Here is a 56,907-nt window from a genome sequence, read left to right on the forward strand (position 1 = left end):
GGGGTTCTGCGGGCTGCTCGAACTCGTGATGCAGCACGTCGCGCGGGCGCAGCAGATGCGGCACGGGCTGCCGGCGCATCCGGCGAACCGCTGGGCCGCACCGATCTTCGGCGCGGGCGTCGGCGTCGCGCTGATGGCGAAGGGGCTGTTCGTGCCGCTCGTGTTCGCGGCCACGCTCGTGTGCACGCTGGTGCTCTACCCGGCCTGCCGCACCCGCTCGTTCGCACGCGCACTCGGCGTCGCCGCGCTCGTGTTCGCGCCGTTCGCGCTGATCTGGCCGACCGCGCTGTTCCTGCGCTCGGAAACGCTGTTCATGACGTGGTTCTGGGACAACAACGTCGGTCGCTTCTTCGGTTTCTCCGTTCCCGAGCTCGGGGCAGAAAATGACAAGCCGCTCTTCATTCTCCGCGCGTTCCTGACCGTCGGCTTCCCGGTCGCGCCGCTCGCGATCGTCGCGCTCGCCCGCGGCGCATGGCGCGACTGGCGCGCGCCGCGCATCGCGCTGCCCGTGCTGTTCGCCGGCATCGGGCTCGTGGTGCTGCAGGTGTCCGCGACATCGCGCCAGCTCTACATCCTGCCGTTCTTCGCACCGCTCGCGCTGGTCGCCGCGCAGGCGATCGACCGCCTGCCGCACCGGCTGCATCTCGCGTGGGATTACCTGAGCCGTATCCTGTTCGGCACGGTCGTCGTGCTCGCGTGGGCAATCTGGGCGGTGATGGCCGATCCGGCCGCGTCGCGCGCCGATCTCGCGCTGCTCGGCCGCTGGCTGCCGCTCGACTGGACGATGCCGATCCAGCCCGCGCTCGTGACCGGCGCGCTCGCGCTGACGGTCGGCTGGCTGACGCTGCTGCCGAAGCTGCGCACAGCGGGCCTGTGGCGCGGCGCGCTGTCGTGGGGCGCCGGCGCACTCGTCGCGTGGGGGCTCATCTATACGCTGCTGCTGCCGTGGCTCGACGTCGCGAAGAGCTACCGCTCGGTGTTCGACGACCTGAACGCGCATCTCGCGCTCGAATGGAGCGACGGCGACTGCATGGCGAGCCTGCACGGGCTCGGCGAATCGGAAGCGCCGATGCTGTACTACTTCTCCGGCATCCAGCACACGCCGATCGACGACGCGAAGACGACGCGCTGCACGTGGATGATCGTGCAGGGCGTGCGGGCCGTCGATCCGGCGCCCGGCAGCGAATGGAAGCTGTTCTGGACCGGCGCCCGCCCGGGCGATAACACGGAACTGCTGCGCGTCTACGTGCGTACGCCCGAACAGCACCTGCAGTGACACAGGGCGGCGCGATGCGCCGTCCTGCCCGCCTTCACTCTCCTCTTCGGCACAGGCCGCGCGCTTTGCGCGATGCCGGCCGGCACGAACCCGCCAGCATCCGCGGGCTCGCCCCCTTCCCTCGTCACACCCCGGTCCGATCGTCAGAACGACGAGCCGGGCTCCCGCAGAAACACCGTTTCCTCGTCGGTCGACGCGCGACCGAGTATCGCGTTCCGGTGCGGAAAACGGCCGAAGCGCTCGACGACCGCCGCATGCAGCAACGCGAAGCGGTGATAACGCTCGCATCCGGCCTCGTCGCGGATGCCCGCGCACAGGCGCACGGCCTCGCGCTGGCTCTCGACCGACTCGTCGTGCTCGAACGGCAGATACGCGAACGCGCGGTGATGCCCGCTCGGCAACTGCGCGTCCCAGCCGGCCGCGACGACGCGGCGGGCCAGCGCGAGCGCCTTCGGATCGGCGGCAAACGCGCGCGGCGTGCCGCGATGGATGTTGCGCGAGAACTGGTCGAGCACGACGATCAACGCCAGCGCGCCCGACGGCGAAGCGGCCCAGTGATCGCACGCGCCGTCGCACGCGGCGTCGAGCAGCGCGCCGTAACGCGTGCGCAGCACATCGTCGAACGCCGCGCCGCCGTTGAACCAGACCTTGCGGTTCTGCCCGAATTCGGCCGAGCCCGGCTCGCCGAACCAGAAATCGAGAATCTCCCGTGCCTGCGGATAGAGCACCGCCGCGCCCGCTTTCCCGGTATCGACCGTCATGCAAACTCCAGTACGAGGCGCCGTGTGCGCGCACTCTTCTTTTCCAGTTTCGCGACCCGCAGCCCGCCGATTTCGGCCGTGTTGCGCACATGCGTGCCGCCGCACGGCTGCAGGTCGACGTTTTCGATGCGCAGCAGCCGCACGCGGCCGAGACCCATCGGCGGCTTCACGCTCATCGTGCGCACGAGTTCGGGCCGCTCGGCCATCTCGTCGTCGGTGATCCATTCGGTCGTGACCGGATGCCCGCCTCCGACGAGGCCCGCGAGGCGCTGCTCGACGTCGGCGCGGTCGATTGCGTCGGAGGTCGCGAAATCGAGCCGCACGTAGTCGGCCGTCACGCTGCAGCCGTCGACCGCGTACGGCAGCACCGCGCACATCAGGTGCGCGGCCGTGTGCAGGCGCATGTGCCGGTAGCGACGCAGCCAGTCGATCGTGGCGACCACGCGCGTGCCGGGGGCCAGCGTCGCGACGCTCGCCTCCTGGCCCGGTGCGGGCACGTGCACGGCGTCGTCGGGCGTCGCGCCGTCGAACTTCGCCTTGCGCGTATCGGCAATCGCGATCGTGCTGCCGTCGGACAGCGTCAGCGTGCCGGTGTCGCCGGCCTGGCCGCCGCCGAGCGGATAGAACACCGTGCGGTCGAAGCGGATGCCGTCGTCGCCGACGGCCTGGACGATCGCCTCGCATTGCGTGAGGTACGCGTCTTCGCGAAACAGCGCTTGTGTCGTCATCGGGGGAGCCTCGTATCGATGGGGAAACGGCCAGTGTCGCGCCGGGCTGCACGTGCGCCCAGACGCAGATCGTCCCGCGCGCGGGCAGCGGCGTACCGGTCGATCAACCGGGCCGGTTGCGCATCCAGTCGGCCGTGTCGTAGAACGAATGCATGAGCCGCTCGCGCAGCGGCTCCGGCAACCCGACATCCTCCATCGCCCACGCCATGCAGCGCAGCCACTGGTCGCGCTCGACCGACGCAATCGGGAACGGCAAGTGCCGCGCGCGCAGCCGCGGATGGCCGAACCGGCTGATGTAGTGGTCGGGGCCGCCAAGCCAGCCGCACAGGAACCAGAACAGCTTGTCGCGCGAGCCGTCGAGCGACGGCGGATGCAGCGCGCGAATCTGCGCGAACTCGGGCTCGAGGTCCATCAGGTCGTAGAAGCGGTCCACCATGTCGCGCACGCGGGCTTCGCCGCCCACGAGCTCGAACGCCGTCGGCTGCGACGGCGCATCGTCATTCACATCGGTCATACGGATAGTCGGAAAACGGGATCTTCGGGGCCGCCGGCGACGCTCAGGCGTCGCGCAGCGACTGCAGCGCGGGGCGCCGCAACACATTATGCAGGCTCAGCCAGCCGGCCGCACCGGCGCAGACGACGCCGGCCGCGATGCCGGCCGGCACGAGCCACGGATCGACGGCGAGCTGGAAATCGAACACGCGCGACGCGAGCACCCAGCCGACCGCGATCGCACCCGCCGACGCCAGCACACCGGCCAGCGCGCCGACCACGACGAATTCCGCGCGCTGCACCGCATTGACCTGCGCGCGCGACGCGCCGAGCGCACGCAGCAGCGCGGCCTCGCGCACGCGCTCGTCGCGCGAGCCGGCGAGCGCGGTGTACAGCACGAGCACGCCGGCCGCGAGCGTGAACGCAAACAGGAACTGCACCGCCCCGACCACCTGCAGCATCATCCGCTGCAACTGCGCGAGGATCGGCGCGACGTCGATCGCCGTCAGGTTCGGGTAGCGCGCGATCAGCGGATCGAGCAGCGCGGCGTCCGATGCCGGCAGATGGAAGCTCGTCAGGTAGACGGCCGGAAAATCCTTCAGCACCGGCGGCGGCATCAGCACGAAGAAGTTGACGCGGAACGAGCCCCAGTCGAGCTTGCGCACGCTGGTGATCGGCGCGTCGACCGTCAACCCCGTCACGTCGAAGCGCAGCGTGTCGCCCGGTTTCACGTTCAGTGTCTTCGCGAGGCCGGCTTCGATCGAGATCTGCGGCGTGGCCGCGGTGCCGAACCAGTCGCCTTCGACGACCCGGTTGTCGGACGGCAGTTCGGTCGTATACGACAGGTTGAATTCGCGATCGACGAGCCGGCGCGCCTCTTCGGACGGGTACGCGTCCGGATTCACCGGCTTGCCGTTGATCGCGACGAGGCGGCCGCGCACCATCGGCGCGGGTACCGCGTCGCGCACGCCGTGCGCGGCCAGATAGGCGGCGACATCGGCGCGCTGGTCGGGCTGGATGTCGATCAGGAACTGGTTCGGCGCATCGGGCGGCGTCGACTGCCGCCAGCCTGCCACGAGGTCGTTGCGCGTGATCGCGATCAGCAGCAGGCACATCAGGCCGAGCGCGAGCGCGGTGATCTGCAGCGCGCTGGCCGTGCCGCGCCGGTGCAGCGACGCCAGCGCGTAACGCCAGCCGACGCCGGCGGCCACGCCCGCATTGCGGACCGCGCGCGCGGCGGCGAACAGCACGAGCCGGGCGATCAGCGCGAACCCGACCAGCGCGCCGGCAAAGCCGCCCGCGACGATCAGGCCGAGCTTCAGGTTGCCGGCGGCCACGATCAGCAGCCCCGCGAACAGCACGACGCCGATCGCATACGCGGCCCACGCGGTGCGCGACGCGTCGCCCCACTCGCGCCGCAGCACGCGCACCGGCGGCACGCGCGTGAGCGGCACGAGCGGCGGCAGCGCGAAACCGAGCAGCAGCACGAGCGCGGCGCCCATGCCGATCAGCGCCGGCCACACCGTGGGCGGCGGCAGCACGACGTCGATCAGGCTCCCGAGCGCGGCCAGCAGCGCCCAGTGGCCGCCGTAGCCGAGCACCGCGCCCACGGCGCCCGACACGATGCCGACACCGGCGAATTCGAGCGCGAACAGCGCGCCGAGCGTGCGGCGACTCACGCCGAGGCAGCGCATCGTCGCGCAGCCGTCGAGATGGCGCCGCATGTAGCGCTGCGCGGCCATCGCGATCGCGACCGCCGCGAGCAGCGCGGTCAGCAATGCGACGAGCGTCAGGAAATGGCGCGCACGATCCAGCGTCTGCCGCACCTGCGGCTGCCCTTCCTGCAACGACTCGAGCCCGACGCCGCGCAGCTTCCCGCCGTCGACGCGCGCGTGTGCAAACGCTTCGAAGCGCGCGACGGCCGGTGCGTCGCCGGCGATCAGCAGCCGGTACGTGACGCGGCTGCCGTAGCCCGTGAGTCCCGTCGCGGCGAGCTCGTCCGCGCGCATCATCAGCCGCGGCGAAAAATTGACGAACGAAAAGCCGCGATCGAGTTCGCGGGTGATCGCCGCGGCGACGGTGAACGTGCGCAGCCCGACGCGCACCGTATCGCCCGCCTTGAGGTGCAGCGCGTCGAGCAGCGCCGGGTCGGCCCATACGGTGCCGGGCGCGGGAATCGCGGCTGCCTTCTGCGCGACGGTCGCGCCGGCCGGCAGGATCTCGACCGCGCCGCGCAGCGGATAACCGGGCGACACGGCCTTCACGGCCGCCAGGCGCGACGGCGCGGCGTCGGCGGCCTGCCCGCCCGCGGCGGACGCGATCATGCTCGGGAAGATCGCGGTCGTCGCGGTACGCAGGCCGAGCGCGCGAGCCTGCCGGTCGAACGACGGATCGACGGGGCGATCGGCGCGCACGACGAAATCGGCGCCGAGCATCTGGCGCGCGTCGCGCTCGAGCCCCTGACGCAGCCGATCGGCGAGAAAGCCGACGCTCGTCAGCGCCGCGACCGCGAGCACCAGCGCGAGGACGAGCAGCGTCAATTCGCCCGCACGCCAGTCGCGCGCGGTCATCCGGGCAGCCTGGTGGATCAGGTCGCGCAGGCCGAAGCGGCCGGCATGCGCGCGCCCGTCATGGCCGGGTGGCCCGGCCGGCGGCTGCGCCGCGTGTTGCGGCCCCTTCAATCGCGTTTCCCTCCGATCGAGTTGAGCCGCGACACCATGTGGTTCGCCATCCCGCGAAAACCGCCCGACACGCCACGCCACAGGCGCGGCAGCGCCCATGCCGACGCCGCGATGAACGCGGCGAGCAGCACGAGGAACGCGAGCGGAACGAAGAATGCGAGGACGAGCCCGCCGACCACGAGGCCGTCCTCGGTCGACGACGCGACCCAGTTCGAGATCGGTTCGGGAGACAGGTTGATCAGCGCCCGCGTGCCGGCCTTCGCCACGTGCGCGGCGCCGGCGAGCGAGCCGCCGGCGAGCCCCGCGACCGCCAGCATGGTCGGATCGGCATGGCCGAGCGCGCCGGCCGCGAGCACGGCACCGGCCGGGATACGAATGAAGGTATGCACGGCATCCCACAGCGAGTCGAACGCGGGAATCTTGTCGGCAAGGAATTCGGTCACGGCGAGCACGGCCGCGGCGCCGATGACCCACGGCGACATCAGCACGGCCAGCGTGTCGGGCAGATGGAGCCAGCCGAACCGCGCCAGCACGCCGGCGATCAGCACCGTCAGGTACAGGCGCAGGCCGCTCGCCCACGCGAGTCCCGCGCCGAGCGAAATGGCTTCGATCATGGCCCTCTCCTTGCACTTTCCGTGCGTTTTGCCGATTGATCGGATCGGGTCGGACAGACCGGCCGCGCGGCGCGTGGCGACCGGCACCGCGTGCCGCGAGCAGCACGACGGTATTCAGGCCCGAATGCGTTCCATTATAGACAGGCCGGACGGCCGACCGGCGCAATTCCGCGGCGGCGCGGCGCCCGGGCGCATGCGCGCCCGGGAGTCCGTCGTCAGGCGGCCGACGACAGCTTCAGGCCGACCAGCCCCGCGACGATCAGCGCCGCGCTCGCGACGCGCGCGACGGTCAGCGCCTCGCCCATCATCACGATGCCGAACACGAACGCGCCGACCGCGCCGATGCCCGTCCACACCGCGTATGCGGTGCCGAGCGGCAACTGGCGCATCGCGACCGCGAGCAGCCCGAAGCTGGCCAGCGCCGTCACGATCGTGAACACCGACGGACCGAGCTTCGTGAAGCCGTCCGACGATTTCAGGCCGGCCGCCCAGGCCACTTCCAGCAAACCGGCGATCAACAACCATACCCACGCCATCTCGACGTACTCCGTATCGGATGGGGCCGTCCCCGTTGAAGCGAATGACCCGGGGTCGTCCCCGGGCGGCGCCGAGTATAACAAGAGGCTTACGGCCCTGCCGGCGGCCGGGCACGCCGGCGGCCGATGCGGGGCGGGATCGACAGGACGCGGTCAGTTCGCCACGCGCTTCGGCGCGCCGCCGCCGACGCAGCGGTCGTCGCGGTACAGCGCCCATTCCTCGCAGACGCGGCCGTCCTTGAACACGCACATCCCGACCTGCCCGCTCGACAGGTTGCGGATCACGTGGCGACCGCCGAGCTTCTCGCAATTCACCGACGCGGGATTGGCGAGCGCCTGTTGCGATGCCGAAGGCTGCTGCCCGGACGGCAGCGGCTGGGCGAACGCGCCGGGCGCAGCCAGCGCCAGCGCACAGATGACGACCAGACGGACGGACATTGCACGCTCCTCGTTTTCGTTCGCGGAACGGTCAGGATAGCGGGGATTGCGCAGCCGGTGTGCAAGGCCGGCGCCGGTCGCGAGACTGTCGCGCCGGCGCAACCCTGCCGGTGCGCGGCGGCGCGGCCGCATGCGCCGCCGCGCACCGCCCGTCACACGGCGCCGACGAGCCGGTAGCCGACGCCCGTCTCGGTGACGATGTGCTCGGGCTGCGCGGGATCGGCCTCGAGCTTCTGGCGCAGGTGCGCCATGTAGATGCGCAGGTAGTGATGGCTCTCGACGTGCGACGGCCCCCACACGTCGCGCAGCAACTGGCGGTGCGTGAGCACGCGCCCCGCGTGACGCACGAGCGTCGCGAGCAGCCGGTATTCGAGCGGCGTCAGGTGCACGATCTCGCCGTCGCGCCACACCTGGCGCAGCGCGAGATCGACGGTCACGGTGCCGAAGCTCACCTTCGGCGACTCGTTCGCGCCGCCCTGGTTGCGCCGGCGCAGTTGCGCGCGAATCCGCGCGCGCAGTTCGGACACGCCGAACGGCTTGGTCAGGTAGTCGTCGGCGCCCGCATCGAGCGCCGCGACTTTCTCCTCTTCCTGCGTGCGGGCGGACAGCACGATCACCGGCACCTCGGACCAGCCGCGCAGCTCGCGGATCACGTCGAGGCCGTCGGTGTCCGGCAGGCCGAGGTCGACGATCACGAGGTCGGGCTTGCGCGTCGCCGCGTCGATCAGCCCCTGCTTGCCCGTCTCGGCTTCGAACACCGCGATGTCCTCCTCTTCGAGCGCGGCGCGCACGAAGCGGCGGATCTGCTTTTCGTCCTCGATCAGGACGACGGTCAGGCTGGGTTCACTCATGGTCTGGCAATGACTCGGATGGGGGCGATGCGCCCGGCAGGTCGGATTCGTCGTCGGGCACGGCCGGCGCGGCCGGCGGCGTGTCGACCGGCAGCGTGAACCAGAAGCGCGCGCCCGTCACGTGGCCGTCGGGCGCGGTGCGGTTGATCGCGCCGATTTTACCGCCGTGCGCCTCGACGATCGCGCGGCAGATCGCGAGGCCGAGCCCGATGCCCGGCGTCGCCGATTCCTTCTCGCCGCGCGTGAACTTGTCGAAGATCCGCGCCTCCATGCCGGCAGGCAGGCCCGGGCCGTGATCGTCGACGTGCACGCGCACGAAAGGCAGCCCGTCGTCGGTCACGCGCTCCGCGCCGATGTCGAGCGATGTATCGGGCGGCGTGTACTTCGCCGCGTTCTCGAACAGGTTGGTGAACAGCCGCTCCATCAGCACCGCGTCCATCTGCAGCAGCGGCAGGTCGGCCGGTAGCGCCACGCGCGCGGGATGGTGCGCGAGCACGCGCTTGCATGCGGCGAGCGCGGCGCCGACGGTTTCCTCGAGCAGCGACCACTGGCGCTTGAGCTGCAGGCTGCCGGCCTGCAGCCGCGCCATGTCGAGCAGGTTCGTGACGATGCCCGTCATGCGCAGCGCCTCGTCGTGAATCGCGTCGACGAGTTCGCCCTCGCGCTGCGCGAGGCGCCCGCCCGCCGCGGCGTCGCCGGCCTGTGCGGCCGCGCGCCCGTTCGCGAGCATCGACGAGAAGCCGACGATCGTCGTGAGCGGCGTGCGCAGGTCGTGCGAAATCGCCGACAGCAGCGAGTTGCGCAGCCGCTCGGATTCCATGTTGACGAGTGCGTCGCGCGCGATCTCGACGTAGTGCACGCGTTCGAGCGCAAGCGCGATCTGCGCGGCGAATGCGTCGAGCATCCGCTGCTGCTCGGGCACCTCGAGTTCGCGCGGCTCGCGCGACGCGACCGCGAGCACGCCGCGCGTACGCATCGGCGCCTTCAGCGGCAGGTACAGCGCGGCCGTCGCCGGCAAGGTATCGGTGCCGCGCCCGGCCGGCTTCTGCTGGTCGTACACCCACTGGCCGACGTCGCTGTCGAGCTCCGCGCCCGTCAGCGTGACGGCCGCATCGGGCTCCTCGATCTTCTGCCGCACCTGGTCCGCGCTGTCGGGCAGCAGGAACGCGACGCGCGCGCGGAACACCTCGCCCACGTGGCGGCTGCCGATCTCGACGATCTGCTCGGTCGTCAACGCCGCGCCGAGCTCGCGCGCCATCGCGTAGATCGCGCCGGTGCGGCGCTCGCGGCGCTGCGCGACGCTCGCCTGGCGCGTCAGCGTCGACGTCAGGTGGCTGATCACGAGCGACGTCAGCAGCATCCCGAAGAAGGTCAGCAGGTATTGCGTGTCGCTGACCGAGAACGACATGCGCGGCGGCACGAAGAAGAAATCGAACGCGGCCACCGACAGGAACGACTGCAGCACACCCGGGCCGCGCCCGAGCCGCACGGCCGAAAACACCACGCCGAGCAGGTACAGCATCACGAGGTTCGTGAGGTCGAGCCGCCCGGACACGACGCTCGCGACGACGGTGATCGCCGCGCAGATCGCGGCCGCATACGCGTAGTGGCGCGGCGGCGAACGATGCGTGCCGAACTGCGCGAACGCATCGCGCCAATCGCGCGCGCGCGCGTCGAGGGGTGCCGCGCGCGCCTCGTCGCTCGCGGACGCGCGAATCAGCATCAGGTCGACGTCGCCCGCGCGTTCCGCCAGCTGCTCGCCAAATGGCCGCACGAAGCGGCGCGCGAGCCCGACCTTCGGCGAGCCGCCCGCGACGAGCTTCGACACGTTGCGCACCTTCGCATAGCCGATCAGCGCGGCGACCGCGTCGGCGCCGGCGAGCGTGGCCGTCTCCGCGCCGAGCTCGGCCGCGAGCTTCAGCGCGTCGAGCGGGCGCTGCCGCCGCGCGGCGGGCAGCCGCTGCAGGCGCGGCGTCTCGACATACACGGCGATCCAGTCGGCCTTCAGGCTCGTGGCGAGCCGCGCCGCCGCGCGCACGAGCGTCGGCGCTTCGGCGCCCGGGCCGACGCACACGAGCAGCCGTTCGCGCGCCTGCCAGATGCGCTGGATCGAACGGTCGGCGCGGTACTCGCGCATCTGCGCGTCGACACGATCGGCCGTGCGCCGCAGCGCCAGCTCGCGCAGCGCGATCAGGTTGCCCTTGCGGAAGAAGTTGCGCACCGCGCGCTCGGCCTGCTGCGCGAAATAGACCTTGCCGTCGCGCATCCGCTCGAGCAGTTCTTCAGCCGGCAGGTCGACGAGCGTGACCTCGTCGGCCGCGTCGAACACGCGGTCGGGCACGGTCTCCCACACGCGGATGCCGGTGATCGCGCCGACCACGTCGTTCAGGCTTTCGAGGTGCTGGACGTTGACGGTCGTATACACGTCGATGCCCGCGTCGAGCAGCTCGTAGACGTCCTGCCAACGCTTCAGGTGCCGTGCGCCCTGCACGTTCGAATGCGCGAGCTCGTCGACGAGGATCAGTTGCGGCGCACGCGCGAGCGCGCCGTCGAGATCGAATTCGGCGAGCGTGCGGCCGCGATAGTCGATGCGGGCGGGCGGCAGCACGTCGAGGCCGTCGAGCAGCGCGGCGGTCTCGCTGCGGCCGTGGGTCTCGACGATGCCGACGACGACGTCGACGCCTTCCTGCCGGCGCTGGCGCGCGGCCTGCAGCATCGCGTAGGTCTTGCCGACGCCGGCGGACGCGCCGAAGAAGATCTTGAGCTGGCCGCGCCGCTGCTTTTCTTCGTCTCGCTGCAGCTTGTCGAGGAGTTGGTCGGGATCGGGGCGGTTCATGCGTCAGGAGGGCGACGCGCCGGATGGCGCGCGAGATACAGCCATTGTGGTTCCAAATCGCCGCAAAAGGCAAAGACGGCGCGAGCGCCGTCGGAAAAAGCGCATCCGGCGCGGATCGGGCCGCGCCGGATGCCGGTCGGCACGTGCGACCGGTCAGTGCGCGGCCTGCGCCGCGTCGAGCGCGAGGTTCAGCTTCAGCACGTTCACGCGCGGCTCGCCGAGCACGCCGAACTGGCGGCCCGCCGTGTTCGCGGCGACCAGTTGCGCGACCGCGTCCGGCGCCAGATTGCGCGCCTTCGCGACGCGCTCGACCTGGTACGCGGCGGCGGCCGGCGTGATCTCCGGATCGAGGCCGCTCGCCGACGCGGTCACGAGGTCGACCGGCACCGGCTTCGACAGGTCGGTGCCGGCATCGCGCAGCGCGGCGATGCGCGCCTTCACCTGGTCGGCCAGCGACGGGTTCAGCGGGCCGAGGTTCGAGCCGCCGGAGCCGGCCGCGTTGTACGGCATCGGCGCGGTGGCCGACAGGCGGCCCCAGAAATACTTCGGCGCATCGAACGATTGGCCGATCAGCGCGGAGCCGACGACCTTGCCGTCCTGTTCGATCAGGCTGCCGTTGGCCTGCGACGGAAACACGGCCTGACCGAACACGGTCATCACGGCCGGGTAAGCGAGCCCCGTGACGGCGATCAGGACGACGAACAGCACGACGAGCGGGCGAATCAACGATTTCATGATGGTTCCTTCAAGGACGGCCGGCTCAGGCCCAGCCGAGCGCGGCGAGCGTCATGTCGATCAGCTTGATGAACGGGAACGGCAGCAGCACGCCGCCGAGGCCGTACACCAGCAGGTTGCGGCGCAGCAGCGACGCGGCGCCGAGCGGCCGATAGGTCACGCCCTTCAGCGCGAGCGGAATCAGCGCGACGATGATCAATGCGTTGAAGATCACCGCCGACAGGATCGCGGAGGCCGGCGACGTCAGATGCATGATGTCGAGCACGCGCAGTTGCGGGTAGGTCGTCACGAACGCGGCCGGGATGATCGCGAAGTACTTCGCGATGTCGTTCGCGATCGAGAACGTCGTCAGCGACCCGCGCGTCATCAGCATCTGCTTGCCGATCTCGACGATCTCGATCAGCTTCGTCGGATTCGAGTCGAGGTCGACCATGTTGCCGGCTTCCTTCGCCGCCTGCGTGCCGGTGTTCATCGCCACCGCCACGTCGGCCTGCGCGAGCGCCGGCGCGTCGTTGGTGCCGTCGCCCGTCATCGCGACGAGCCGGCCGGCCGCCTGATGTTCGCGGATCGTCGCGAGCTTGGTTTCCGGCGTCGCTTCCGCGAGGAAATCGTCGACGCCCGCTTCCGCCGCGATCGCCGCGGCCGTCAGCCGGTTGTCGCCCGTCACCATCACGGTCTTGATGCCCATCTTGCGCAACTCCGCGAAGCGCTCCTTGATGCCGCCCTTCACGATGTCCTTCAGCTCGATCACGCCGAGCACGCGCGCCCGCCCTTCCTGCAGGTCGGCCACGACGAGCGGCGTGCTGCCGCGGCGCGCGACGTCGTCCACCGCGCGACGCACTTCTTCCGGGAAGCGGCTGCCGTGGGTTTCGACGTAGCGGCGAATCGCGTCGGCCGCGCCCTTGCGGATTTCACGGCCGGGGAGATCGACGCCGCTCATCCGCGTCTGCGCGGAAAAGCCGAGGAACGTCGCATGCAACTGCGCCATGTCGCGCTGGCGAATGTTGAAGCGCTCCTTCGCGAGCACGACGATGCTGCGCCCTTCCGGCGTTTCGTCGGCGAGCGACGACAGTTGCGCGGCATCGGCCAGCGCTTCCTCGGTCACGCCCGGCGCGGGCACGAACATCGACGCCTGGCGGTTGCCGAGCGTGATCGTGCCGGTCTTGTCGAGCAGCAGCACGTCGACGTCGCCGGCCGCTTCCACCGCGCGGCCCGACGTCGCGATCACGTTCGCCTGCATCATCCGGCTCATCCCGGCCACACCGATCGCGGACAGCAGGCCGCCGATCGTCGTCGGGATCAGGCACACGAGCAGCGCGACGAGCGCGGTGATCGTCACCACGTGGCCGGCCTTCATCGCTTCGACCGAGAACATCGAGAATGGCAGCAGCGTCGCGGTCGCGAGCAGCATCACGATCGTCAGCGCGACCAGCAGGATCGTCAGCGCGACCTCGTTCGGCGTCTTCTTGCGCTTCGCGCCTTCGACCATCGCGATCATCCGGTCGAGGAACGCCTCGCCGGGGTTCGCGGTGACCTTGACGACGATCCAGTCCGACAGCACGCGCGTGCCGCCCGTCACCGACGAGAAGTCGCCGCCCGATTCGCGGATCACCGGCGCGGATTCGCCGGTGATCGCCGATTCGTCGACCGACGCGACGCCGTCGACGACCTCGCCGTCGGCCGGGATCACGTCGCCGGTCTCGACCAGCACGACGTCGCCTTTACGCAGGTCGGACGCGGTCGTGATGCGGATCGGCGACTTCGGATGCGGCTCGTTGAGCTTCTTCGCCATCACGTCCTTCTTCGCGCTGCGCAGCGACGCGGCCTGCGCCTTCGAGCGCCCTTCGGCGAGCGCTTCGGCGAAGTTCGCGAACAGCACCGTGAACCACAGCCACAGCGTGATCGCGAGGATGAAGCCCGCGGGCGCCTCGGCCTGGCCGGCGAGCGCCGCGATCCACAGAATCGTGGTCAGGATGCTGCCGACGTACACGCAGAACATCACCGGGTTGCGGAACTGCGTGCGGGGCGTGAGTTTCTTGAACGAATCCACGATCGCCGGGCGCAGCAGCGCCGGGTCGAACATGGACCGTGTTGCGGAATGTTGAGTCATTGCGATCTCTTCAAGCTCTTCAGTCTTTTCAATGTGTCGCCATGTGGGCGCGTTACGCGCCCAGCCACATCATCAGGTGCTCGACGCCCGGGCCGAGCGCGAGCGCCGGCACGTAGGTCAGCGCGCCCACCAGCAGCACGGTGCCGAGCAGCAGCACGACGAACAGCGGGCCGTGGGTCGGCAGCGTGCCGCTCGTCACCGCGATGCGCTTCTTCGCGGCGAGCGAGCCGGCGATCGCCAGCACCGGCACGATCGTGCCGAAGCGGCCGAACCACATCGCGATCGCGGTCATCCAGTTGTAGAACGGCGTGCCGACCGTCAGGCCCGCAAACGCGCTGCCGTTGTTGTTCGCGGCCGAGCTGAACGCATAGAGGATTTCCGAGAAGCCGTGCGGGCCCGGGTTCGCGATGCCGGCCTTGCCCGCATCGGCGAGTACGGCGATCGAGGTGCCGACCAGCACGAGCAGCGGCGTGAGCAGCACGACGATCGACACCATCTTCATCTCGTACGACTCGATCTTCTTGCCGACGTATTCCGGCGTGCGGCCGATCATCAGGCCGGCGACGAACACCGCGAGCAGCGCGAACACGAGCATCCCGTAGAGGCCGGAGCCGACCCCGCCGTAGACCACCTCGCCGAGCTGCATCAGCAGCATCGGCACGAGGCCGCCGACCGGCGTCAGCGAATCGTGCATCGCGTCGACCGCGCCGCACGACGCGGCCGTGGTCGCGACCGTGAAGATGCCGGTCTGCGCGATCCCGAAGCGCGTTTCCTTGCCTTCCATGTTGCCGCCCGGCTGCAGCGCGCCGGCCGACTGGTCGACGTGCAGTGCGGCGAGCGTCGGGTTGCCGGCCTGCTCGGCGCTCACCTCGACGCCGGTTGCAACCGCGAACGCGACCGTCATCGCCGCGAGCACCGCGATGCCCTGCCGGCGGTCGCCGATCATGCGGCCGAACACCAGGCACAGTGCGGCCGGGATGATCAGGATCGCGAAGATCTCGATGAAGTTCGAGAACGGCGTCGGGTTCTCGAACGGGTGCGCGGAGTTCGCGTTGAAGAAGCCGCCGCCGTTGGTGCCGAGCATCTTGATCGCTTCCTGCGACGCGACCGGGCCCATCGCGAGCGTCTGCTTCGTGAGCGGCGTCGGCACGGTCACCGGGTTGCCCTTGTCGTCCTTCACCGGGTCGCCTTGCGCGTCGAGCTTCGGCGCCGCATAGGTGCTGGTCTGCAGCACCGGCACGTCCTCGAACGCCTTCATGTTCTGGATCACGCCCTGGCTCATCAGCAGCGCGGCGATGATCGCGGCCATCGGCACGAGCACGTACAGCGTCACGCGCGTGAGGTCGACCCAGACGTTGCCGATCGTTTGCGCGGTATGGCGCGCGAAACCGCGGATCAGCGCGATCACGACGACGATGCCGGTCGCCGCCGACAGGAAGTTCTGCACGGTCAGGCCGAGCATCTGCGTCAGGTAGCTGACGGTCTGCTCGGGCGTGTAGTCCTGCCAGTTCGTGTTGGTGACGAAGCTGACGGCCGTGTTGAACGCACCGTCGGCCGTCATCGCGCCGAACTGCTGCGGGTTGCCGGGCAGGAAGCCCTGCAGGCGCAGCAGCCCGTAGAGGAACAGCACGCCGAGCGCGTTGAACGCGATCGTCGCGACCGCATACTGCTTCCAGTTCATCTCGGTGCCGGCGTCGACGCCGGCGACGCGGTACAGCACGCGTTCGAGCGGCCCGAACACGCGCACGACACGCGCGCTGCCATCCATCACCGCGGTCAGGTAGCGCGCGACCGGCACGGCCGCCGCCAGCAGCACGACGATGAACAGCAGCGTCTGCAACAGGTTGTTCGCGTTCATTCGATGTCCTCCGCGCGCAGCAGCGCAAAGACGAGATACGCGAACAGCAGGGCCGTCGAGGCGCCCGCCAGCCAAAGCATCCAGGTCATGCGCGCCCCCCGCGACCGTATTGCACGAGCTTGTCGCAACCGGCAAGCAAACCGAGGATCAGCGCGGTGAAGAGCACCAGTGCGCCGATAAAAACCCCATCCATTTTTTGTTCTCCGTCGTCGAAATCGGACGACTAGAACCTTATGGGAACGCGCGTAAAGGGCGGGTCAAAGCTATCGGGGTGGGTATAAAGAACGCGTAAACGCGCGCGGCGGGACGACCGCAAATCAAGGCGGGACGGACGGCGCCGCAGCGCCGCCCGCGATAGGCGCGTGCCGGCTTCGCGCCGGCACGCGGGGACGGGTCAGGGAACGAGGATCGTCGAACCGGTGGTCTTGCGCGCTTCCAGATCGGCATGCGCGCGGCCGACTTCGGCGAGCGGGTAGCGCTGGTTGATGCTCGTCTTCACCTTGCCCGACAGGATCACGTCGAACAGCTCGGCGGCCGCGGCGTCGAGATCGGCGCGCTTCGCGATGTACGAGAACAGCGTCGGCCGCGTGAAGAACAGCGAGCCGCGCGACGAGAATTCCTTCGAGTCGATCGGCGGCAGCGGGCCCGACGCATTGCCGAAGCTGACGAAGTAGCCGAGCGGCGCGAGGCAGTCGAGCGAGCCGACGTAGGTGTCCTTGCCGATCGAATCGTAGACGACCGGCACGCCCGCGCCGTTCGTGATTGCCTTCACGCGCTCCGTGAAGTTCTCGCGCGTGTAGACGATCGGGTGATCGCAGCCGTGCGCCTTCGCGAGTTCGGCCTTTTCGTCAGAGCCGACCGTGCCGATCACGGTCGCGCCGAGCGCCTTCGCCCACTGGCACACGAGCAGCCCGACGCCGCCGGCCGCCGCATGGATCAGGATCGTGTCGCCGGCCTTCACCGGGTACGTGCGGCGCAGCAGGTAATGCGCGGTCAAGCCCTGCAGCATCACCGACGCCGCGTCGTCGTAGCCGATGCCGTCCGGCAGCTTCACGACGCGCTCGGCCGGCATCACGCGCTCCTGCGCATACGCGCCGGGCGGCTGCCCGACATAGGCGACGCGGTCGCCGGCCCTGAACGCGGTCACGCCGTCGCCGACGGCCGTCACCTCGCCCGCCGCCTCCATCCCGAGGCCGCCGGGCAGCGGCTGCGGATACAGGCCCGTGCGGAAATACACGTCGATGTAGTTGAGCCCGACCGCGTGTTGCCGGATGCGGACTTCGCCCGCCTCCGGCGCGCCGACCTCGACATCGACCCACTTCATCACGTCCGGGCCGCCCGGCTGGTCGTATCGGATTGCTTTCGGCATCGTTTTGCTCCTTTTATCTGAAATTCCGGTTCGGCAAACGCGTCGATACCCCCCAAAGGCGATACATGCAGACGCGGGGCTCAGCGGGTGATTCTCGCGCGTCGTGCATGGTCATGCAGCGCGTCGTCGAAATCCCTTCACTGCCGTAGGGTTTTCGCGGAAGACGGCCCGCACTGGCCCCCCCCAAGCTGGCAGATGACACGACGTCGAGCCGGTCGCCGTTGTTGGTTCATCAAGCGTGCGGCGCACATGCCATGCGCAACACTTTGTCACCTTCAAGTCACGGCCCACAAGGTGGATGAAATGGCCTCGAGTACGCGACGGCAAAGCGCCGCCGCCCGGCGGGCCCGTGTGTCGTGCGCCGCAATGGAGCGCCCAAGACCATTGAACGGAAGACGGCCGTGCTATTTTGCTTTTCGCCGAATCCACGAGCCCCATGCCATGAGCGTCTTTTTCATCCGGAGTGTGTTTCTTTTCGCGTCGTTGTCGGCAAGCATCGGCATCGCACAGGGCGCCGCGATACCGCGTGTCGACGGCACCCGACTACTCGACGGCATGAGCCGCACCGACAACACGCCGTACGCCGACGCCGAGCGTCACGCCATGACCGGTTACCTGGCCGGCGTGGCCGATGCCACCGAAGGCAGGGACTGGTGCGACAACGGGCGCATCAAACCGGGAGAAATCGATTCGGAAGTGCTCGGCGATCTCCGGAAGCTGTCGAACGGTGCGTTGCGGGCAAACGCAGCAGGACTAGTCACCCGCATCCTGCGACAAAAATATCCTTGCCGTTGATCGGGGAACATCTGTTTGAAACCGCACTTTTCTTTACTGAGCAGCCACTACCCGAGCAGCAGAACCGTTTCGCGGGAAGCGCTTTACGAAGCGTTGGGCTGGCAGGACCTGATCTCCAATCCGTCGTATGCGAATACCTGCGCCATCCGGGTCAGCCTGGCACTCGTCAGGAGCGGCATGACATTGCGCGGCGGGCTCGTAATTCAGAAAGGTCCGCATCGCGGGCGGCGCATTGAAGCCGGGCAAGCCAGACTGGCCAGAATGCTGGCGGAGCCGGCGTATTTCGGTAAAGCCGAAGTATTCCAGCGGGACGACGCGGCAGTCGGCATTGCCGGCAGAAAAGGCGTGGTGGCGTTCTGGAATATTCCAGGCTACATGAACGGCCGTGGCGGCCACATCGACCTGATCGACGGTGCACGCGCCCTCTGCAGCTCGGATTGCTACTGGACGGCATCCACCGTGTGGTTCTGGCCGTTACGCTGACCGTCCGGCCCTGATCCCGCCCGTCGCAACCTACGCCCATGCCCCCCGACACCCCTTAACGCTCGGTGTCAGCTGTCGCATCCTCCACGCGGCAGAGGACGCCGGGCGGGCTCATCCGTCGCCCGCGCCTAGCAAACGTCCTGCATGTTCCTCGCCAGATCGTCGAGCAGCATCCGCGCGGTCGCGACGTTGGTCGCGACCGGCACGTCGTGCACGTCGCATGCGCGCACCAGCGCGGTGATGTCGGGGTCGTGCGGCTGCGCGGTCATCGGGTCGCGCAGGAACACGACGATGTCGACGCGGCCGTCGGCCAGTTCCGCGCCGATCTGCAGGTCGCCGCCGAGCGGCCCCGACAGCTTGCGCTCGACCTCGAGTCCGTGCGCGGCAGCGATACGGCCGCCCGTCGTGCCCGTCGCGACCAGCCGGCATTGCGCGAGCGTCTCGCGATACTGGCCCGCGAGCGCGACGATCTCGTCCTTCTTCGCGTCGTGCGCAATCAGTGCGATGCGGGGTTTGCTCATCTCCAGTTCCTTCGTCGTTCGGTTGTTGTCGTGATCGTGAATCGAAAAGCGCGGGTCAGAACGTGCCCGGATACGCGCCGCCGTCGAGCAGCCAGTTCTGCCCGGTGATGTAGCCGGCGTGCACGCTGCACAGGAACGCGCAGGCCGCGCCGAATTCGGCGCGCGTGCCGAGGCGCCCGGCCGGGATGTCCTTGGTGCGCCGCGCGCGCATCTCGTCGACCGACACGCCCTGCGCCTTCGCCGATGCGGCGAGCGTCGTCGCGATCCGGTCGGTGTCGAACAGCCCCGGCAGCAGGTTGTTGATCGTCACGCCCTGCCCCGCGACCTTGCGCGACAGCCCCGAGACGAAGCCGGTCAGCCCCGAGCGCGCGCCGTTCGACAGCGCGAGCACGTCGATCGGCGCCTTCACGGCCGAACTCGTGATGTTGACGATCCGGCCGAAACCGCGGCCGATCATCCCGTCGACGGTCGCCCGGATCAGCTCGATCGGCGTCAGCATGTTCGCCTCCAGCGCGCGGATCCAGTCGTCGTGGGAGAAATCGCGGAAGTCGCCGGGCGGCGGGCCGCCGGCATTCGTCACGAGAATGTCCGGCTGCGGGCACGCGGCGAGCGCGGCCGCGCGGCCGTCCGGCGTCGTGATGTCGCATGCGACCGCCGTGACCGACACGTTCGCGCCGGCGCGGATCTCTTCCGCGGTTTCCTCCAGCGTGTCGCGCGTGCGCGCGACGATCACGAGGTTCACGCCCTCCGCGGCCAGCGCTTCCGCGCAGCCGCGCCCGAGGCCCTTGCTGGCCGCGCACACGAGCGCGGTCTTTCCTTCAATGCCGAGATCCATCGTCGCTTCCCTGGTGGCGCGCGTGCCGGCGCGGCCCCGCGTTGCCGCCGGCGGGCGGGCGAACGGGCGTGCGCGGCACGCGGATTGTCGAGAGACGTCGATAATATCCGGATCGCGCGGCGCGCCTTGGTAAAATTGCGGCCATGAGCGACGGCCGGCCCGTGCCCGCCGCCGCCCCCGATCCCCTTTTGCCGCCAAGGCACCCCGTCATGAAACAGGACAGCCGTTTCCCGAACCTCTTCATCACCGATCACCCGCTGATCCAGCACAAGCTCACGCACATGCGCGACAAGGACACGTCGACGCGCACGTTCCGCGAACTGCTGCGCGAGATCACGCTGCTGATGGGCTATGAGATCACCCGCAACCTGCCGATCACGACCAAACGGGTCGAAACCCCGCTGGTGGCGGTCGACGCACCGGTGATCGCGGGCAAGAAGCTCGCGATCGTGCCCGTGCTGCGCGCGGGCATCGGGATGTCGGACGGCCTGCTCGACCTGGTGCCGTCCGCACGCGTCGGCCACATCGGCGTGTACCGCGCCGAGGATCACCGCCCGGTCGAATACCTGGTACGCCTGCCGGACCTGGAAGACCGGATCTTCATCCTGTGCGACCCGATGGTCGCGACCGGCTATTCGGCCGTGCATGCGGTCGACGTGCTCAAGCGCCGCAACGTGCCGGCCGCGAACATCATGTTCGTCGCGCTGGTCGCCGCGCCCGAGGGCGTGCAGGTGTTCCAGGACGCGCACCCGGACGTGAAGCTGTTCGTCGCGTCGCTCGACTCGCACCTGAACGAGCACGCGTACATCGTGCCGGGCCTCGGCGACGCCGGCGACCGCCTGTTCGGCACCAAGAACTGACCAGACCGAGCGGCCGGCGCCGCCGTGCCGCACGGCCCGGCGCGCCGCGACGGCCGCCCCGGCCGTTCGGCCATGCGCGGCGGCCCCGAACCGGCGGTCGCCGCGTGATAAAATCACGATCCACTCGACACGCGCGGCCCCGCGGCTTCATGCCCGCCGAAACGGCCGCCGATTCAACGACACATTGAAACAATCGCCCGCGCTGCGCGCCCGGGCACGGAGAAAGGTATGGCTGGTCATTCGAAATGGGCCAACATCAAGCATAAGAAGGCTGCGGCCGACGCGAAGCGCGGCAAGATCTGGACCCGCCTGATCAAGGAAATCCAGGTGGCGGCGCGCCTCGGCGGCGGCGACGTCAACTCGAACCCGCGCCTGCGTCTCGCGGTCGACAAGGCAGCCGACGCGAACATGCCGAAGGACAACGTCAAGCGCGCGATCGACCGCGGCGTCGGCGGCGCGGACGGCGCGAACTACGAAGAGATCCGTTACGAAGGCTACGGCATCAGCGGCGCGGCGATCATCGTCGACACGCTGACCGACAACCGCACCCGCACGGTCGCGGAAGTCCGCCACGCATTCTCGAAGTTCGGCGGCAACATGGGCACCGACGGCTCGGTCGCATTCATGTTCGATCACGTCGGCCAGTTCCTGTTCGCGCCCGGCACGTCGGAAGACGCGCTGATGGAAGCCGCGCTCGAAGCCGGCGCGAACGACGTGAACACGAACGACGACGGCTCGATCGAAGTGCTGTGCGACTGGCAGGCGTTCTCGGCGGTGAAGGATGCGCTCGAAGCCGCGGGCTTCAAGGCCGAACTCGCCGAAGTGACGATGAAGCCGCAGAACGAAGTCGAATTCACCGGCGACGACGCGGCGAAGATGCAGAAGCTCCTGGACGCACTCGAGAACCTCGACGACGTGCAGGACGTGTATACGAACGCCGTCATCGTCGAGGAATGAGATGCCGGCCGCCGTGCGCAGCGTTGCGACGGCGGCCCGACCGATTTCGCGGCCGGCGCGCCTGAGCGTGCCGGCCGCCCTGTTTTCTAGTCTGCGGGGAATCCCATGAAACTACTCGTCGTCGGTTCCGGCGGCCGCGAACATGCGCTGGCGTGGAAGCTCGCGCAGTCGCCGCGCGTCCAGATGGTCTACGTCGCGCCCGGCAATGGCGGCACGGCGCAGGACGAGCGTCTGAAGAACGTCGACATCACGTCGCTCGACGAACTCGCCGATTTCGCGGAACGCGAAGGCGTCGCGTTCACGCTCGTCGGTCCGGAAGCACCGCTCGCGGCCGGCATCGTCAACCTGTTCCGCGCGCGCGGCCTGAAGGTGTTCGGCCCGACCCGCGAAGCCGCGCAGCTCGAAAGCTCGAAGGATTTCGCGAAGGCGTTCATGAAGCGCCACGGCATCCCGACCGCCGACTACGAAACCTTCGCCGACGCGGCCGCCGCCCACGCATACATCGACGCGAAGGGTGCGCCGATCGTCGTGAAGGCCGACGGCCTTGCGGCCGGCAAGGGCGTCGTCGTCGCGATGACGCTGGAAGAAGCGCATGCGGCCGTCGACATGATGCTGTCGGGCAACAAGCTCGGCGACGCCGGCGCGCGCGTCGTGATCGAGGAATTCCTCGACGGCGAGGAAGCCAGCTTCATCGTGATGGTCGACGGCAAGCACGCGCTGGCGCTGGCTTCCAGCCAGGACCACAAGCGCCTGCTCGACGAAGATCGCGGCCCGAACACGGGCGGCATGGGCGCGTATTCGCCCGCGCCGATCGTCACGCCGCAGATGCATGCACGCGTGATGCGCGAGATCATCATGCCGACCGTGCGCGGGATGGAGAAGGACGGCATCCGCTTCACGGGCTTCCTGTACGCGGGCCTGATGATCGACAAGGACGGCAATCCGCGCACGCTCGAGTTCAACTGCCGGATGGGCGACCCGGAAACGCAGCCGATCATGGCGCGCCTGAAGAGCGATTTCTCGAAGGTCGTCGAGCAGGCGATCGCGGGCACGCTCGACACCGTCGAGCTCGACTGGGATCGCCGCACCGCGCTCGGCGTCGTGCTGGCCGCGCACGGTTATCCGGACACGCCGCGCAAGGGCGACCGCATCAACGGGATCCCGGCCGAGACCGCACAGGCCGTGACGTTCCATGCGGGCACGACGCTCGCCGACGGCGACAAGCTCGTGACGTCCGGCGGCCGCGTGCTGTGCGTGGTCGGCCTCGCCGATTCGGTGCGCGAAGCGCAGCAGCATGCATACGACACGATCAACCAGATCAATTTCGAAGGCATGCAGTACCGCCGCGACATCGGCTTTCGCGCGCTCAACCGCAAGAGCGCGTGACGTCGCCATCGCCGCCCCGCGCCCTCGCGGCGGCGGCCCGTCTGCCGGGGTTCGATAGAATGCCCGGCAGACGCTTTTTTTACGGCTCCCGCTCAGGGCGGGGGCAGCCAGTCCAGACATGACCGATTCGACCTACGACGTGGCGCGTGTGCGCACGTACCTCCAGGGCCTGCAGACACGTATCGCCGACGCGCTCGGCGCGCTCGACGGCACGCCGCTCGCGACCGACACGTGGCAGCGCGGGCCGGCCGAACGCCTGCGCGGCGGCGGCTGCACGCGGATTCTCGAAGGCGGCCGCGTGTTCGAACGCGCGGGAATCGGTTTTTCCGACGTCGCGGGCGACGCGCTGCCGCCGTCGGCGAGCGCGGCGCGCCCGCAGCTCGCGGGCCGTGGCTTCGAGGCGCTCGGCGTGTCGCTCGTGCTGCACCCGCGCAATCCGTACTGCCCGACCGTGCACATGAACGTGCGGATGCTGATCGCGACGAAACCGGGCGAGGCACCCGTGTTCTGGTTCGGCGGCGGCATGGATCTGACACCGGTTTACGGTTTCGAGGACGACGCGCGGCACTTCCACCAGACCTGCAAGGATGCGCTCGACCCGTTCGGCATCGAGCTCTACCCGCGCTTCAAGCAATGGTGCGACGAATACTTCTTCCTGAAGCACCGCAACGAGATGCGCGGCATCGGCGGGATCTTCTTCGACGATTTCTCGGAGCCCGGTTTCGAACGCTCGTTTGACATGATGCAAAGCGTCGGCGATGCGTTCCTGCAGGCTTACCTGCCGATCGTCGAGCGCCGCGCCGGGCTGCCGTACGGCGAGCGCGAGCGCGACTTCCAGGCATACCGCCGCGGCCGCTACGTCGAATTCAACCTCGTGTTCGACCGCGGCACGCTGTTCGGCCTGCAAAGCGGCGGCCGGACCGAGTCGATCCTGATGTCGATGCCGCCGGTCGCGAACTGGCGCTACAACTGGCAGCCCGAGCCGGGTTCGCCGGAAGCGCGCCTGACCAGCGACTTCCTCGTGCCGCGCGACTGGGTCTGAGCCCGCGCGCCCCGCTGCCCCAACGAAAGGACGCCGTTTCTGGACACCACCACCCGCCCCGCCCCGCTGCCGCGTCGTATCGGCTTGCTGGGCGGTACTTTCGACCCGATCCACGACGGCCATCTCGCGCTCGCGCGCCGGTTCGCCGGGCTGCTCGACCTGACCGAACTCGTGTTGCTGCCCGCCGGGCAGCCGTACCAGAAGCGCGACGTGTCGGCCGCCGAGCACCGGCTCGCGATGACGCGCGCGGCCGCCGCCACGCTGTCCGTGCCGGGCGTGAGCGTGACCGTCGCCACCGACGAGATCGAACACACCGGCCCGACCTACACGGTCGAGACGCTCGCGCGCTGGCGCGAGCGGATCGGCCCGGATGCGTCGCTGTCGCTGCTGATCGGCGCCGACCAGCTGGTGCGCCTCGATACGTGGCGCGACTGGCGCACGCTGTTCGACTACGCGCACATCGGCGTGTCGACGCGCCCGGGCTTCGAGCTCGGCGCGGCGCCGCCGGACGTCGCGCGGGAGATCGCCGCGCGGCAGGCCGGCGCCGACGTGCTCAAGGCCACGCCGGCGGGCCGCCTGCTGATCGATACGACCCTTTCGTTCGACATCGCCGCGACCGACATCCGCACGCACCTGCGCGAATGCATCGCGCGCCATGCGCAAATGCCCGACGCGTCGGCCGAACATGTGCCGGCCGCCGTATGGGCCTATATTCTTCAACATCGCCTCTACCATTCCTGAATCCATGGATATTCGCAAACTGCAGCGCGTGATCGTCGACGCCCTCGAAGACGTCAAGGCGCAAGACATCAAGGTGTTCAACACCAGCCACCTGACCGAACTGTTCGACCGCGTGGTCGTCGCATCGGGCACCTCCAACCGCCAGACCAAGGCCCTCGCGTCGAACGTGCGCGACAAGGTCAAGGAAGCCGGCGGCGACGTCGTCAGCTCCGAAGGCGAGGACACCGGCGAATGGGTGCTGGTCGACTGCGGCGACGCGGTCGTGCACATCCTGCAACCGGCGCTGCGCCAGTACTACAACCTCGAGGAAATCTGGGGCGACAAGCCCGTGCGGATGAAGCTCGGCGGCGGCAAGGGCAACGGCTTCGCCACGGCGAGCGAAGACGACGAGGAAGAGGAAGAAGCGCCCGCACGTCCGGCGCGCAAGACGGCCGCCCGCCGCCGTTAAGCCGTCACGCGTCTCCCGATGAAGCTTTTCATCCTCGCGGTCGGCCACAAGATGCCGGGCTGGATCGCATCCGGCTTCGACGAATACACGAAGCGGATGCCGCCCGAACTGCGCATCGAGTTGCGCGAAATCAAGCCTGAACTGCGTTCGGGCGGCCGCAGCGCCGAAAGCGTGATGGCGGCCGAGCGGCAGAAGATCGAGGCCGCGCTGCCGAAGGGCGCGCGCATCGTCGCGCTCGACGAGCGCGGCCGCGACTGGACCACGATGCAGCTCGCGCAGGCGCTGCCCGGCTGGCAGCAGGACGGCCGCGACGTCGCGTTCGTGATCGGCGGCGCCGACGGGCTCGATCCGGACCTGAAAGCGCGCGCCGACGTGCTGCTACGTATCTCGAGCATGACGCTGCCGCACGGCATGGTGCGCGTGCTGCTCGCCGAACAGCTTTACCGGGCGTGGAGCATCACGCAGAATCACCCCTACCACCGTGCATGACGTGTCGTCCTCGAGACGCGCGCCGCGCGCGCTCAACGAGATAACGACACCATGCCGTCCAGCACGTCCCCCGCGCTTTTTCCGACCCCGCTTTTCCAAACGCTTTACCTCGCTTCGCAAAGCCCGCGCCGCCAGGAGCTGCTGCAGCAGATCGGCGTACGCTTCGAGCTGCTGCTGCCGCGCCCCGACGAGGACGCCGAGGCGCTCGAGGCCGAACTGCCCGGCGAAGCCGCCGACACGTACGTGCGGCGCGTGACCGTCGCGAAGGCCGAGGCCGCGCGTGCGCGCCTCGTCGCGAGCGGCAAGCCGGCCGCACCGGTGCTGGTGGCCGATACGACCGTGACGATCGACGGCGCGATCCTCGGCAAGCCGGCCGACGCCGGCGATGCGCTCGCGATGCTCACCCGCCTCGCCGGCCGCGAACACGCAGTATTGACCGCCGTCGCCGTGATCGACGCCAGCGGCGAACTGCTGCCGCCCGCGCTGTCGCGCTCGTCAGTGCGCTTTTCTGCCGCGTCGCGCGACGCGTACGCGCGCTACGTCGAAACCGGCGAGCCGTTCGGCAAGGCCGGCGCGTACGCGATCCAGGGCCGCGCGGCCGAATTCATCGAGCGAATCGACGGATCCCATTCAGGTATCATGGGTCTGCCCCTTTTTGAGACTGCCGCGCTGCTGCGTACCGCACGCGTCGCCTTCTGAGCCGCCCATGAACGAAGAAATCCTGATCAACCTCACGCCGCAGGAAACGCGCGTCGCACTCGTCCAGCAAGGCGCGGTGCAGGAGCTTCACGTCGAGCGCACGCTGTCGCGCGGGCGGGTCGGCAACATCTATCTCGGCAAGGTCGTGCGCGTGCTGCCCGGCATGCAGTCGGCGTTCATCGACATCGGCCTCGAGCGCGCGGCGTTCCTGCACGTCGCCGACATCTGGCATCCGCGCCTCGCGGGCGAGCCGCAGTCGGGCACGCCGCACCAGCCGATCGAGAAGATCGTGTTCGAGGGGCAGACGCTGATGGTGCAGGTGATCAAGGATCCGATCGGCACGAAGGGCGCGCGGCTGTCGACGCAGGTCAGCATCGCGGGCCGCACGCTCGTCTACCTGCCGCAGGAGCCGCATATCGGCATCTCGCAGAAGATCGAGAGCGAGGCCGAGCGCGAGGCCGTGCGCGCACGCCTGACGGCCGTGATCCCGCCGGACGAGAAAGGCGGCTACATCGTGCGCACGATCGCCGAGGACGCCACCTCCGACGAGCTGGCCGGCGACGTCACGTACCTGCGCAAGACGTGGGCGACGATCGTCGCGCAAGCGCAGCGGCTGCCGGCGACGAGCCTGCTGTACCAGGATCTCGATCTCGCGCAGCGCGTGCTGCGCGATTTCGCGAACGACGACACGACGCGCATCCAGGTCGATTCGCGCGAGACGTACCAGCGCCTCGCGGAATTCGCGGGCGAGTTCACGCCGGCCGTGAGCCCGAAGCTGCATCACTACACGGGCGAACGGCCGCTGTTCGACCTGTACAACATCGAGGCGGAGATCCAGCGCGCGCTGTCGCGCCGCGTCGACCTGAAGTCGGGCGGTTACCTGATGATCGACCAGACGGAAGCGATGACGACGATCGACGTGAACACGGGCGGCTATGTCGGCGCGCGCAACTTCGACGATACGATCTTCAAGACCAACCTCGAGGCCGCGCACACGATCGCGCGGCAGCTGCGGCTGCGCAACCTCGGCGGGATCATCATCATCGACTTCATCGACATGGAGAACGCCGAGCATCGCGACGCGGTGCTGTCCGAGCTGAAGAAGGCGCTGTCGCGCGACCGCACGCGCGTGACGGTCAATACCTTCTCGCAGCTCGGGCTCGTCGAGATGACGCGCAAGCGCACGCGCGAGTCGCTCGCGCACGTGCTGTGCGAGCCGTGCCCGACCTGCCAGGGCAAGGGCCAGGTGAAGACGTCGCGCACCGTGTGCTACGACATCCTGCGCGAGATCCTGCGCGAATCGCGGCAGTTCAACCCGCGCGAGTTTCGCGTGATCGCCGCGCAGCAGGTGATCGACCTGTTCCTCGACGAGGAATCGCAGCATCTCGCGATGCTGATCGACTTCATCGGCAAGCCGGTGTCGCTGCAGGTCGAATCGAATCTGAGCCAGGAGCAGTACGATATCGTGCTGATGTGACGGTGCGTTCTTGTGCGGTTGCGCGATGCCTGCCCGGCGCGGCACGGATTTCCGCACCTGCATGCATCGCCGAACGGCTATTCCTCGCCGGTTGCTTTCCGTGCGAAGCGCTCGATTGCGTCGCTATCCCATCGGCCGAGACGCATCGTTTCTTCCAGCATGCCGAGTGTCAGGGGTACGCGCGGCGGCTTGCGATAACGCTCCGAAAACAGCGCGAGAAACGTCGTCACCATGTCTTGCCCCTCAGGACCGAAGTAGCGGTCGTAGGGGAACTCAGCGACATGCACGCCGAACGTTTCTGCCCATGTGTCGATGAACTCGACTGCGTCGACTCCGGTCACGCCCAGATCCTCTTCGAGGCGTGACGATGGTTCGATCCTCAGCTGGCCGCCGAACAACGGTCGACCCAGCTCTTCACGTGTAAATATGGCCAGCTTTTCCCACGTATCGGTCGGCACGATCAGAACACCCTGTCTTCTGGTTTGGCGACGGCGTTGTACCGGCGCACCGTGCTGAACATGATGACGGCTGCAGGCGTGAGATCCTCGCGCCCCTCGTACGCATGGCGATTGTCCGACATACGGCCCTCGTGGTTGTTCGAATGACCGCAGACCTTAGCAAAGCCGAACACGCTCGCCATCCCTGTATCATTCGGTCAGGCGTGCAATAGGCCGCTTGACCAGCGCCGCACGGCGAACGGCGCCTCGCGCAATTGTTTAAGAACAGTTTCGGGCACTGTCCCGCGATACGCCCGCTTTCGCCTCCAGCCTCGCCCATGCCGCACGTCGACAGGGTGCCCGCGCCATCCGCCGCGCTATCCTTTCTCACCTCTCATTCACTCAGCACACACCATGAGCCAAGGCCACAACCGCCGCCAGCGCAAGAAACTCCACATCGGCGAATTCCAGGAACTCTCGTTCAACGCCACCGCGCATTACCGCAACGACATGACCGACCTCGAGCGCGGCCAGTTGATCGACGCATTCATCGACTTCGTCGAAGCGAACGGGCTGCTGACCGTCGCGTCCGCGGACGAAGGCATCGGCGCGTACGTGATCTCCGGCGCGCCGCGCGGCACGACGACCGACGCCGATCGCGAGCTCGTGCGCGGATGGCTGGCCGCCCGTCCGGAACTGAAGGACGTCCAGGTCAGCGAATTCGCCGATGCGTGGTATCCGGACGCCTGATTTCCCGGGTTCACGCTGCTTCGGACAACGCCCGTGCCCGCCCGTCATGACGGCGGGCCAGGCCGGCGCTGCTGCTTCCGAATGATCATGATGGCCGCTGGCGTTGCGGCGCCGATGTCGCTATCCGCGTAGCCGAGCCAACGCACCGACGGCAGCGGCGCCGACGCCCGCATCGTCGTCGATCAGTCGCGGGAGCCCCCCCCGCGACGGCCTCCGATCCCTTCCTTTTCCCCACGGTCCGCCTGCAACAAGCCATCGATATCGGTCCTGAAAGCAAGACACGTTAAACTCTCACCTCGCGTGGTGCGCCGCCCGCACCCGCCATCCATCGCCAGCCGCGTGCCCTCGGGCCGCCCCCGACCCATGGAGTGAGTGTCAATGAGCGGCGGACTCCCGTTTCCCGCATCCTGCAAGTCGTTGCCGTCCTCGACGGTCTTCCTGATTCTCGCCGTCGCCGCGTTGCTGTCCGGCTGCGGGCTGCTGCCGGTCCAGAACCCGCCCGCGCCGATCAGCGAGGCGCTCGTCGAGCCTGTCGAGGAAACCGCCGGCGAGCCGCTGACGATGCCGCCCGTGCCCGCGCCGACGCACCCGGAGGAACCGGAAGCGCCGAAGAAGCCGCACCGCGAGGTGACGCGGCCCAAGCCCGTGCAGCGCCCCGAATCGCCGACCCCACCGCCGCCTCCGCCCCCGCCGCTCGTCGCGACGCGCTCGCTCGACCGTACCCAGATCCATGCGCTGCTCGACAGCGAAGTCGCGCGCCGCAACGGCAAGGTGGTCGGCCGCGCGGTCGACATGGTGGTCGACGCGAGCGGCAAGCCGCGCGAGATGATCGTCAACCTGCAGGGCTTCATGGGGATCGGCGACCGCAAGGTCATCTTCCCGTGGAACGTGTTCCGCTTCACGCCGGGCGGCAAACAGGAGCCGATCGTGCTCGACGTGCCGTCGGGCGACCTGCCGCCCGCCGCGCGGCCGAAGGCCGTGCCGCTGTCGGGCTCGGCCGCGGCGTCGCCGGCGACGCGGCTGCCGATGCTCGACAGCGATGTCGAGCGCCCGAACGGCACGAAGATCGGCCGCATCGTCGACGTGCTGATCGACCGCGGCGCCCAGCCGCAGGCCGTCGTGCTCGACCTCGGCGGCCTCGTCAATACCGACCGCCGTTCGATCGCCGCAAGCTGGGGCGCGCTGCGCTTCGTCACGCGCGACAAGGCGCTGCACCCGCAGCTCGACCTGAACGACGCGCAGATCAAGGCATCGCCGCCGTACGCGGCCGACAAGCCGATCGTCGCGGTCTTCCCGCCTGTTGCCCCGGCCGCGCCGGCTTCGTCTGCGAGTGCCACCCGATGACGATCAAGCATTCCGTCAGCGTTCGCAGTCTCCGCTCCCTCGACTGGCTCAACTTTTTCGTTGCAAACGTTCAAACCGGGTTCGGTCCGTTCATCGCGTCCTATCTCGCGTCGCACAAGTGGACGCAGGGCGAGATCGGCATGGTGCTGTCGATCGGCACGATCAGCGCGATGGTCAGTCAGGTACCGGGCGGCGCGGCCGTCGATGCGCTGAAGAACAAGAAAGGCGCGGCCGCGTGGGCGATCGCGGCCATCATCCTGTCCGCGGTGCTGCTCGCGTCGAGCCCGACGATCGTGCCGGTGATCGCGGCCGAGGTGTTCCACGGCTTCGCGAGCTGCATGCTGGTGCCGGCGATGGCCGCGATCTCGTTCTCGCTGGTCGGCCGCGCCGACCTCGGCGACCGGCTCGGCCGCAATGCGCGCTGGGCATCGATCGGCAGTGCGGTCGCGGCGGGCCTGATGGGGCTGACCGGCGAATACTTCTCCGCGCGCGCGGTGTTCTGGCTGACCGCCGTGCTGGCGCTGCCCGCGCTGTTCGCGCTTGCGATGATCCAGCCGACGCACCAGGTGATTCCGCAGTCGTCGAAGCCTGACGACCTCGACGAAGCCGGCGAGCGCGAAACGCTGCTCGAGCTGCTGCGCGACCGCCGGATGCTGATCTTCGCGGCCTGCGTCGTGCTGTTCCACCTGTCGAACGCCGCGATGCTGAACCTCGCTGCCGGCGAAGTCACGGCCGGGATGGGCGAGAACGTGCAGCTCGTGATCGCCGCGTGCATCATCGTGCCGCAGGCGATCGTCGCGATGCTGTCGCCGTGGGTCGGCCGCTCCGCGCAGCGCTGGGGACGCCGGCCGATCCTGCTGCTCGGGTTCTCGGCGCTGCCGGTGCGCGCGCTGTTGTTCGCGGGCGTGAGCAGCCCGTACCTGCTCGTGCCGGTGCAGATGCTCGACGGCATCAGCGCGGCCGTGTTCGGCGTGATGCTGCCGCTGATCGCAGCCGACGTCGCGGCCGGCAAGGGCCGCTACAACCTGTGTATCGGGCTGTTCGGGCTCGCCGCCGGGATCGGCGCGACGCTCAGCACGGCCGTGGCCGGCTACGTCGCCGATCACTTCGGCAACGCGGTCAGCTTCTTCGGGCTCGCGGCCGCCGGCGCGCTCGCGGTGCTGCTGGTCTGGCTCGTGATGCCCGAAACCCGCGTCGAGAACGGCGATGCGACGACCGACGAACCGGCGCCCGCCTCGCCCGAACAGGCGCATTGACGGCGGCGCGCCGCCGCTACCCGCTTCTTGACCGACGCACGATGGATACGATCAGGACACTCGACGAAGCCCGCCAGCAGATCCAGCAGTCGATCTTCGATCTGTTCAAGGGGCTGTCATTCAGCGAGCGGCTCGCGCAAGGCGGGCTGATGGCGCTGCAGGCCGTCTGCGGCGCGTGCCTCGCGTATGCGATCGGCCGCGCGATGCATACCGAGCAGGCCGTGTGGGCGGCGATCACCGCGATCGCCGTCACGCAGCACAACTACTCGGACACGATGTCGCTGTCGCGCGACCAGTTCATCGGCGCGATGGTCGGCGGCATCCTCGGCTTCGCCGGTGCGGCGCTGGGCGGCGATCGCCTCGTCGCGTATGCGATCACGGTCGCGGTCGTGATCGTCTGCTGCTGGTGCCTGAACATCGGCAGCGCGGCACGGCTCGGTGGCGTGACCGCGACGATCGTGCTGCTGTTCCCGGGCAACGGCCCGCTGTGGGACGTTCCGCTGATCCGGCTCGGCGAAGTGGCGCTCGGCACGGTGTGCGCGCTGGGCGTGTGCTGGGTGATGTCGAGAATCGAGCGGCGCTGGTTCCACCGCGCGGCGGCAAAGTGACGCGGCGCCGGGCAACGCGCCCGGCAGCCGGATGAACGATCGGAACGCTGCGTGACGGTTACGGACCGGGTTACGGACCGACCCGCAGCACGATGCCCGAGCCGATCTGCACGAGCAGGTAGTCGCCGCCGACGCCGACCCAGTGATAGCCGCGCGGCGGCGCACTCAGGCGGTAGCCGCGCCAGTCGTCGACCACATACTGGCGATCGCGGAACTCCTCCGGCAGCCGGTCGCCCCTGTGCCAGTCGCGGCGCGGCTGGTCGGCCCAGCGCGGCGGCACGTCTTCAGCGCGGCCGGGCCCTTTGCGCATGTCGTGCTTATCGTGCTTGTCGTGCCCGTACGCATGGCCATTGCCATGATCATGCCGCCGGTCGTCCTGCTGTGCGCTGGCCAACGTCGGCGCCGCCAACGCGGCGGCCATGAACAAAACGGCAAGAATCGGGTGCCTTGTTACCATCATCCACCTCCCGTCGAACCGCCGGCGCCGGGATGACGCCACGGCCGGACAAGGCTAGCACAGCTCGCAGGGCCCGCCGGTTGCGCGGCGTCACGCACGAGGCAGCGGGTATACTCTCGCTCACCTTCGATCCGAACGATTTTTCATGGCTGAACCTACGCTCGGCGTCGCCATCATCGCCCACAACGCGGCCCGCCGGCTCGCGCAGTGCCTCGACGCGCTCGCCTTCGCGGACGACGTCGTCGTCGTCGACGGCGGCAGCACCGACGACACCGTCGAGATCGCCCGCGCGCATGGCGCCCGGGTGATCGTCGCCGCCGACTGGCCGGGCTTCGGCCCGCAGAAGAATCGCGCACTCGCGGCGCTGTCGACCGACTGGGTGCTGTCGATCGATACCGACGAAGTCGTGTCGGACGAACTGGCCGCATCGATCCGTGCTGCGATCGGCGCGCCGCGGGCCGACGTCTATGCGATCGATCGCCTGTCGGCATTTTGCGGCACCTGGGTGCATCACAGCGGCTGGTATCCGGACTGGATACCGCGCCTGTTCCGGCGCAACGCCGCCCGCTTCTCGGACGACCTCGTCCACGAGCGGCTGGTGTTCGACGGCCGCGCCGAGCGGCTCGAAGGCAGGCTGCTCCATTATTCGTACGACGACATCGAAGCGGTGCTGCGCAAACTCGACGCGTATTCGAGCGCCGGTGCACGACAGCGCCGCGCGGCCGGCGAGCGGGCGACGGTCGGCAAGGCCATCCGGCGGGGGATCTGGGCGTTCGTGCGGACCTACGTCATCCGCCGCGGGTTCCTCGACGGGCGTGCGGGACTGATGATCGCGGTATTCAACGCGGAGACGGTGTACTACCGCTTCCTGAAGCTCGCGCACGACGACACGCACGCGTCTGGCCGCTAGGCGGTCACGGCGGGCAATGCGCCGACGGCGCGCGGGTTACGCGCCGCTGCGCGGCAACGCCGACACGTCGATCACCGATTCGCGCGGAGCCTCGACGGCCGGCCGGCCTTCGATGAGCGCCGTCGCGACGGCAATCACGCGCTGCGCGGAGAGTTCCGTCAGGCAGCGGCTCCAGCTTTCGAGATGACGGTCGCAGCCTTCGAGCTTGCACGGCACGCACTCACCGTCGCCTTGCATCAGATAGACGTTGCCGCGCTCTGCCGAGCCGCGCAGCGGCCAAGGCTCGTCGTGCGCGGGCCAGTTGGCGGGCCACGGCCCCCAGCGTACCGGGTTGGATGGCCCGAATAGCGCGAGCGTCGGCGTCCCGCACGCGGCAGCGACGTGGGTCGCGCCGGTGTCCGGCCCCACGAACAGCCGTGCCCGGCGAATCAGTTCGGCGGTCTCGCCGAACGTCAGGCGTCCGACGAAATTCGCGACCGGCTCGCCCGCGGCAGCCACGATCCGCTGCGCATACTCGACCTCCGCCGCGCCCGGCCCGCCGCTCAGCGCGACGTCGAAGCCGCTTGCGCGCGCCCAGCGGATCAGTTCGACCCAGCCGTCCTCGCGCCACTGTTTGTAACGGAACATCGGGGATGGGTGCAGCACGATGTGCTGTCGCGTACTCGACAGCGCCGCCGGCCCATACAGCAGCGTGTCGAAGCGCGCGATGCGCGCCGGATCGGTGCCGATGCCGGGGGCGACCACTTCCGCGCAAGGCGTCACGCCGAGCGCTTCGGCAATCGCGAGACTGCTCGTCACCGTATGGACCTCGCCGTGCCGGTTGAGCGCGATACCGTCCAGCATGAAACGCGTCAGCCGCGTGACCCGCTCCGGATCGACGAGCCCCACGCGCCGGCGCCCGCCGAACCATGTATAGAAACGGGCGCGATCCGAGCTGATCGCCGCGCATGCGAGGTCGTAGCGCCGCCACAGCCTGAAAGCGTCGGCGAACCGCTCGCGCGGCTTCGCGCGCTGGGCGACGACGATCACGCGACGGATGTCGGGGTTGTGCTCGAGCACGCCTTCGGTGCCCTTGAACACGATCATGTCGATCTGTGCGTCGGGCCAGCGCCGCTTCAGGGAGCGGACCAGCGGCGTCGCCAGCAGCACGTCGCCGATCCGGCGGGTGCAGGAAACGAGAATGCTGCGTGGCGGCGCATCGAGCGTGAGGGGAACAGTCACGGCAGGTGTCGGTGAATCAGAACACACCATTTTAGCGAAATCGCCTGTAGCAAACCATCGAACACCGGTCGTTACGCCGTAAGCAAGCCATCGATGAGCGATGCGATTCGCCGGTTCGCGGCCGCCACGTCGAGCGAGGCGACCTTCGCCGCTGCGCCTGCCGCGAGCGACGCGCGCAGGGACGCATCGGTGACGATCCGCTCGAGCGCGGCCGACATCGCGTCGATATCGCCAACCGCCACAAGCAGGCCCGCGTTGCCGTCGTCCAGCAGGTCGCGCGGCCCCGTCGGGCAATCTGCCGCCAGAACCGGCGTACCGAGCGCCATCGCCTCGCCGAGCACCATCGGTGCGCCCTCGTAGCGGCTGCTGAGCACCAGTGCGTCGGCCGCGCGAATGAACGGGAACGGATTCGCGCAATAGCCGACAAAGGTGACGGCATCGCGCACTCCCAATTCCGCAGCCAGTTGCTCGAGCGTCCGGCGGTCCGGGCCGTCACCGAGCAGCACAAGCGCCGGGACGTCCGCACTGCGTGCGCGCCACCTCGCGTAGGCGTGCAGCAATGTGCGGTGATCTTTCTGTCCTTCGTCGAGCCGGGCGACCGATACGACGAAGCGGCTCGCCGGCCGCTCGAAATCAGCCCCGGCGCGGCGACGGATCGCATTTACGTCGATCACGTTCGGCAGATCGGCGATCCGCACGCCGGCCCCGGCGAACATCTTCTCCGCCTCACGCCGCATCGCGGGCGTGAGCATGGCGATCGCCGCATAGCACGCATACTGTCGCGTGCGCCGAGCCATGTATGCATCGCTCTTGTTCCCGAAGCGCGCAACGAAGCTGTAATGGCTCACACCGAACCAGCGTGCAGAGCCGCGACCGGCTATACGCCGCAGTGAAAAGTCGAAATCGCAGACGACGTCGAAGCCGGCCGCGATCCGCAGGAAGCGACGCGCGACGAGCGAACGAACTGCTACGTGGGTCATCAGCTTGTGCGCCAGCTTCTCGCCGAAGCGTAGCCGCCGGCGGCGCTCGACCTGATGCAGCACATGCGACCAGCGAGCCTCCGCCAGCACGTGAACCGGTACGTCAGCGGGAATCGCGCCGCTGCGTCGCAGCGCATCGAGATCGTCGGTCGGGAACGCCACCGACAACGCGGGCGCGAACTGGCGACGATCCAGCGCATTCAGCCATGCGACCAGCGCGGTTTCCGTGCCGCCCCGCCCGAAGTCGTCGATATGGAACAGCAATCGCACGGGCTTGCCGTTCGCGATCGGCCTGCCTGCTTCGGCGCGGCTTGCGATGGCGTTCACGACGCGCTCCCCGGCTGCGCGCGACGCACGCCTGCGCGTCGCTCGCCATACCCGAGCATCAGCCCGGCAAATGCCCAGAATGCCAGGATCGTCGTCTGCCACATGAAATCGTCCACCAGGTTCTTCGTGACCATCCCGACAACAAGCGCGATGCCGCCCACCGCGATCCACGGCTCGACCTTGCGCAACCGCCAGAACGCGATGCCGAGCGTCGCCAGCAGCAGCGCCTCCAGCATCAGCCCAATGCGTCCGGTCTGCAGCCACGTATTCAGGAAAAGATTGTGCGCGTGCGTCAGCGCCTGTGGTTCGAGCGCCAGCAACTCGGGCGGCATCTCGCTGCGGTAGGCCATTCCCGGCACCGGTTTGCCGAAACCAATACCGAGCCATGTGTGCCGACTGCCCTGCTCGTCATAGAACTTCCACAGCTTGGGGCGTGTGTCCGACGACAGCGTGTCGCCGACTGCGGTCATGCCGGGCGGCACATACAGCCGCACGCCGGCGATCGAGATGTCGCGCGACGCGGCCAGCGGCGGCTGCGAATCGTGATAGCGCAGCCGCGCACTAATTTCGAGCGTACCGATCGCACCGGCGCCGACGACGACCGCTGCCAGGGCCGCCAGCAGCAGATGATGCCGGTACAGCGGATAAAGACCGATCAGCAACACCACCGCGGCAGCAGGCCAGAAGAAGCGATTGAGGGTGGCAAGCCCGACCATCCCGCAAAACACGAGTCCCGTCACGCCGACCCAGCGCCAGCCGCGCTTGGGTACGAAGAACGCGCAAAACAGCGCCATTGCGAACGCAACGAGCGTACTCGTATGCCCCACCCGTGCATAGAAGCGCAACGGGAATGTTTCGGGTGTCGGCGGCTGCAGCTTGCCCCAGTAGATCACGCTGATCGCAGCAAGCAACGCGCACGCGAACCACACGGTCAGCGTGACGCGTTCCGGCCGCTCGACCCGCGTGCCGAACAGCCAGAAGCCCCAAAACGACAGCAGCGGATACACGACCTCGTCGAACCACGCATGCCGGCTGACGTCCGGAAACACCGACCAGCGGGTGGCCGCAAAACTCCAAGCCGCCCAGCCGACGATCGGGAGAAACAATGGCCACCGGAACACTGCCGGCCGCCCCCGCACGCAAGCGGCACCGATCAGCGCAATCCCGACCAGCACCATGCTGCAGTTCACGAACGCCGCCATGTGCCCGAACATGACCGCGAACATCAGAACGGGGCAGCCAATCCACAGAAGACGCTCCATACGCGCCGCAATTACAGTCATCGAACTTGCACCAGAACTTGTTGCAGTGCGCCACGGACCGCGTCCACCGACAGCCCGCTCATGCATCCCGCGCAGCCGTCGTGCCACGCGACGCATGTCGTGGCGTCGCGGTCACATCTCCGAATCCACTGGACGTGACGCCGGAAAATATAGGGTTGATCGCGGCATGGCATGTCCGCGATCGTTACGGCAGCGAACGGAACGTCGCGCCAGTAGCGTCCGGCACCATGAACCAACGCGCTGCCAGGCCCGAACAGCGTGACGGTCGGTACACCGACGAGGCGCGCGAGATGCGCGACGCCCGTATCGGGGCAGACAACTGCCCTGGCGCCCGCATAGAGATGCCAAAGATCGGCGAGACCGAGTTTCCCGGCGAAGTTCGGCTGCCCGGCGCGCGGCCCGATCTGTTCGATCAGGTCGGCTTCGTTCTTGCCGCCACTCCACACCACCCGATAGCCGCCCGCCTCCATGTCGGCCGCCAGCGCTCGCCAGCGCTCGACCGGCCAGCGCTTGACCATCGTGCTGGCGCCCGGATGCAGCACCACGTATGGCCGCTCCCGAAGCGTCGCTGGCAACTCGACGCTCGGCGGCGGCACCGGCCAGTCGTCCGGCCGGTATGCACGTGGGGGAGGACCGTCGACCAGGTCTGCGATCAGGTCGCCCCACGCGGCCTGGGCATCGGGGTACGGGCGGGGCTCGTCGACCGGCCAGTTCTTCCACGCAGGAGAATCGCCGTCGTGCGCGACAATCCAGCGGCAGCCGGCCGCAAGCGCGAGCCAGCTGTGACGGTTGTCCGCTGCGACGAAGCCGAGATCATAAGGCCCCGATGCCAGCAAGCGGCGCACCGACACGGAGTCACGCGGATCGAAGGCCAACGCCTGAACGCCAAACGGTTCGCCCGCATACAGAGGTGCGATCGCCTTCGGACACGCGAGCGCGATGCGTGCGTGCGGGTATTGTTCGCGCAGCTTCGCCAGCAACGGTGTCAGCAACAGCGTGTCGCCGAGCAGAAGGTGATGCGCGATGAAAATGCTCGCCGGTTGCCGAGGCCTGCGCCGCAGCGGCTTGCACAGCAATCTCGGCAGAGCCCGCGCGAAGATGTGGATACGTCCGGGGAAACGGCTCATCGGTTAACAGCGGGCTGTCTCGATGGCAAAATTCGCGACGCGCATCGGCCCGCCGAACAGCCGAGTCGTCACACGAATCACCATGATCATTGTGAATTAAATAAGTATTTGCACGGAGCAAATCGCGCCGACCAACCGGCTCGAATCACCGGAGCGGAATGGCCAGCCGCACCACCCAAACAGGTCGCCAGAGTATACCATCGCCCCTTCGCGCCCCCGAACCGGAAGCCGTCTGACAAATTGCCCCTTGCGGGCCCGGACGCCGCTACGCCGGCGCCCAGGCCGCGCGGGCCAGCGCGAGCAATTGCTCGACATGATGGCGCACGCCTGGGTCGTAGCCTACCGCGTCGCGCGCGACGGCGGCCCGGTCGCCGGCTCGCACACGGTTTGCGGCCGTCACCAGCACGGCGCGCAGCGCATCGACATCGTCCGCCGCGAACGTCAGCTTCGCAGGGTCCGCAATTACGTCATGGCAGCCGAGCGTGGGCGGCAAGATCACGGGCGTCCCGCACATAACTGACTCGATGCCGACCAGCCCGAACGGCTCGTATTTCGATGCAAGAATCGTGTAATCCGCCGCGCGGTATCCGTCCTCGATGTCTTTCACGTAGCCGATGTAGCGCAGTTGTGCCGATGTCCGCTCGGGCGGGCGGCCGGCCACCGCGACGACGATCGACGCGTCCGTACCCTGCAGCGCAGCCTCGATCAGCGGCAAGCCCTTGCGCACATGGCTGCTCGACGGAAACAGCAGCACGACGTCGCGCTCGCCGAAACCGAAGCGGCGCCGCAACGCCTTGCGCTCATCGTCGCCGACAGGTGTGAAGCGCTGCGCATCGACGGGGGGATACAGCATGCGAATTCTGGCGTCATCGACGCCGTACAGTGTGCGCAGTTCGTCACGCATCATTTGCGAATGCGCGACAACATAGCGCGCATTCGCGTACTGCCGGCTCTCGAGCGCAATCTGGCGCCGGTCGAAATAGCCCGGTGCTCGGCCGATCGCACGCAAGAATCCTCGATGTGTGCCGCCGCAAATCGCGATCTCCGAGCAGACGACCCGATTACAGCCGATCAGCACATCAACGTCGGCCGCGCGGCGTGCACCGCGGAGCCGCCATGAGAACCATTCGTCGCGCAGCTTGCTGGGCAGGAACGATACGTTGATCCGATGCGGCTCGACGAGCCGCGCCTCCGGAATCGACGCGTCGACGGACCGCGCGAAGAACGCGGGCGTCACGCCCGCCTCCGCCATTCCCCGCGCGATATCGATCGCGTAGCGCTCGAGGCCGCCCCCGTGTTTCAGCGCATTGGCCGACAGACCGATCTTCATCCCGGCACTCGCGACACGAGCCCGCACGACACTCACCCGGCCTCCTGCTGGAACTGGATCCGATGCAGGTGGGCATACAGGCCACCGGATTCGAGCAGCGCCGCATGGCTGCCGCTCTCGACGATTCTGCCGCCGTCCATCACGAGAATCCGGTCTGCGCGCTCGATCGTCGACAGCCGGTGTGCGATCACTAGCGTCGTGCGGCCCTTCATCAGCGTCTCGAGCGCCGCCTGAACGTGACGCTCGGATTCGGAATCGAGTGCCGACGTCGCTTCGTCGAGAATCAGGATCGGCGCATCCTTGTAGATCGCGCGCGCAATCGCGAGGCGCTGGCGTTGGCCACCCGACAGGCGCATGCCGTTGTCGCCAACGAGCGTATCGAGCCCGTCGGGCATCGCTTCGACCGTACTGAGCAGATTCGCGGCGCGCAGCGCCGCCGTCACGCGTTCGCGGTCGGGGCTCTGCCCGTACGCGACGTTGCTCGCGATCGTGTCGTTGAACAGCACGACGTCCTGACTGACCATCGCAATCTGGTCACGCAAGTCACGTAACCGGTACTCGGGTAACGCGACGCCGTCGACGAGGATCTCTCCGGATGTCGGATCGAAAAAGCGTGGCATCAGGTTGACAAGCGTCGTCTTGCCGCTGCCTGACGGCCCTGCGAGCGCGACCATCTCGCCAGGCGCCACGTCGAACGACACGCGGTCGAGCGTTGGCTTGCCGGTGCCGGCGTGATACGCGAACGACACGTCGTTGAAACGAACCCGGCCGGTCGCCCGCTCGAGCGGCTTACCGCCGCCTTCGGGTTCGCGTGGTTCATCGATCAGGCCGAAGATCAACTCGGCCGCCGTCATCCCGCGCTGAAGCGGCTGGTTCACGTCCATCAGGTGCTTGAGCGGCGAAATGATCAGCAGCATCGCGGTGACGAATGCGACAAAGCCACCAACCGTCGTCTGGTCGTTCGAGGACTGCACGACGGCAATCGTCAACACGACAGCAAGCGCGATCGACGCGAGAAACTGCGTGAGCGGCTGCGCAAGCCCCCCCGACACGATCATCCTCATCGAATAGCCGCGTAGACGCCGGCTCAATTCGTTGAAGCGGCCGATTTCGTACTGTTCACCATTGTGAATCTTGACGACCTTATAGCCACCCACGGTCTCCTCGACGATGTACGCCAGCTGGTTCGTCAGCATCTGGTGTTCGCGGTTCAGCCGGCGCAACCGCCGGTTGATCTTGCCAACGAGCCAGCCGATACACGGCAGCAACACGGCAACGATCAGTGTCAGCCGCCAGTTCAGGTAGAACAGATAGCCAAGCAGAAAGATCACCGTCAACGAATCGCGCACGAGCGTGATCAACACGCCGAGCAATACGTTCAGAACCTGGTTGACCTCGAAGACGACCGCATTGATCACCGTACTCGCGGTCTCGCGTTGGAAAAACGACACGCCGGTGTGGATCATCCGGTTAAACATCTCGATCCGTAGATCGAGCAGGATCCGGTTCGACACATACTGAAGCAGATAATTGGACGCGTACTGAGCGGCGGCACGCACAAGCGCGAGACCAACGACCGCGATCGGCACGTAGAGCTTCGCGCTCACGTCACCCTTGGTGCCAAAGCCGCGGTCGAGCAGCGGCTTGAGCAACGCTGGAATCCCGGCTTCCGTTGCTGCGACGACGGCCATCGCAAGTACGCCCGCCACCATCACCCACAGGAGCGGTTTCAGGTACGGCCAAAGACGGCGCGCGACGACCACAGGCGACGATGCGTCTTCCCCGCCTATGGGTTTGCTAAGAGTAGGCTTGACGCTCAAGGTGCCCTCAAGGAATTTGAATCGAAAGACATTCAGTAGACAATTTCGACGACGCTGCCGTCGAACACCGCGCGCAGCTCCGTCAGCAGCACGTCGCTCGGCTTCACGCGCCATGCGTCGCCCAGGCGCATTTCGCCTTGCGCCCGCGCATTGCTGTAGTGGATCTGGACTGCAAGCCCGTTCGGCAGCGGCGCCTGCGGACGCCGACCGCCATCGCGGCCGCCGCCGCGCGGCGCGGGCGCTTCGACCACGTTCGCCGCGGCCGGATCGTCCTTCGACACGTGCGGCTCGAGCACGCGGCGCAACGCGACCGCATCGGCGTTGCCGTTCATCGTCAGCCGCACGGCCTGCGCATAGCGGCTGCGCGCGCGTTCGAGATCCATCACGGTATCGGCCGTGAAGCGAAGGCCGCCGGTGAACGCGTCGTTACGCGCCTGCCCCTGTACGATCAGCAGCTCGTCTTCCTTGAACAACGCCTTGTTCGCCTCGAACTGCTCGTTGAAGATCGTGATCTCGCACTGGCCCGAGCCGTCGTCGAGCAGCGCGATCAGCATCTTGCCGCGCTGGGTCATCTGCGTGCGCAGCGACGCGATGATGCCGGCGACGAGCTTGTCGCGCCCTTCCTTCAGGTCGCCGACCTTCTGCCGCACGAAGCGGCGCACTTCGTCGCGATACGCGTCGAACAGGTGGCCGGACAGGTAGAAACCGAGCGCGGCCTTTTCTTCCTGCAGACGGCGCTTGTCGTCCCACGCGGGTTCGTCGACGAGCGCGTGCGCATGCGGCGACTCGGCGCCCATGTCGAACAGGCCGGCCTGCATCGCGTTCGCTTCGGCCTGGTCGGCCGCTTCCATCGCGAGCGGCACCGACGCGATCAACTGCGCACGGTTCGGGTTCAGCGAATCGAATGCGCCGGCGCGGATCAGCGCCTCGACCGTGCGGCGGTTGACGACGCGCCGGTCGATCCGTTCGCAGAAGTCGAACAGGTCGGTGAACGCCTTTTCCTCGCGCGCACGCAGGATTTCCTCGATCGCGTTCTGGCCGCTGCCCTTCACCGCGCCGAGACCGTAGCGGATCGTGCGCGAGCGCTTGCCGTCGGCTTCCGCGACCGGCTCGAACCGGTAATGCGACTGGTTGATGTCCGGCGGCAGCACGGCGAGGTTGTTCACGACGCAGTCGTCGAACAGGATCTTCACCTTGTCGGTGTCGTCCATCGCGAGCGTCATGTTGGCCGCCATGAATTCGGCCGGATGGTGCGCTTTCAGCCACGCGGTGTAATACGCGAGCAGCGCATACGCGGCCGCGTGCGACTTGTTGAAGCCGTAGCCCGCGAACTTCTCCATCAAGTCGAAAATCTCGTCGGACTTCTCGCGCGTGAGGCCGTTCTTCGCCGCACCCTCGGCGAAGATCTCGCGATGCGTGGCCATCTCCTCGGGCTTCTTCTTGCCCATCGCGCGACGCAGCAAGTCAGCACCGCCGAGCGAGTAGCCGCCGATGATCTGCGCCATCTGCATCACCTGCTCCTGATAGACCATGATGCCGTAGGTCTCTTTCAGGACGGGTTCGACGCGCGGATCCGGATAGTCGACCTTCTCGCGCCCGTGCTTCCGTGCGCAGAAGCTCGGGATCAGGTCCATCGGGCCCGGACGGTACAACGACACGAGCGCGATGATGTCCTCGAAGCGGTCGGGCTGCGCATCCTTCAGCATGCCCTGCATCCCGCGGCTTTCCAGCTGGAACACCGCGACCGTGTTGGCCTTCTTCAGGATCTGGAACGAGGCCGGATCGTCGAGCGGCACCTGCGCGAGCGACCAGTCGGCCTTCGACGGATCGAGGCGGCGGATGTAGCGCTCGGCCCAGTCGAGGATCGTCAGCGTCGTGAGACCCAGAAAGTCGAACTTCACGAGGCCGACGGCTTCGACGTCGTCCTTGTCGTACTGGCTGACCACGCCGCCGTCGTCGCCCTGCGTGTACAGCGGGCAGAAATCGGTCAGCTTGCCCGGCGCGATCAGCACGCCGCCCGCGTGCATCCCGACGTTACGCGTGAGGCCCTCGACGCGCTGCGCGAGATCGAGCAGCTGGTGCACTTCGTCCTCGTGGTCGTAGCGCTCCTGCAGCTGCGGCTCTTCCTTCATCGCGTCGGCAATCGTCACGTGCTTGCCGGGCTTGAACGGAATCAGCTTCGCGATGCCGTCGGTGAACATGTAGCCGAGGTCGAGCACGCGGCCGATGTCGCGCACGGCCGCCTTCGCGGCCATCGTGCCGAACGTGGCGATCTGCGACACGGCGTCCGCGCCGTATTTCTCCTTCACGTACTGGATCACGCGATCGCGGCCGTGCTGGCAGAAGTCGATGTCGAAGTCGGGCATCGACACGCGTTCCGGATTCAGGAAGCGCTCGAACAGCAGGTTGTAGCGCAGCGGATCGAGGTCGGTGATGCCGAGCGCGTACGCGACCAGCGAGCCGGCGCCCGAGCCGCGGCCCGGGCCGACCGGCACGCCGTTGTTCTTCGCCCAGTTGATGAAGTCCGCCACGATCAGGAAGTAGCCGGGGAAGCCCATCTTCGTGATGGTCCCGCACTCGAATTCGAGGCGCTTGTAGTACGTGTCGCGCTGCGCGTCGCGCTCGGCTTCGACCGGATACAACTGCGCGAGGCGGGTCTCGAGCCCTTCCTTCGACAGCTGGACCAGGTAGTCGTCGAGCGACATGCCGTCCGGCGTCGGGAACAGCGGCAGTTTCGGCTTGCCGAGCTCGAGCTTCAGGTTGCAGCGCTTCGCGATCTCGACCGTGTTCGCGATCGCCGACGGCAGGTCGGCGAACAGTGCGGCCATGTCGTCCTGCGTGCGGAAATACTGGTCGGTCGTGAAACGCTTCTGGCGCCGCGGATTCGCGAGGATGTCGCCTTCCGAGATGCACACGCGCGCCTCGTGCGCGGTGAAATCGTCGTCGGTCATGAACTGCGTCGGGTGCGTCGCGACGACCGGCAGCTTCAGCGACGCGGCGAGCGTCGCGGCCTGCTGGATATACGCCTCGGCGCCCGGCTGGCCGTAACGCTGCAGCTCGATGTAGAAGCCGCCCGGAAACACCCGCGCCCAGCGCTCGGCGTGACGGCGCGCGGCTTCTTCGTTGCCCGCGGCCAGCGCGAGCCCGATATCGCCCTGTTGCGCGCCCGACAGCGCGAGCAGCCCCTGCGCGAGCTCGCCGTCGAGCCAGCTCGCGTCGAGTTCCGCGCGGCCGCGGTACTGGTTCGTGAGCCACGCCTTCGACAGCAGCTCGCAGAGATTCAGGTAACCGACCTTGTCCTTGACCAGCAGCAGCAACCGCGACGGCTTGTCGCGGTCATCGGGATTGGCAATCCAGACGTCGCAGCCGGCGATCGGCTTGATGCCCTTGCCGCGGGCTTCCTGGTAGAAACGGACGAGACCGAATGCGTTGCCGAGATCGGTGAGCGCGAGCGCGCCCTGACCGTCCGCGGCCGCCGCCTTGACGATGTCGTCAATGCGCACGATGCCGTCGGCGATCGAGAATTCGGAGTGAACGCGAAGATGGACGAAGCGAGGATCTGACATGGGCGCTATTGTAGCCGCCTCGCCGCGCAGGCAGCCCAAAAAATGCCCGCTTTGGCCGTTCGGCCGATGCACGCGGCGACGCGTCGCGCGGCTGGCCGATCGGCCGGGTACCGATGCCCGCGCCGTTTGCGGGATAATACGGTTTTTCGAATCAACGCCCCGGCTTCGCACCCTTTTTTGCGGGCCGCCGTGCAGCCGTTTTCCCGTCGGACCATCATGACCATCGTCAACCTCGCCGCCTACCACTTCGTCTCGCTCGACGCGAACGAGCAATGGCGCCCGCTCGTCACCGCCCGCTGCAACGAACTCGGCCTGCGCGGCACGATCCTGCTCGCGCCGGAAGGCATCAACCTGTTCGTCGCCGGCACGCGCGAAGCCGCCGACGCGTTCATCGCGTACATTCGCCACGATCCGCTGTTCGAAGGCAAGTTCGCGACGCTGCAGTTCAAGGAAAGCCTGTCCGACTCGCAGCCGTTCCGCCGCATGCTCGTGCGCCTGAAGCGCGAGATCATCACGATGAAGAAGCCCGCGATCAAGCCGGAGCTCGGCCGCGCGCCGTTCGTCGACGCGCGCACGCTGAAGGCGTGGCTCGACCGCGGTCACGACGATACGGGCCGCCCGGTCGTGATGCTCGACACGCGCAACGCGTTCGAAGTCGACGTCGGCACGTTCGACAACGCGCTCGACTACCGGATCGACAAGTTCAGCGAATTCCCGGAAGTGATCGACGCGAACCGCGCCGACCTCGAAGGCAAGACGGTCGTGTCGTTCTGCACCGGCGGCATCCGCTGCGAGAAGGCCGCGATCCACATGAAGGAAATCGGCATCGACAACGTGTACCAGCTCGAAGGCGGGATCCTGAAGTACTTCGAGGAAGTCGGCGGCGCGCACTACCACGGCGACTGCTTCGTGTTCGATTACCGCACCGCGCTGAATCCGCAGCTCCAGCCCACCGAGAACGTCACGTGCTTCGCATGCCGCGCGGTCGTCACGCCGGAAGCGCAACAATCGCCGCGCTACGTGGCCGGCAAGTCGTGCCCGGCCTGCGCACAGGCAGCCAGCGCCGCGTAACGGCGCGTCGCACCGCGCCCCGCCGATGAACCACGGCTATCGCGGCCGCTTCGCGCCATCGCCCACCGGCCCGCTGCACTTCGGCTCGCTGGTCGGCGCGCTCGCGAGCTGGCTCGACGCACGCGCGCACGGCGGCACCTGGCTCGTGCGCATCGAGGATCTCGACGGCCCGCGCACGGTGCCCGGCGCGGCCGACGACATCCTCGCGACGCTCGCGCATTTCGGCATGACGCCCGACGCGCCGCCCGTGTGGCAAAGCACGCGCGATGCCGACTATGCGGCCGCGCTCGCGCGGCTCGTCGCTGCCGGGCTCGTGTATCCGTGCGGCTGCACGCGCAAGGAAATCGCCGATTCGCTGCGCGCCGCCCATGAACGCCACACGACGCTCGCGTATCCGGGCACCTGCCGCACCGGCCTGCACGGCAAGCCCGCGCGCGCATGGCGGCTGCGCGTGCCCGACGGCGCCGACGCGCTCGTCACGTTCGACGATCGCTGGCAGCACATGCAATCGCAGAACCTCGCGACCGAAGTCGGCGATTTCGTACTCAAACGCGCGGACGGCCAATGGGCGTATCAGCTCGCGGTCGTCGTCGACGATGCCGACGCCGGCATCACGCACGTCGTGCGCGGCGCCGACCTGCTCGATTCGACCGCACGCCAGATCTATCTGCAGCGCTGCCTCGGCGTGCCGACTCCCGAGTACCTGCACGTGCCGGTCGTCGTCGATGCGAACGGCGAAAAGCTCAGCAAGCAGACCGGCGCGACGGCGCTCGAACGCAACGATCCGCTGCCGGCGCTGCGGGCCGCGGCCGCGCATCTCGGTCTGTCGGACGATGGCGATCTACCGGGCCATACGATCGACGCGTTCTACGCGGCCGCGACCGACGCGTGGGCGCGTCGCTTCGGGCCGCGCGCCGGTTGACCCGCTGGCACGACACCGGCCCGTGCGACTACGTTCCTGTACCCGTCGGCGTCGAATCCGATCGCATGAAAGCGTGACGGAAGCCTGAGCGCCACGTCCGCTGCGACACCGCATCGAAATATCCAACCCCGCGCGGCAAGCGACAACCTCCGCGCGCACGCCCCGTCCCGATCGCGTCGCCCAATGAAAAACGGGCACATGCTCGTCGCATGTACCCGTTTGTCCGGCAGCGCTCGCGCGCCGCCCTGCCGCTCCGCCCGGCTTACGCCGACGGCTTGCGCGGCATGCCGAACCCGCCGAGCAGCGCGGCGACCTGGCGCTTCGGCCCTTTCTTCTCGGGCTGCTGCGCAGCCTGCGCGTCGTCCGGCTGCTTCGCCGACGCCGACGGCTCGTACGGCTTCAGGAAGAAATCGTCGACCGGCGCTTCGTGGCGGCGATGATGGCCGCCACGCTCGGAACTGCCCGACCGGCGACCCGATGCACCGCGATGCTCGTCGCGCTCGCGCCGGCCGCCCCGTTCGCCACCGCGCTCGCTGCTGCGCTCACCGCCACGCTCGCCGGTGCGCTCGCCGGTGCGCTCGCCGGTGCGCTCGCCGCCGCGCTCGTCGTGACGCTGGCGCGCCGGCTTGTCGATCCTGAGCGTCTGCACTTCGAGCGGACGCTTGATCAGCTTCTCGATATCGGCGAGCTGCTTGCGCTCGTTCGGGCTGCACAGCGACAGCGCGTCGCCCGTCGCACCCGCGCGGCCGGTACGGCCGATCCGGTGCACGTAGTCTTCCGCGCTGAACGGCAGGTCGAAGTTGATCACGGCCGGCAGCTCGGCAATGTCGAGGCCGCGCGCGGCCACGTCGGTCGCGACCAGCGCCTCGATCTCGCCGCGCTTGAACGCGTCGAGCGCCTGCATCCGCTCGAGCTGCGTCTTGTCGCCGTGAATCGCCGACGCGACCACGCCGTCGCGCTCGAGATTGCGCGCGAGGCGGCTCGCGCCGATCTTGCTGTTGCAGAACACGATCACCTGCTTGAGGCCGCGATCGCGCAGCAACTGCACGACGGCCGCCTGCTTGTCGCCTTCGGCGACGTCGTAGACGATCTGCGTGACGTTCGCGTTCGTCGAGTTGCTGCGCGCGACCTCGATCGTCTGCGGGTTGCGCAGGTAGGTCGATGCGAGCTTCTTGATTTCGCCCGAGAACGTGGCCGAGAACAGCAGCGTCTGACGCTCCTTCGGCAGCAGGTTCAGGATGCGCTGCAGATCGGGCAGAAAGCCCATGTCGAGCATCCGGTCGGCTTCGTCGAGCACCAGGATCTGCACCTGGCCGAGGTTCGCCGTCTTTTGCTGCACGTGGTCGAGCAGGCGGCCCGGCGTCGCGATCAGGATCTCGACGCCGCGGCGCAGTTCGGCCGATTGCGGGTTCATGTCGACGCCGCCGAACACCACCGCGCTGCGCAGCGACGTGTGCTTCGCATACGCGTGCACGTTCGCGGCGACCTGGTCGGCGAGTTCGCGGGTCGGCGTGAGGATCAGCGCCCGCACGGGGTGGCGCGCCGGAGACGCGCTCGTGCTGGCGTGCGGCAGCAGGCGCTGGATGATCGGCAGCGAGAAGCTCGCGGTCTTGCCGGTGCCCGTTTGCGCGGCGCCCATGACGTCGCGGCCGGCGAGCACGACCGGAATGGCCTGCGCCTGGATCGGCGTCGGCGTCGTATAGCCCTGCTCCGCAATGGCTTTCAGGATATCGGCGGCAAGGCCGAATTGGTCGAAGGTTGCGTCGACGGGCTTGGCGACAGAATCGGACATGGTGGCGTTTCGCTCAAAAGGCGCGGCGGGGACATCGTGCGTCAGGCCGGCCGGGCCTGCGCTCATCACAATTCGGAAATAGACGGAGCCGCGGCGCGCCGCGCGGCGCCGCTCTGGCGCTTGGGACCGGTTCAATGCGAACGCTGGACGCCAGGCCGTGCGGACTCCGTTCGGCGCGAATGCCGGCGGAAAGGGCCGTATTGTAGCACCGTGCGGGCATCTGTCCGTGACAACGCCGCGAACGGCCGCGGCCGCGGTTCGCGCGGCGTGCCTGTCCGGGCCCGTGCGGCCGAGTGACTGGCCGATCGGGCTATTCGTATCGGCCAGTGAACAATATTAGGGGCTCGATCCTGGAATCTCACTCCAGCATGCCCGCCGCCAGCCCGTGCGCCGAGCCGTCAGCCCGACAGCCGGTCACCGCAGCGAATACGCTCCGCGCTCGCGCCCGCCGCTCAGCCCTTCTTCTTTTTCTTCTCGACCTGCACGCAGTCGCCCAGCAGCGGCGGCGACTTCGGGTCGGCGATCTCGTCGCGCAGCGTCGCTTCCTTGCCCTTCGTCCACCACGTATAGCGTCCGGCCTGGTAGCGCGCGCCCGACGCCGATACCGTGTCGACGAACAGCATCTGCTTGCCGTCGACCGGCACGAGCGCGAAGCTCTGGCCGTTGCCCGCGAGCCAGTACGACACGCGCACCGGCGACTTGTGGTTCGCGCACTGGTAGACGGTTGGCTGGCGCGCGTCGGCGTCGATCTCTTCGACGGTCAGTTGCGCGGCATGCGCGACGGAAACGGCGCTGCCGGCGAGCGCCAGCGCGGCGAGGGTGTGGCGAATCATGCAGGTCCTCTCACGAGACGGGTGAAAACGCGCCGTCGCAGGGCGCGCGGTTATTGTTTATAAGGTTGGCGGGAAATCGCGCCGGTTGCCGGAATCAGGGATCGATCACATCCGCGCACGCATCGGTCGGCGCCGCGGCGACATGGCCGACGAGCGGCACGATCTTGAGGCCCGCCGATGCCACCCGGCACGGCGCGGCCGCGAGGCCGCAGCCCGCGAGACTCGCGATGAGCGCCAGCGCGACGCCCAGCTTTCCGATACGCAACCCTCTCGACGCCATCCTCTTCTCCTCGTTCCGTCAGCGCGCCGACACCGGCCGGACGGCCGCGGCAGCACGCTTCGCGCGTTCGCGGGCTTCGTCGACGGTCGCGCCGGTCGCCAGCGCGACGCCCATGCGCCGCTTCGCAAAACTTTCCGGCTTGCCGAACAGGCGCAGGTCCGCGCCCGGCACCGCGAGCGCGTCGCGCACGCCTTCGAACGCGATTCCGCGCTCGTCGAGCCCGCCGTAGATCACCGCCGACGCGGCCGGCGTGCCGAGCGCCGGATCGACCGGCAGCCCGAGAATCGCCCGCGCGTGCAGCTCGAATTCCGACTGGCGCTGCGAGGCGAGCGTGACGAGGCCCGTATCGTGCGGCCGCGGGCTCACCTCGGAGAACCAGACGTCGTCGCCGCGCACGAACAGCTCGACGCCGAACAACCCGCGCCCGCCGAGCGCCTCGGTCACCTTGTGCGCGATCTCGCGCGATTTCTCGAGCGCCGCCGCGCTCATCGGCTGCGGCTGCCACGATTCGACATAGTCGCCCGCCACCTGCACGTGGCCGACCGGCTCGCAGAAATAGGTGCGCGTGTCGAGCGTCGCCGGGTCGATCGCGCGCACGGTCAGTTGCGTGATCTCGTAGTCGAAATCGACGAAGCCCTCGACGATCACGCGGCCGTGGTTCACGCGCCCGCCCGCCATCGCGTAGTCCCACGCGGGTTTCACGTCGGCGTCGGTCTTCACGACCGACTGCCCCTTGCCCGACGACGACATCACGGGCTTCACGACGCACGGCATGCCGATCTTCGCGACGGCCGCGCTGAACGCCTCGAACGAATCCGCGAACGCATACGGGGAAGTCGGCAGGCCGAGTTCCTCGGCCGCGAGCCGGCGGATCCCTTCGCGGTTCATCGTGAGCTGCGTCGCCCGCGCGGTCGGGATCACCTCGGCGAGGCCGGCCGCCTCGATCGCCGCGAGCGCGTCGGTGGCGATCGCCTCGATCTCGGGGACGATCAGGTGCGGGCGCTCGGCCTCGACGATCGCCCGCAGCGCGGCCGGGTCCGTCATGTCGATCACGTGCGCGCGATGCGCGACCTGGTGGCCGGGCGCGTCCGGATAGCGATCGACCGCGACGACTTCGACGCCGAGACGCTGCAACGCGATGATGACTTCCTTGCCGAGTTCGCCGGCGCCGAGCAGCATGACGCGCGTGGCCGAGGGTGAAAGCGGTGTACCGAGCCGCTGACCGATCTGCATGTGATTTCCCGCTGGTTCTGTTGGAGGACGAAAACGGCTTCGATGTTAACACGGGCATCCGGGCCGGTTTGGGCGGTTTGGCCGCGCCCGCGTCGGGTCGCGCGAAGCGCGCGGGCGGCCTGCGAACGTTTTCACGCGCGAAGTGTCGGCTCGCCTGCCGCAGGGCGGGTGCGTTACTCTTACGCCTTGATCAGAATCCGAAGAGGAACGAGGCTCATGTCCCACCTGTCCGCGGCCGCACGCGCACGCACCGGCCTGCTTCGCCCGTTGCGCGCGCCGCTCTGCGCGTTGACGCTTGCCACGCTTCTCGCCGCCTGTGCGATGCCGACCCATCCCGATTCCGCCGCCCCCGCGCCCGACCCGTACAACCCGGCCGCCGTCCAGTTGCTCGACGACACGAGTTGGGAGCTCACCAGCTGGGTGAACGCCGACGGCACGCAACGCGCGATCCCGCACGGCGACAACGGCGAGCCGATCAAGCTCGCGCTGTCGACCGACTCGGGCATCCGGCGCGCGAGCGGGTTCTCGGGCTGCAACCGCTACATGGGCACCTACGCGATCAAGAACGGCCTGCTGAGCTTCGGCCCGCTCGCCGGCACGCGGATGGCCTGCCCGAACACGCTCGGCGGCCAGCTCGAATCCGCGTACCTCGACGCGCTCGCCCACGTCGAGAAGACCGGCGTGCAGATGCGCGCCCCCCAGCAATTGCAGATCGTGACCCAGGCCGGCGCAACGCTGACGTTCACGCACCGGAGCCCCTGATGCACGGCGCGCGCGAAGGCCGACCGACCGCCTTCGCGTGGCGCGCCGCGCGCATGTGCCACCCACGTGCGTCACGCGGCGTGAATCGAAATCACGCCGCGTTAGAGTCTTGTTCGCCGGCCGGTTAAACTCGGCGGGTCGCGCCCCGCGCGCCCCTCCCCACTCCTGTTTCAAAGCATGCACACGGTTGTCTTCGGCTGGTTCGGCATCTCCGCCGTCTGGTTCCTCCTTCTCTTCTGGCGTCTCGTGCAGGCGATGCTGCCCGGCGGCGGCGGCCTCGCCGGCCGCGGCTCGATCCGCCTGTGGCTCGGCTTCGCCGCGGTATTCGTCGCAAGCTGCACGCTGACGAGCCCGCTGTCGGGCCCCGACACGAACGCGCTCGGCCATACATTCTCGGCCGGCTTCGCCCACCTGCTCGGCCCGATCGGCACGCCGGTCGCGATGGTCGTGCTGTTCTTCGCCGGCTTGCCGTGGCTGAGCGGCATCGGCTGGCGGCAGTTCGCCGCGTGGGTCGACACGTCGTTCGGCGTCAAGCTGTCGCGCGACGGCGGCGACGACGACGCGCGTGGGATCGCCGACCTGCCGCGCAGCGCGCTGCATCGCGACGACGACGTCGTGCAGCCGACCACCGCGCACACCGTCAACTCGATGGCGCCGCGCCAGAACGGCCGGTATTCGCGCCCGACGGTGTGGAAACCCGATCCGCAGGCGCGACCGAAGCCGCGCGGCAAGACACCGCCGCGCCCGCTTGCGGAACCCGTCGCGCCGTCCGGCTGGCTGAAGCCGACCGCGCCGCAGCGCACGCCTGCGCCGCCCGCGCCGATCCCGGCCAGCGCGATGCCGCCGCCGACCACCGGCAGTACCGCCAGCCTCGCGCGCGCCGCGGCGAATGCGCAAGTGCCGCGCCCCGCGCCCGCTCCGCTTCCGGACGGGTTCGAACCCGTCCGGCCGCGCCCGACCGCCGCGCGGCCGGCCACCGCCGCGCTGACGCCGACCGCGCCGCGCGCCACGGTCACGCCGCGACCGGCCGGTACGCAGCCGCAGCGCCCGCCGGTGCGCCCAGTCGCAGGAACGGCGGCAGCCGGCCAGTCGCCGGACGCGGCACGACGCCGCCCGGCGGCGCCCGCGCCGGCGCGCGCGCCGCTCTATGCGTGGACCGAGAAGCCGGCCGCGCCGATCACGCCGGCGCCGAGCGTTCACGACACGCTGCGCTCGATCGAGGCCAGCACCGCGCAATGGGCGTCGCTGGGCGGCGCGCAGTCGGCCGATGCAACGCACGCGGCGGCCGCAGCCGTCGCCGTGGCCGGCGTAGCCGCGGCAGCAGGCAGCATGGCCGCGCCGGCATCGGCGGCCGCGTCGAACGCGTTCGTCTCCGCGGCGCATGGCATCGCAGCCCAGGACAGCAATGTCCCGGCCGAACACGATGCCGCGTCCGCTTACGACGACGGCGCGCCGATCGTGCTCGACGCCTTCATGCCGGCAGAATCCGGCATCGCGCATGCTCCGGGTGTCGAGTTGCCCACTCCGGCATTCGAGGACGCCGAACCGAACGCACGGTCGAATACCGGCATCGACGATGCCGCGTTCTCGCATCGCGCCGGCGACGAGATCCATCACATCGACGAAGCGTCCGCCGCGCCGGCATTCGGGATTGCTGCCGCGCCGTCGTTCGACACCCCCATCGACCTCGCGCCTTGGGAAGATGTCGTCAGCCCGCCGGCTTCTGCGCTCGACGTGTCGACCGGAAACCGGATCGCCGAGTCGCTGGCTGACACCGCCCGACCGGAATCCGCTCATTCAGCCTTCGCGCCAACAGGCAATGCAGCGGCGGTTCGCGACCTCGGCACCGGCAAGCCGACCGGGTCCGTCGATATCGACGACAAGAACGACGCGCAACCTGCGGCTGCAATCGATCGCGCCGCACCGGCCTTGCGTCAAGGGGCTGCCGATGCGCACGCCGACGTGAAGCCGGCCGACAGCATCGTTCCGTTCGCTGCCCTGCCCTCTTCGTCGATCGCCGGAGCGTCTGTGCGCGCACTTCCGGAGACCCCGTCGATTGCTGCACCCTCCGCACCGGCCGTATCGCCTCCCGCACCGGAAGCCGGCAAGCCGGTCGAGGCGGAACCGGCGGCACCGCTGTCGGCCGTCGCTCAAGGCGCGACGCCTGCCGCCACGTATTGGACACCTTCGACGGTGCAGCCCACCGCGACACAGACAACCGTCGCCGCGGAATTGCCGAAATCGCCGACGGTTCGGCCGTTTGCCGCAACCTCGACGGCTTCGACCGCCGCTGCATCGCCGCTGGCCGGCACGGATCATGGTTCGACTGCCTCCGCATCGAGCATCGCCCCCGTCGCCGCCGCAGTTTCGCCGGTCGGCGTAACCGGCACGGCGTCCGCTTCGCCGTCGCAACCGGCCGCATCGGCACCACCCGTTACTTCCGCCGCGTCGGCATCGCCGGCCGATGTCACGGGCATGACTGACGGTTCGCTGTCCCGCGCTTCGACGCCCGCATCGACCGATGCACCCGCCGTGACGCCATCGACGACCGGCGCGGCGGGTTCGACGTTCGGTTCGACTGCGCAGGCGCCGGTAACGCCGGCACCGGCCACCGCAACACCCGCGACTTTCACGTCCGCGCCCATCACTGCATCGTCTTCCGCGCCGGCACCGACGCTGCCAACCGACACAGCAACCACGTCGACCGGTACGACGACCTTCGCTACTTCCGGCTCATCGGGCGCAGTCGCTCCGCAGCCGGCAATCAGCGTGCCCGTGTCGCCAACCGCGTCCGCCTCGGCGTCACCGTCCTTCAGCGCGATCGCGCCGACGCCCACGACCGCGGCCACTCCGACTCACCCGATCGCCGGCGCGCCTGCCGCTGCAGCCGGATCGCTGACGTTTATCGGTGCGGCCGCTGCGACGCAGGCTCCGTCGATCGCGTCCGTCCCTGCCGCAGTCGCAACCCAGACGTTCATGACACAGCCCGCCCCTGCCGCGTCGTCGGCGAGCGGGTCCATGTCGTATGACGTGAGCGCAACGCCGACCGCGGCACCGCCGGCAACCACCGTCCCCGCCGCGCACCTCCCGCCCACGCCGGCAACCGTCGTTTCCGCACCGCCATCGCCCGCTACCCCGCCAATCGGCGCACCGGCCAGCGAGGCAATCGAGGCAACCGAACCGGCCCCAGTCGACACCCCCGCCCGCCCGCCGCGCCCGAACGCGTTCGAATTCCACGCACCCGCGTCGTTCAACGTCGAACTGCCGACGCTCGACCTGCTCGAGCCCGCATCCGACGACGTCGAAACGATCACCGAGGAACACCTTGCGCAAACCGCGCAGGTGATCGAACAGCGGCTGCAGGAATTCAAGGTGCCGGTGACGGTGGTCGGCGCATCGGCCGGCCCCGTGATCACGCGCTTCGAGATCGAACCCGCGCTCGGCGTGCGCGGCAGCCAGATCGTCGGGCTGATGAAGGACCTGTCGCGCGGCCTCGGCCTCACGTCGGTCCGCGTCGTCGAGACGATTCCCGGCAAGACCTGCATGGGCCTCGAGCTGCCGAACGCGAAGCGCCAGATGATCCGCCTGTCGGAAATTCTTGCCTCGCGCGAGTACCAGCATTCGCCGTCGCAACTGACGATCGCGATGGGCAAGGACATCACCGGCCACCCGGTCGTCACCGATCTCGCGAAGGCGCCGCACATGCTCGTGGCCGGCACGACGGGTTCGGGCAAATCGGTCGCGATCAATGCGATGATCCTGTCGCTGCTGTACAAGGCGACGCCGGAAGACGTGCGGCTCATCATGATCGACCCGAAGATGCTGGAGCTGTCGGTCTACGAAGGCATCCCGCACCTGCTCGCGCCGGTCGTCACCGACATGAAGCTCGCGGCGAACGCGCTGAACTGGTGCGTCGGCGAAATGGAGAAGCGCTACCGGCTGATGTCGGCCGTCGGCGTGCGCAACCTCGCGGGCTTCAACCAGAAGATCCGCGACGCGGAGGCGAAGGAAAAGAAGATCGGCAACCCGTTCTCGCTGACGCCCGAGGACCCGGAGCCGCTGTCGAAGCTGCCGCTGATCGTCGTCGTGATCGACGAGCTGGCCGACCTGATGATGGTCGCCGGCAAGAAGATCGAGGAGCTGATCGCCCGCCTCGCGCAGAAGGCGCGCGCGGCCGGCATCCACCTGATCCTCGCGACGCAGCGGCCATCCGTCGACGTGATCACCGGCCTCATCAAGGCGAACATCCCGACGCGGGTCGCGTTCCAGGTGTCGTCGAAGATCGACTCGCGCACGATCCTCGACCAGATGGGTGCGGAGTCGCTGCTCGGGATGGGCGACATGCTGTTCCTGCCGCCGGGCACGGGTTACCCGCAGCGCGTGCACGGCGCGTTCGTCGCCGACGAGGAAGTGCACCGGATCGTCGAGTATCTGAAGCAGTTCGGCGAGCCGCAGTACGAGGAAGGCATCCTCGACGGCCCGGCCGCCGACGGCGCGACGCAGGACCTGTTCGGCGATGCGCCGGATGCGGAAGCCGATCCGCTGTACGACGAAGCCGTCGCGTTCGTCGTGCGCACGCG

Annotated in this window: 51 protein-coding genes (2 of these 51 only partly in view); 21 read left to right on the top strand and 30 right to left on the bottom strand. The window is 68.5% G+C overall.

Going from position 1 to position 56,907, the window contains the following annotated elements; translation table 11 throughout:
* Positions 1-1,276, top strand: partial view of a glycosyl transferase gene (locus HWX03_RS21585; protein WP_175872619.1) — the 3' portion only. The gene continues 617 nt to the left of window position 1, outside the view; 1,276 of the gene's 1,893 nt are visible here — the last part of the coding sequence; its start codon lies off the left edge, out of view; it ends in the stop codon at positions 1,274-1,276.
* 143 nt (positions 1,277-1,419) lie between these two features.
* Here HWX03_RS21585 and HWX03_RS21590 read toward each other — a convergent pair whose 3' ends face one another.
* The 14 genes from HWX03_RS21590 to HWX03_RS21655 form a co-directional block, all read right to left on the bottom strand.
* Entirely contained in the window at positions 1,420-2,037 is a 618-nt protein-coding gene (locus HWX03_RS21590; RefSeq protein ID WP_175872620.1) for a DUF924 family protein, read from the bottom strand.
* Positions 2,034-2,765: an alanyl-tRNA editing protein gene (locus tag HWX03_RS21595; protein ID WP_175872621.1), complete on the bottom strand. Its 732-nt coding sequence runs from the start codon at positions 2,763-2,765 to the stop codon at positions 2,034-2,036. Before HWX03_RS21595 ends, HWX03_RS21590 begins: the two co-directional genes overlap by 4 nt.
* A 103-nt stretch (positions 2,766-2,868) precedes the next feature.
* The gene (locus HWX03_RS21600) at positions 2,869-3,279 is read right to left on the bottom strand and encodes a group II truncated hemoglobin (RefSeq protein WP_034207992.1); all 411 of its coding nucleotides are present in this window, start codon (positions 3,277-3,279) and stop codon (positions 2,869-2,871) included.
* Positions 3,280-3,322: 43 nt separating this feature from the next.
* Positions 3,323-5,938 (bottom strand): FtsX-like permease family protein, encoded by a 2,616-nt coding sequence (locus tag HWX03_RS21605; protein WP_175872622.1) that lies wholly within the window; start codon positions 5,936-5,938, stop codon positions 3,323-3,325.
* Positions 5,935-6,552: a DUF4126 domain-containing protein gene (locus HWX03_RS21610; RefSeq protein WP_089468041.1), complete on the bottom strand. Its 618-nt coding sequence runs from the start codon at positions 6,550-6,552 to the stop codon at positions 5,935-5,937. The genes HWX03_RS21605 and HWX03_RS21610 overlap by 4 nt, the downstream gene beginning before the upstream one ends.
* 215 nt (positions 6,553-6,767) lie before the next feature.
* Positions 6,768-7,088 carry a quaternary ammonium compound efflux SMR transporter SugE gene (gene sugE, locus HWX03_RS21615; protein WP_006497024.1) on the bottom strand — a complete coding sequence of 107 codons (321 nt, stop codon included), beginning with the start codon at positions 7,086-7,088 and terminating at the stop codon, positions 6,768-6,770.
* 153 nt (positions 7,089-7,241) lie between these two features.
* Positions 7,242-7,526: a DUF333 domain-containing protein gene (locus tag HWX03_RS21620; RefSeq protein ID WP_175872623.1), complete on the bottom strand. Its 285-nt coding sequence runs from the start codon at positions 7,524-7,526 to the stop codon at positions 7,242-7,244.
* Between the two features lie 152 nt (positions 7,527-7,678).
* The gene (gene kdpE / locus HWX03_RS21625; RefSeq protein WP_174388205.1) at positions 7,679-8,377 is read right to left on the bottom strand and encodes a two-component system response regulator KdpE; all 699 of its coding nucleotides are present in this window, start codon (positions 8,375-8,377) and stop codon (positions 7,679-7,681) included.
* The gene (locus tag HWX03_RS21630) at positions 8,370-11,213 is read right to left on the bottom strand and encodes a DUF4118 domain-containing protein (RefSeq protein WP_175872624.1); all 2,844 of its coding nucleotides are present in this window, start codon (positions 11,211-11,213) and stop codon (positions 8,370-8,372) included. The genes kdpE and HWX03_RS21630 overlap by 8 nt, the downstream gene beginning before the upstream one ends.
* 153 nt (positions 11,214-11,366) lie before the next feature.
* On the bottom strand, positions 11,367-11,948 hold the full coding sequence (gene kdpC / locus HWX03_RS21635) for a potassium-transporting ATPase subunit KdpC (protein WP_175872625.1): 582 nt from the start codon (positions 11,946-11,948) through the stop codon (positions 11,367-11,369).
* Positions 11,949-11,973: 25 nt separating this feature from the next.
* Positions 11,974-14,058: a potassium-transporting ATPase subunit KdpB gene (gene kdpB, locus HWX03_RS21640; protein WP_174431700.1), complete on the bottom strand. Its 2,085-nt coding sequence runs from the start codon at positions 14,056-14,058 to the stop codon at positions 11,974-11,976.
* Positions 14,059-14,110: 52 nt separating this feature from the next.
* Positions 14,111-15,916 carry a potassium-transporting ATPase subunit KdpA gene (gene kdpA, locus HWX03_RS21645; protein WP_175872626.1) on the bottom strand — a complete coding sequence of 602 codons (1,806 nt, stop codon included), beginning with the start codon at positions 15,914-15,916 and terminating at the stop codon, positions 14,111-14,113.
* Positions 15,913-16,005 carry a K(+)-transporting ATPase subunit F gene (gene kdpF, locus HWX03_RS21650; RefSeq protein ID WP_006752209.1) on the bottom strand — a complete coding sequence of 31 codons (93 nt, stop codon included), beginning with the start codon at positions 16,003-16,005 and terminating at the stop codon, positions 15,913-15,915. Before kdpF ends, kdpA begins: the two co-directional genes overlap by 4 nt.
* Before the next feature lie 305 nt (positions 16,006-16,310).
* Positions 16,311-17,285, bottom strand: coding sequence for a quinone oxidoreductase (locus HWX03_RS21655; protein ID WP_175872627.1), 975 nt, complete (start codon positions 17,283-17,285; stop codon positions 16,311-16,313).
* A 441-nt stretch (positions 17,286-17,726) separates the two neighbouring features.
* Here HWX03_RS21655 and HWX03_RS21660 point away from each other — a divergent pair, with 441 nt between their 5' ends.
* Entirely contained in the window at positions 17,727-18,080 is a 354-nt protein-coding gene (locus tag HWX03_RS21660; protein WP_175872628.1) for a Rap1a/Tai family immunity protein, read from the top strand.
* 15 nt (positions 18,081-18,095) lie between these two features.
* Positions 18,096-18,563 (top strand): T6SS effector amidase Tae4 family protein, encoded by a 468-nt coding sequence (locus HWX03_RS21665; protein ID WP_175872629.1) that lies wholly within the window; start codon positions 18,096-18,098, stop codon positions 18,561-18,563.
* Positions 18,564-18,691: 128 nt separating this feature from the next.
* On the opposite strand, the gene HWX03_RS21670 is transcribed toward HWX03_RS21665, so the two are convergent.
* Positions 18,692-19,084 carry a methylglyoxal synthase gene (locus tag HWX03_RS21670; RefSeq protein ID WP_006478230.1) on the bottom strand — a complete coding sequence of 131 codons (393 nt, stop codon included), beginning with the start codon at positions 19,082-19,084 and terminating at the stop codon, positions 18,692-18,694.
* 55 nt (positions 19,085-19,139) lie between these two features.
* Positions 19,140-19,919 carry an SDR family oxidoreductase gene (locus HWX03_RS21675; protein WP_175872630.1) on the bottom strand — a complete coding sequence of 260 codons (780 nt, stop codon included), beginning with the start codon at positions 19,917-19,919 and terminating at the stop codon, positions 19,140-19,142.
* Positions 19,920-20,128: 209 nt separating this feature from the next.
* Between HWX03_RS21675 and upp the strand changes: the two genes are divergently transcribed.
* From upp to rng, 9 genes are all read left to right on the top strand, one after another.
* Positions 20,129-20,779: a uracil phosphoribosyltransferase gene (gene upp, locus HWX03_RS21680; RefSeq protein WP_006478229.1), complete on the top strand. Its 651-nt coding sequence runs from the start codon at positions 20,129-20,131 to the stop codon at positions 20,777-20,779.
* A gap of 228 nt (positions 20,780-21,007) precedes the next feature.
* Positions 21,008-21,736, top strand: a complete 729-nt coding sequence (locus HWX03_RS21685) for a YebC/PmpR family DNA-binding transcriptional regulator (RefSeq protein WP_006478227.1) — start codon at positions 21,008-21,010, stop codon at positions 21,734-21,736.
* Between the two features lie 105 nt (positions 21,737-21,841).
* A complete protein-coding gene (gene purD, locus HWX03_RS21690) occupies positions 21,842-23,122 on the top strand; it encodes a phosphoribosylamine--glycine ligase (RefSeq protein WP_174433048.1) in 1,281 nt (426 codons plus the stop codon).
* A gap of 118 nt (positions 23,123-23,240) precedes the next feature.
* Positions 23,241-24,164 (top strand): oxygen-dependent coproporphyrinogen oxidase, encoded by a 924-nt coding sequence (gene hemF / locus HWX03_RS21695; protein ID WP_175872631.1) that lies wholly within the window; start codon positions 23,241-23,243, stop codon positions 24,162-24,164.
* 39 nt (positions 24,165-24,203) lie between these two features.
* Entirely contained in the window at positions 24,204-24,905 is a 702-nt protein-coding gene (locus HWX03_RS21700; RefSeq protein ID WP_175822394.1) for a nicotinate-nucleotide adenylyltransferase, read from the top strand.
* Positions 24,906-24,909: 4 nt separating this feature from the next.
* On the top strand, positions 24,910-25,353 hold the full coding sequence (rsfS, locus tag HWX03_RS21705; RefSeq protein ID WP_006484266.1) for a ribosome silencing factor: 444 nt from the start codon (positions 24,910-24,912) through the stop codon (positions 25,351-25,353).
* A gap of 18 nt (positions 25,354-25,371) precedes the next feature.
* A complete protein-coding gene (rlmH, locus tag HWX03_RS21710) occupies positions 25,372-25,842 on the top strand; it encodes a 23S rRNA (pseudouridine(1915)-N(3))-methyltransferase RlmH (protein WP_034208007.1) in 471 nt (156 codons plus the stop codon).
* 51 nt (positions 25,843-25,893) lie between these two features.
* Positions 25,894-26,541, top strand: coding sequence for a Maf family protein (locus HWX03_RS21715; RefSeq protein ID WP_175872632.1), 648 nt, complete (start codon positions 25,894-25,896; stop codon positions 26,539-26,541).
* 7 nt (positions 26,542-26,548) lie between these two features.
* Positions 26,549-28,018: a ribonuclease G gene (gene rng / locus HWX03_RS21720; RefSeq protein ID WP_174389088.1), complete on the top strand. Its 1,470-nt coding sequence runs from the start codon at positions 26,549-26,551 to the stop codon at positions 28,016-28,018.
* A gap of 77 nt (positions 28,019-28,095) precedes the next feature.
* Here the strand turns inward: rng and HWX03_RS21725 are convergent, their stop codons facing one another.
* On the bottom strand, positions 28,096-28,476 hold the full coding sequence (locus HWX03_RS21725; protein ID WP_175872633.1) for a DUF1493 family protein: 381 nt from the start codon (positions 28,474-28,476) through the stop codon (positions 28,096-28,098).
* A 2-nt stretch (positions 28,477-28,478) separates the two neighbouring features.
* Positions 28,479-28,658 (bottom strand): hypothetical protein, encoded by a 180-nt coding sequence (locus HWX03_RS21730; protein WP_175872596.1) that lies wholly within the window; start codon positions 28,656-28,658, stop codon positions 28,479-28,481.
* A gap of 211 nt (positions 28,659-28,869) precedes the next feature.
* Between HWX03_RS21730 and HWX03_RS21735 the strand changes: the two genes are divergently transcribed.
* The 4 genes from HWX03_RS21735 (at position 28,870) to HWX03_RS21750 (ending at position 32,413) form a co-directional block, all read left to right on the top strand.
* On the top strand, positions 28,870-29,205 hold the full coding sequence (locus HWX03_RS21735) for a 50S ribosome-binding protein YggL (RefSeq protein ID WP_069618124.1): 336 nt from the start codon (positions 28,870-28,872) through the stop codon (positions 29,203-29,205).
* A 378-nt stretch (positions 29,206-29,583) separates the two neighbouring features.
* Positions 29,584-30,549 (top strand): PRC-barrel domain-containing protein, encoded by a 966-nt coding sequence (locus HWX03_RS21740; RefSeq protein ID WP_174433043.1) that lies wholly within the window; start codon positions 29,584-29,586, stop codon positions 30,547-30,549.
* Positions 30,546-31,805, top strand: a complete 1,260-nt coding sequence (locus tag HWX03_RS21745) for an MFS transporter (RefSeq protein WP_175872634.1) — start codon at positions 30,546-30,548, stop codon at positions 31,803-31,805. The genes HWX03_RS21740 and HWX03_RS21745 overlap by 4 nt, the downstream gene beginning before the upstream one ends.
* Positions 31,806-31,846: 41 nt before the next feature.
* A complete protein-coding gene (locus HWX03_RS21750) occupies positions 31,847-32,413 on the top strand; it encodes an FUSC family protein (protein WP_175872635.1) in 567 nt (188 codons plus the stop codon).
* 70 nt (positions 32,414-32,483) lie between these two features.
* Here the strand turns inward: HWX03_RS21750 and HWX03_RS21755 are convergent, their stop codons facing one another.
* Entirely contained in the window at positions 32,484-32,873 is a 390-nt protein-coding gene (locus HWX03_RS21755; protein ID WP_175872636.1) for an RcnB family protein, read from the bottom strand.
* 142 nt (positions 32,874-33,015) lie between these two features.
* On the opposite strand from HWX03_RS21755, the gene HWX03_RS21760 reads away from it, so the two are divergent.
* Positions 33,016-33,780 (top strand): glycosyltransferase family 2 protein, encoded by a 765-nt coding sequence (locus tag HWX03_RS21760; RefSeq protein WP_175872637.1) that lies wholly within the window; start codon positions 33,016-33,018, stop codon positions 33,778-33,780.
* A 36-nt stretch (positions 33,781-33,816) separates the two neighbouring features.
* Here HWX03_RS21760 and HWX03_RS21765 read toward each other — a convergent pair whose 3' ends face one another.
* The 7 genes from HWX03_RS21765 to dnaE form a co-directional block, all read right to left on the bottom strand.
* Positions 33,817-35,031 (bottom strand): glycosyltransferase family 9 protein, encoded by a 1,215-nt coding sequence (locus HWX03_RS21765; protein WP_175872638.1) that lies wholly within the window; start codon positions 35,029-35,031, stop codon positions 33,817-33,819.
* Between the two features lie 41 nt (positions 35,032-35,072).
* Complete coding sequence (locus HWX03_RS21770) at positions 35,073-36,308, bottom strand: glycosyltransferase (protein ID WP_175872786.1); 1,236 nt, start codon at positions 36,306-36,308, stop codon at positions 35,073-35,075.
* A complete protein-coding gene (locus HWX03_RS21775) occupies positions 36,305-37,591 on the bottom strand; it encodes an O-antigen ligase family protein (RefSeq protein WP_244132738.1) in 1,287 nt (428 codons plus the stop codon). The genes HWX03_RS21770 and HWX03_RS21775 overlap by 4 nt, the downstream gene beginning before the upstream one ends.
* Positions 37,588-38,718, bottom strand: coding sequence for a glycosyltransferase family 9 protein (locus tag HWX03_RS21780; RefSeq protein WP_175822327.1), 1,131 nt, complete (start codon positions 38,716-38,718; stop codon positions 37,588-37,590). The genes HWX03_RS21775 and HWX03_RS21780 overlap by 4 nt, the downstream gene beginning before the upstream one ends.
* Before the next feature lie 265 nt (positions 38,719-38,983).
* Positions 38,984-40,048, bottom strand: coding sequence for a glycosyltransferase family 4 protein (locus HWX03_RS21785; RefSeq protein ID WP_175872639.1), 1,065 nt, complete (start codon positions 40,046-40,048; stop codon positions 38,984-38,986).
* Positions 40,049-40,080: 32 nt separating this feature from the next.
* Complete coding sequence (gene msbA / locus HWX03_RS21790) at positions 40,081-41,868, bottom strand: lipid A export permease/ATP-binding protein MsbA (RefSeq protein ID WP_175822391.1); 1,788 nt, start codon at positions 41,866-41,868, stop codon at positions 40,081-40,083.
* A 32-nt stretch (positions 41,869-41,900) separates the two neighbouring features.
* Positions 41,901-45,434, bottom strand: a complete 3,534-nt coding sequence (dnaE, locus tag HWX03_RS21795) for a DNA polymerase III subunit alpha (protein WP_175872640.1) — start codon at positions 45,432-45,434, stop codon at positions 41,901-41,903.
* Positions 45,435-45,650: 216 nt separating this feature from the next.
* Between dnaE and HWX03_RS21800 the strand changes: the two genes are divergently transcribed.
* Positions 45,651-46,505: a sulfurtransferase gene (locus tag HWX03_RS21800; protein ID WP_175872641.1), complete on the top strand. Its 855-nt coding sequence runs from the start codon at positions 45,651-45,653 to the stop codon at positions 46,503-46,505.
* A 25-nt stretch (positions 46,506-46,530) separates the two neighbouring features.
* The gene (gene gluQRS, locus HWX03_RS21805; protein WP_175872642.1) at positions 46,531-47,427 is read left to right on the top strand and encodes a tRNA glutamyl-Q(34) synthetase GluQRS; all 897 of its coding nucleotides are present in this window, start codon (positions 46,531-46,533) and stop codon (positions 47,425-47,427) included.
* A gap of 262 nt (positions 47,428-47,689) precedes the next feature.
* Here the strand turns inward: gluQRS and HWX03_RS21810 are convergent, their stop codons facing one another.
* The 4 genes from HWX03_RS21810 to purT all read right to left on the bottom strand — a co-directional run bounded on the left by HWX03_RS21810 (position 47,690) and on the right by purT (position 51,565).
* Positions 47,690-49,285, bottom strand: coding sequence for a DEAD/DEAH box helicase (locus tag HWX03_RS21810; RefSeq protein ID WP_175872643.1), 1,596 nt, complete (start codon positions 49,283-49,285; stop codon positions 47,690-47,692).
* A 386-nt stretch (positions 49,286-49,671) separates the two neighbouring features.
* Positions 49,672-50,052 carry an MliC family protein gene (locus tag HWX03_RS21815; protein ID WP_175872644.1) on the bottom strand — a complete coding sequence of 127 codons (381 nt, stop codon included), beginning with the start codon at positions 50,050-50,052 and terminating at the stop codon, positions 49,672-49,674.
* A 94-nt stretch (positions 50,053-50,146) separates the two neighbouring features.
* Entirely contained in the window at positions 50,147-50,332 is a 186-nt protein-coding gene (locus tag HWX03_RS21820; protein ID WP_174389104.1) for a DUF6726 family protein, read from the bottom strand.
* 18 nt (positions 50,333-50,350) lie between these two features.
* Positions 50,351-51,565: a formate-dependent phosphoribosylglycinamide formyltransferase gene (gene purT, locus HWX03_RS21825; protein WP_175872645.1), complete on the bottom strand. Its 1,215-nt coding sequence runs from the start codon at positions 51,563-51,565 to the stop codon at positions 50,351-50,353.
* Between the two features lie 216 nt (positions 51,566-51,781).
* On the opposite strand from purT, the gene HWX03_RS21830 reads away from it, so the two are divergent.
* Both HWX03_RS21830 and HWX03_RS36990 read left to right on the top strand, forming a co-directional pair.
* Complete coding sequence (locus HWX03_RS21830; protein ID WP_175822320.1) at positions 51,782-52,327, top strand: META domain-containing protein; 546 nt, start codon at positions 51,782-51,784, stop codon at positions 52,325-52,327.
* Positions 52,328-52,504: 177 nt separating this feature from the next.
* Positions 52,505-56,907, top strand: partial view of a DNA translocase FtsK gene (locus HWX03_RS36990; protein WP_244132740.1) — the 5' portion only. It continues 151 nt past the right edge of the window; 4,403 of the gene's 4,554 nt are visible here — the first part of the coding sequence; it begins with the start codon at positions 52,505-52,507; the stop codon falls past the right edge of the window.

The sequence above is a fragment of the Burkholderia sp. BCC0397 genome (assembly GCF_902832865.1).
Lineage (GTDB): Bacteria > Pseudomonadota > Gammaproteobacteria > Burkholderiales > Burkholderiaceae > Burkholderia.

Excerpts from the sequence above, each read along its gene's own strand:
- HWX03_RS21590 (WP_175872620.1), bottom strand. The coding sequence starts at position 2,037 with ATGACGGTCGATACCGGGAAAGCGGGCGCGGCGGTGCTCTATCCGCAG.
- HWX03_RS21595 (WP_175872621.1), bottom strand. The coding sequence starts at position 2,765 with ATGACGACACAAGCGCTGTTTCGCGAAGACGCGTACCTCACGCAATGC.
- HWX03_RS21600 (WP_034207992.1), bottom strand. The coding sequence starts at position 3,279 with ATGACCGATGTGAATGACGATGCGCCGTCGCAGCCGACGGCGTTCGAG.
- HWX03_RS21610 (WP_089468041.1), bottom strand. The coding sequence starts at position 6,552 with ATGATCGAAGCCATTTCGCTCGGCGCGGGACTCGCGTGGGCGAGCGGC.
- sugE (WP_006497024.1), bottom strand. The coding sequence starts at position 7,088 with ATGGCGTGGGTATGGTTGTTGATCGCCGGTTTGCTGGAAGTGGCCTGG.
- HWX03_RS21620 (WP_175872623.1), bottom strand. The coding sequence starts at position 7,526 with ATGTCCGTCCGTCTGGTCGTCATCTGTGCGCTGGCGCTGGCTGCGCCC.
- kdpE (WP_174388205.1), bottom strand. The coding sequence starts at position 8,377 with ATGAGTGAACCCAGCCTGACCGTCGTCCTGATCGAGGACGAAAAGCAG.
- HWX03_RS21630 (WP_175872624.1), bottom strand. The coding sequence starts at position 11,213 with ATGAACCGCCCCGATCCCGACCAACTCCTCGACAAGCTGCAGCGAGAC.
- kdpC (WP_175872625.1), bottom strand. The coding sequence starts at position 11,948 with ATGAAATCGTTGATTCGCCCGCTCGTCGTGCTGTTCGTCGTCCTGATC.
- kdpB (WP_174431700.1), bottom strand. The coding sequence starts at position 14,058 with ATGACTCAACATTCCGCAACACGGTCCATGTTCGACCCGGCGCTGCTG.
- kdpA (WP_175872626.1), bottom strand. The coding sequence starts at position 15,916 with ATGAACGCGAACAACCTGTTGCAGACGCTGCTGTTCATCGTCGTGCTG.
- kdpF (WP_006752209.1), bottom strand. The coding sequence starts at position 16,005 with ATGACCTGGATGCTTTGGCTGGCGGGCGCCTCGACGGCCCTGCTGTTC.
- HWX03_RS21655 (WP_175872627.1), bottom strand. The coding sequence starts at position 17,285 with ATGCCGAAAGCAATCCGATACGACCAGCCGGGCGGCCCGGACGTGATG.
- HWX03_RS21660 (WP_175872628.1), top strand. The coding sequence starts at position 17,727 with ATGAGCGTCTTTTTCATCCGGAGTGTGTTTCTTTTCGCGTCGTTGTCG.
- HWX03_RS21670 (WP_006478230.1), bottom strand. The coding sequence starts at position 19,084 with ATGAGCAAACCCCGCATCGCACTGATTGCGCACGACGCGAAGAAGGAC.
- HWX03_RS21675 (WP_175872630.1), bottom strand. The coding sequence starts at position 19,919 with ATGGATCTCGGCATTGAAGGAAAGACCGCGCTCGTGTGCGCGGCCAGC.
- upp (WP_006478229.1), top strand. The coding sequence starts at position 20,129 with ATGAAACAGGACAGCCGTTTCCCGAACCTCTTCATCACCGATCACCCG.
- HWX03_RS21685 (WP_006478227.1), top strand. The coding sequence starts at position 21,008 with ATGGCTGGTCATTCGAAATGGGCCAACATCAAGCATAAGAAGGCTGCG.
- purD (WP_174433048.1), top strand. The coding sequence starts at position 21,842 with ATGAAACTACTCGTCGTCGGTTCCGGCGGCCGCGAACATGCGCTGGCG.
- hemF (WP_175872631.1), top strand. The coding sequence starts at position 23,241 with ATGACCGATTCGACCTACGACGTGGCGCGTGTGCGCACGTACCTCCAG.
- rsfS (WP_006484266.1), top strand. The coding sequence starts at position 24,910 with ATGGATATTCGCAAACTGCAGCGCGTGATCGTCGACGCCCTCGAAGAC.
- rlmH (WP_034208007.1), top strand. The coding sequence starts at position 25,372 with ATGAAGCTTTTCATCCTCGCGGTCGGCCACAAGATGCCGGGCTGGATC.
- HWX03_RS21715 (WP_175872632.1), top strand. The coding sequence starts at position 25,894 with ATGCCGTCCAGCACGTCCCCCGCGCTTTTTCCGACCCCGCTTTTCCAA.
- rng (WP_174389088.1), top strand. The coding sequence starts at position 26,549 with ATGAACGAAGAAATCCTGATCAACCTCACGCCGCAGGAAACGCGCGTC.
- HWX03_RS21730 (WP_175872596.1), bottom strand. The coding sequence starts at position 28,658 with ATGGCGAGCGTGTTCGGCTTTGCTAAGGTCTGCGGTCATTCGAACAAC.
- HWX03_RS21735 (WP_069618124.1), top strand. The coding sequence starts at position 28,870 with ATGAGCCAAGGCCACAACCGCCGCCAGCGCAAGAAACTCCACATCGGC.
- HWX03_RS21740 (WP_174433043.1), top strand. The coding sequence starts at position 29,584 with ATGAGCGGCGGACTCCCGTTTCCCGCATCCTGCAAGTCGTTGCCGTCC.
- HWX03_RS21745 (WP_175872634.1), top strand. The coding sequence starts at position 30,546 with ATGACGATCAAGCATTCCGTCAGCGTTCGCAGTCTCCGCTCCCTCGAC.
- HWX03_RS21750 (WP_175872635.1), top strand. The coding sequence starts at position 31,847 with ATGGATACGATCAGGACACTCGACGAAGCCCGCCAGCAGATCCAGCAG.
- HWX03_RS21755 (WP_175872636.1), bottom strand. The coding sequence starts at position 32,873 with ATGATGGTAACAAGGCACCCGATTCTTGCCGTTTTGTTCATGGCCGCC.
- HWX03_RS21760 (WP_175872637.1), top strand. The coding sequence starts at position 33,016 with ATGGCTGAACCTACGCTCGGCGTCGCCATCATCGCCCACAACGCGGCC.
- HWX03_RS21765 (WP_175872638.1), bottom strand. The coding sequence starts at position 35,031 with ATGGTGTGTTCTGATTCACCGACACCTGCCGTGACTGTTCCCCTCACG.
- HWX03_RS21775 (WP_244132738.1), bottom strand. The coding sequence starts at position 37,591 with ATGACTGTAATTGCGGCGCGTATGGAGCGTCTTCTGTGGATTGGCTGC.
- HWX03_RS21780 (WP_175822327.1), bottom strand. The coding sequence starts at position 38,718 with ATGAGCCGTTTCCCCGGACGTATCCACATCTTCGCGCGGGCTCTGCCG.
- HWX03_RS21785 (WP_175872639.1), bottom strand. The coding sequence starts at position 40,048 with ATGAAGATCGGTCTGTCGGCCAATGCGCTGAAACACGGGGGCGGCCTC.
- dnaE (WP_175872640.1), bottom strand. The coding sequence starts at position 45,434 with ATGTCAGATCCTCGCTTCGTCCATCTTCGCGTTCACTCCGAATTCTCG.
- HWX03_RS21800 (WP_175872641.1), top strand. The coding sequence starts at position 45,651 with ATGACCATCGTCAACCTCGCCGCCTACCACTTCGTCTCGCTCGACGCG.
- gluQRS (WP_175872642.1), top strand. The coding sequence starts at position 46,531 with ATGAACCACGGCTATCGCGGCCGCTTCGCGCCATCGCCCACCGGCCCG.
- HWX03_RS21810 (WP_175872643.1), bottom strand. The coding sequence starts at position 49,285 with ATGAGCGCAGGCCCGGCCGGCCTGACGCACGATGTCCCCGCCGCGCCT.
- HWX03_RS21815 (WP_175872644.1), bottom strand. The coding sequence starts at position 50,052 with ATGATTCGCCACACCCTCGCCGCGCTGGCGCTCGCCGGCAGCGCCGTT.
- HWX03_RS21820 (WP_174389104.1), bottom strand. The coding sequence starts at position 50,332 with ATGGCGTCGAGAGGGTTGCGTATCGGAAAGCTGGGCGTCGCGCTGGCG.
- purT (WP_175872645.1), bottom strand. The coding sequence starts at position 51,565 with ATGCAGATCGGTCAGCGGCTCGGTACACCGCTTTCACCCTCGGCCACG.
- HWX03_RS21830 (WP_175822320.1), top strand. The coding sequence starts at position 51,782 with ATGTCCCACCTGTCCGCGGCCGCACGCGCACGCACCGGCCTGCTTCGC.